53 protein-coding genes, 1 tRNA gene and 6 pseudogenes (2 of these 60 only partly in view) are annotated in these 55,747 nt (G+C 70.8%); 25 read left to right on the top strand and 35 right to left on the bottom strand.

Annotated elements, in window-relative coordinates; all coding sequences use genetic code 11:
• Positions 1–777, bottom strand: partial view of an ABC transporter ATP-binding protein gene (locus tag LJ657_RS30725; protein WP_232652105.1) — the start only. It extends 1,128 nt beyond the left edge of the window; the window shows 777 of its 1,905 coding nt (coding positions 1–777); its start codon is at positions 775–777; the stop codon falls past the left edge of the window.
• Positions 778–898: 121 nt separating this feature from the next.
• Positions 899–1,813 (bottom strand): AraC family transcriptional regulator, encoded by a 915-nt coding sequence (locus tag LJ657_RS30720; protein ID WP_232652104.1) that lies wholly within the window; start codon positions 1,811–1,813, stop codon positions 899–901.
• Between the two features lie 89 nt (positions 1,814–1,902).
• Here LJ657_RS30720 and LJ657_RS30715 point away from each other — a divergent pair, with 89 nt between their 5' ends.
• Positions 1,903–2,907, top strand: a complete 1,005-nt coding sequence (locus LJ657_RS30715; RefSeq protein WP_232652103.1) for an aldo/keto reductase — start codon at positions 1,903–1,905, stop codon at positions 2,905–2,907.
• 273 nt (positions 2,908–3,180) lie between these two features.
• Positions 3,181–3,825 (top strand): hypothetical protein, encoded by a 645-nt coding sequence (locus LJ657_RS30710; protein ID WP_232652102.1) that lies wholly within the window; start codon positions 3,181–3,183, stop codon positions 3,823–3,825.
• A gap of 41 nt (positions 3,826–3,866) precedes the next feature.
• Here LJ657_RS30710 and LJ657_RS30705 read toward each other — a convergent pair whose 3' ends face one another.
• Positions 3,867–4,892: a hypothetical protein gene (locus LJ657_RS30705; protein ID WP_232652101.1), complete on the bottom strand. Its 1,026-nt coding sequence runs from the start codon at positions 4,890–4,892 to the stop codon at positions 3,867–3,869.
• 66 nt (positions 4,893–4,958) lie between these two features.
• On the bottom strand, positions 4,959–5,879 hold the full coding sequence (locus LJ657_RS30700) for a helix-turn-helix domain-containing protein (RefSeq protein WP_232652100.1): 921 nt from the start codon (positions 5,877–5,879) through the stop codon (positions 4,959–4,961).
• Positions 5,880–6,006: 127 nt separating this feature from the next.
• On the opposite strand from LJ657_RS30700, the gene LJ657_RS30695 reads away from it, so the two are divergent.
• From LJ657_RS30695 to LJ657_RS30680, 4 genes and pseudogenes are all read left to right on the top strand, one after another.
• Positions 6,007–6,786: an MBL fold metallo-hydrolase gene (locus LJ657_RS30695; RefSeq protein WP_232652099.1), complete on the top strand. Its 780-nt coding sequence runs from the start codon at positions 6,007–6,009 to the stop codon at positions 6,784–6,786.
• A gap of 50 nt (positions 6,787–6,836) precedes the next feature.
• On the top strand, positions 6,837–7,829 hold the full coding sequence (locus LJ657_RS30690; RefSeq protein ID WP_232652098.1) for an SMP-30/gluconolactonase/LRE family protein: 993 nt from the start codon (positions 6,837–6,839) through the stop codon (positions 7,827–7,829).
• Positions 7,830–7,996: 167 nt separating this feature from the next.
• Positions 7,997–8,938: an SMP-30/gluconolactonase/LRE family protein gene (locus LJ657_RS30685; protein WP_232652097.1), complete on the top strand. Its 942-nt coding sequence runs from the start codon at positions 7,997–7,999 to the stop codon at positions 8,936–8,938.
• 165 nt (positions 8,939–9,103) lie between these two features.
• A pseudogene (locus tag LJ657_RS30680) lies at positions 9,104–10,168 on the top strand (arabinofuranosidase catalytic domain-containing protein); the annotation flags it as partial.
• Between the two features lie 204 nt (positions 10,169–10,372).
• Here LJ657_RS30680 and LJ657_RS30675 read toward each other — a convergent pair.
• A complete protein-coding gene (locus tag LJ657_RS30675) occupies positions 10,373–12,721 on the bottom strand; it encodes an MFS transporter (RefSeq protein WP_232652096.1) in 2,349 nt (782 codons plus the stop codon).
• Positions 12,722–13,069: 348 nt separating this feature from the next.
• Between LJ657_RS30675 and LJ657_RS30670 the strand changes: the two are divergent.
• The 3 genes and pseudogenes from LJ657_RS30670 to LJ657_RS30660 form a co-directional block, all read left to right on the top strand.
• Positions 13,070–13,501: pseudogene (locus LJ657_RS30670) on the top strand (LLM class flavin-dependent oxidoreductase); the annotation flags it as partial.
• Positions 13,502–13,579: 78 nt separating this feature from the next.
• On the top strand, positions 13,580–14,404 hold the full coding sequence (locus LJ657_RS30665; RefSeq protein WP_232652095.1) for a DUF1684 domain-containing protein: 825 nt from the start codon (positions 13,580–13,582) through the stop codon (positions 14,402–14,404).
• A gap of 162 nt (positions 14,405–14,566) precedes the next feature.
• On the top strand, positions 14,567–14,941 hold the full coding sequence (locus tag LJ657_RS30660) for a hypothetical protein (RefSeq protein WP_232652094.1): 375 nt from the start codon (positions 14,567–14,569) through the stop codon (positions 14,939–14,941).
• A 29-nt stretch (positions 14,942–14,970) separates the two neighbouring features.
• On the opposite strand, the gene LJ657_RS30655 is transcribed toward LJ657_RS30660, so the two are convergent.
• From LJ657_RS30655 to LJ657_RS30645, 3 genes are read right to left on the bottom strand one after another with little or no spacing between them, the layout of a single operon-like run.
• A complete protein-coding gene (locus LJ657_RS30655; protein WP_232652093.1) occupies positions 14,971–15,888 on the bottom strand; it encodes a hypothetical protein in 918 nt (305 codons plus the stop codon).
• The gene (locus LJ657_RS30650; protein WP_232652092.1) at positions 15,885–16,523 is read right to left on the bottom strand and encodes a hypothetical protein; all 639 of its coding nucleotides are present in this window, start codon (positions 16,521–16,523) and stop codon (positions 15,885–15,887) included. Before LJ657_RS30650 ends, LJ657_RS30655 begins: the two co-directional genes overlap by 4 nt.
• Positions 16,520–17,617, bottom strand: coding sequence for a tryptophan dimethylallyltransferase family protein (locus LJ657_RS30645; RefSeq protein WP_232652091.1), 1,098 nt, complete (start codon positions 17,615–17,617; stop codon positions 16,520–16,522). The genes LJ657_RS30650 and LJ657_RS30645 overlap by 4 nt, the downstream gene beginning before the upstream one ends.
• 445 nt (positions 17,618–18,062) lie before the next feature.
• Here LJ657_RS30645 and LJ657_RS30640 point away from each other — a divergent pair, with 445 nt between their 5' ends.
• Both LJ657_RS30640 and LJ657_RS30635 read left to right on the top strand, forming a co-directional pair.
• Positions 18,063–19,115 carry an ArsR/SmtB family transcription factor gene (locus LJ657_RS30640; RefSeq protein WP_232652090.1) on the top strand — a complete coding sequence of 351 codons (1,053 nt, stop codon included), beginning with the start codon at positions 18,063–18,065 and terminating at the stop codon, positions 19,113–19,115.
• A 122-nt stretch (positions 19,116–19,237) separates the two neighbouring features.
• Complete coding sequence (locus LJ657_RS30635) at positions 19,238–19,690, top strand: hypothetical protein (protein WP_232652089.1); 453 nt, start codon at positions 19,238–19,240, stop codon at positions 19,688–19,690.
• Positions 19,691–20,044: 354 nt separating this feature from the next.
• On the opposite strand, the pseudogene LJ657_RS30630 reads toward LJ657_RS30635, so the two are convergent.
• Positions 20,045–20,197: pseudogene (locus LJ657_RS30630) on the bottom strand (IS30 family transposase); the annotation flags it as partial.
• Between the two features lie 179 nt (positions 20,198–20,376).
• Between LJ657_RS30630 and LJ657_RS30625 the strand changes: the two are divergent.
• On the top strand, positions 20,377–21,294 hold the full coding sequence (locus LJ657_RS30625) for a hypothetical protein (RefSeq protein WP_232652088.1): 918 nt from the start codon (positions 20,377–20,379) through the stop codon (positions 21,292–21,294).
• Positions 21,177–23,591 (top strand): SpoIIE family protein phosphatase, encoded by a 2,415-nt coding sequence (locus LJ657_RS30620; protein WP_232652087.1) that lies wholly within the window; start codon positions 21,177–21,179, stop codon positions 23,589–23,591. Before LJ657_RS30625 ends, LJ657_RS30620 begins: the two co-directional genes overlap by 118 nt.
• Before the next feature lie 591 nt (positions 23,592–24,182).
• Here LJ657_RS30620 and LJ657_RS30615 read toward each other — a convergent pair.
• From LJ657_RS30615 to LJ657_RS30600, 4 genes are all read right to left on the bottom strand, one after another.
• The gene (locus LJ657_RS30615; RefSeq protein WP_232652086.1) at positions 24,183–24,392 is read right to left on the bottom strand and encodes a DUF6243 family protein; all 210 of its coding nucleotides are present in this window, start codon (positions 24,390–24,392) and stop codon (positions 24,183–24,185) included.
• A gap of 136 nt (positions 24,393–24,528) precedes the next feature.
• Positions 24,529–24,861, bottom strand: a complete 333-nt coding sequence (locus LJ657_RS30610) for a hypothetical protein (RefSeq protein ID WP_232652085.1) — start codon at positions 24,859–24,861, stop codon at positions 24,529–24,531.
• Positions 24,862–24,882: 21 nt separating this feature from the next.
• Entirely contained in the window at positions 24,883–25,161 is a 279-nt protein-coding gene (locus tag LJ657_RS30605) for an ATP-binding cassette domain-containing protein (RefSeq protein ID WP_232652084.1), read from the bottom strand.
• 47 nt (positions 25,162–25,208) lie between these two features.
• Positions 25,209–25,487 (bottom strand): hypothetical protein, encoded by a 279-nt coding sequence (locus LJ657_RS30600; protein ID WP_232652083.1) that lies wholly within the window; start codon positions 25,485–25,487, stop codon positions 25,209–25,211.
• A 172-nt stretch (positions 25,488–25,659) separates the two neighbouring features.
• On the opposite strand from LJ657_RS30600, the gene LJ657_RS30595 reads away from it, so the two are divergent.
• Together LJ657_RS30595 and LJ657_RS30590 are read left to right on the top strand one after the other, a co-directional pair.
• Entirely contained in the window at positions 25,660–27,345 is a 1,686-nt protein-coding gene (locus LJ657_RS30595) for a ribonuclease J (protein WP_232652082.1), read from the top strand.
• A 76-nt stretch (positions 27,346–27,421) separates the two neighbouring features.
• Positions 27,422–28,336: pseudogene (locus LJ657_RS30590) on the top strand (tyrosine-type recombinase/integrase); the annotation flags it as partial.
• A 62-nt stretch (positions 28,337–28,398) separates the two neighbouring features.
• Here LJ657_RS30590 and LJ657_RS49100 read toward each other — a convergent pair.
• Positions 28,399–28,521 (bottom strand): annotated as a pseudogene (locus LJ657_RS49100) (transposase); the annotation flags it as partial.
• 521 nt (positions 28,522–29,042) lie between these two features.
• On the opposite strand from LJ657_RS49100, the gene LJ657_RS30585 reads away from it, so the two are divergent.
• On the top strand, positions 29,043–30,281 hold the full coding sequence (locus tag LJ657_RS30585) for a PP2C family protein-serine/threonine phosphatase (protein WP_232652080.1): 1,239 nt from the start codon (positions 29,043–29,045) through the stop codon (positions 30,279–30,281).
• A gap of 112 nt (positions 30,282–30,393) precedes the next feature.
• Here the strand turns inward: LJ657_RS30585 and LJ657_RS30580 are convergent.
• Positions 30,394–30,467, bottom strand: a tRNA-Pro gene (locus tag LJ657_RS30580).
• Between the two features lie 111 nt (positions 30,468–30,578).
• The gene (locus LJ657_RS30575) at positions 30,579–32,027 is read right to left on the bottom strand and encodes an MFS transporter (RefSeq protein ID WP_232652079.1); all 1,449 of its coding nucleotides are present in this window, start codon (positions 32,025–32,027) and stop codon (positions 30,579–30,581) included.
• Between the two features lie 225 nt (positions 32,028–32,252).
• Here LJ657_RS30575 and LJ657_RS30570 point away from each other — a divergent pair, with 225 nt between their 5' ends.
• On the top strand, positions 32,253–32,837 hold the full coding sequence (locus LJ657_RS30570) for a TetR/AcrR family transcriptional regulator (RefSeq protein WP_232652179.1): 585 nt from the start codon (positions 32,253–32,255) through the stop codon (positions 32,835–32,837).
• Positions 32,838–32,883: 46 nt separating this feature from the next.
• Here the strand turns inward: LJ657_RS30570 and LJ657_RS30565 are convergent, their stop codons facing one another.
• Both LJ657_RS30565 and LJ657_RS30560 read right to left on the bottom strand, forming a co-directional pair.
• Positions 32,884–33,636, bottom strand: a complete 753-nt coding sequence (locus LJ657_RS30565) for a polysaccharide deacetylase family protein (RefSeq protein WP_232652078.1) — start codon at positions 33,634–33,636, stop codon at positions 32,884–32,886.
• The gene (locus tag LJ657_RS30560) at positions 33,633–35,138 is read right to left on the bottom strand and encodes a glycosyltransferase (RefSeq protein WP_232652077.1); all 1,506 of its coding nucleotides are present in this window, start codon (positions 35,136–35,138) and stop codon (positions 33,633–33,635) included. The genes LJ657_RS30565 and LJ657_RS30560 overlap by 4 nt, the downstream gene beginning before the upstream one ends.
• 186 nt (positions 35,139–35,324) lie before the next feature.
• Between LJ657_RS30560 and LJ657_RS30555 the strand changes: the two genes are divergently transcribed.
• Together LJ657_RS30555 and LJ657_RS48715 are read left to right on the top strand one after the other, a co-directional pair.
• Complete coding sequence (locus LJ657_RS30555) at positions 35,325–35,738, top strand: BlaI/MecI/CopY family transcriptional regulator (RefSeq protein WP_232652076.1); 414 nt, start codon at positions 35,325–35,327, stop codon at positions 35,736–35,738.
• Between the two features lie 4 nt (positions 35,739–35,742).
• Complete coding sequence (locus LJ657_RS48715) at positions 35,743–36,750, top strand: M56 family metallopeptidase (RefSeq protein ID WP_232652075.1); 1,008 nt, start codon at positions 35,743–35,745, stop codon at positions 36,748–36,750.
• A gap of 23 nt (positions 36,751–36,773) precedes the next feature.
• On the opposite strand, the gene LJ657_RS30545 is transcribed toward LJ657_RS48715, so the two are convergent.
• Positions 36,774–37,787, bottom strand: a complete 1,014-nt coding sequence (locus tag LJ657_RS30545; RefSeq protein ID WP_232652074.1) for an ABC transporter permease — start codon at positions 37,785–37,787, stop codon at positions 36,774–36,776.
• Between the two features lie 40 nt (positions 37,788–37,827).
• Entirely contained in the window at positions 37,828–38,868 is a 1,041-nt protein-coding gene (locus LJ657_RS30540) for a substrate-binding domain-containing protein (RefSeq protein WP_232652073.1), read from the bottom strand.
• 271 nt (positions 38,869–39,139) lie between these two features.
• Between LJ657_RS30540 and LJ657_RS30535 the strand changes: the two genes are divergently transcribed.
• From LJ657_RS30535 to LJ657_RS30525, 3 genes are read left to right on the top strand one after another with little or no spacing between them, the layout of a single operon-like run.
• The gene (locus tag LJ657_RS30535) at positions 39,140–39,901 is read left to right on the top strand and encodes an ATP-binding cassette domain-containing protein (protein ID WP_232652072.1); all 762 of its coding nucleotides are present in this window, start codon (positions 39,140–39,142) and stop codon (positions 39,899–39,901) included.
• A gap of 52 nt (positions 39,902–39,953) precedes the next feature.
• A complete protein-coding gene (locus LJ657_RS30530; RefSeq protein ID WP_308117093.1) occupies positions 39,954–40,325 on the top strand; it encodes an NUDIX domain-containing protein in 372 nt (123 codons plus the stop codon).
• A 30-nt stretch (positions 40,326–40,355) separates the two neighbouring features.
• Positions 40,356–40,790, top strand: a complete 435-nt coding sequence (locus LJ657_RS30525; protein ID WP_232652070.1) for a VOC family protein — start codon at positions 40,356–40,358, stop codon at positions 40,788–40,790.
• Between the two features lie 18 nt (positions 40,791–40,808).
• Here LJ657_RS30525 and LJ657_RS30520 read toward each other — a convergent pair whose 3' ends face one another.
• From LJ657_RS30520 to LJ657_RS30475, 10 genes are all read right to left on the bottom strand, one after another.
• Entirely contained in the window at positions 40,809–41,024 is a 216-nt protein-coding gene (locus LJ657_RS30520) for a hypothetical protein (protein WP_232652069.1), read from the bottom strand.
• A gap of 437 nt (positions 41,025–41,461) precedes the next feature.
• Positions 41,462–42,208, bottom strand: coding sequence for a PP2C family protein-serine/threonine phosphatase (locus LJ657_RS30515; RefSeq protein ID WP_232652068.1), 747 nt, complete (start codon positions 42,206–42,208; stop codon positions 41,462–41,464).
• A 135-nt stretch (positions 42,209–42,343) separates the two neighbouring features.
• Positions 42,344–42,988: a response regulator transcription factor gene (locus tag LJ657_RS30510; RefSeq protein WP_232652067.1), complete on the bottom strand. Its 645-nt coding sequence runs from the start codon at positions 42,986–42,988 to the stop codon at positions 42,344–42,346.
• Between the two features lie 39 nt (positions 42,989–43,027).
• Positions 43,028–44,368, bottom strand: coding sequence for a sensor histidine kinase (locus LJ657_RS30505; protein ID WP_232652066.1), 1,341 nt, complete (start codon positions 44,366–44,368; stop codon positions 43,028–43,030).
• 110 nt (positions 44,369–44,478) lie between these two features.
• The gene (locus tag LJ657_RS30500; protein ID WP_232652065.1) at positions 44,479–45,264 is read right to left on the bottom strand and encodes an alpha/beta fold hydrolase; all 786 of its coding nucleotides are present in this window, start codon (positions 45,262–45,264) and stop codon (positions 44,479–44,481) included.
• A gap of 130 nt (positions 45,265–45,394) precedes the next feature.
• The gene (locus tag LJ657_RS30495) at positions 45,395–46,345 is read right to left on the bottom strand and encodes a catechol 2,3-dioxygenase (RefSeq protein WP_232652064.1); all 951 of its coding nucleotides are present in this window, start codon (positions 46,343–46,345) and stop codon (positions 45,395–45,397) included.
• A complete protein-coding gene (locus tag LJ657_RS30490; RefSeq protein ID WP_232652063.1) occupies positions 46,342–47,454 on the bottom strand; it encodes a 4-oxalomesaconate tautomerase in 1,113 nt (370 codons plus the stop codon). The genes LJ657_RS30495 and LJ657_RS30490 overlap by 4 nt, the downstream gene beginning before the upstream one ends.
• Positions 47,451–48,155: a 4-carboxy-4-hydroxy-2-oxoadipate aldolase/oxaloacetate decarboxylase gene (locus tag LJ657_RS30485; RefSeq protein WP_232652062.1), complete on the bottom strand. Its 705-nt coding sequence runs from the start codon at positions 48,153–48,155 to the stop codon at positions 47,451–47,453. Before LJ657_RS30485 ends, LJ657_RS30490 begins: the two co-directional genes overlap by 4 nt.
• Entirely contained in the window at positions 48,152–48,901 is a 750-nt protein-coding gene (locus LJ657_RS30480) for a PIG-L deacetylase family protein (protein ID WP_232652061.1), read from the bottom strand. Before LJ657_RS30480 ends, LJ657_RS30485 begins: the two co-directional genes overlap by 4 nt.
• Before the next feature lie 60 nt (positions 48,902–48,961).
• Complete coding sequence (locus tag LJ657_RS30475) at positions 48,962–49,612, bottom strand: GntR family transcriptional regulator (protein ID WP_232652060.1); 651 nt, start codon at positions 49,610–49,612, stop codon at positions 48,962–48,964.
• Positions 49,613–50,030: 418 nt separating this feature from the next.
• On the opposite strand from LJ657_RS30475, the pseudogene LJ657_RS30470 reads away from it, so the two are divergent.
• Positions 50,031–50,312 (top strand): annotated as a pseudogene (locus LJ657_RS30470) (MFS transporter); the annotation flags it as partial.
• 60 nt (positions 50,313–50,372) lie between these two features.
• Here LJ657_RS30470 and LJ657_RS30465 read toward each other — a convergent pair.
• The 4 genes from LJ657_RS30465 to LJ657_RS30450 are packed head-to-tail and all read right to left on the bottom strand — an operon-like array spanning position 50,373 to position 53,500.
• Positions 50,373–51,455: a maleylacetate reductase gene (locus LJ657_RS30465; RefSeq protein ID WP_232652059.1), complete on the bottom strand. Its 1,083-nt coding sequence runs from the start codon at positions 51,453–51,455 to the stop codon at positions 50,373–50,375.
• Entirely contained in the window at positions 51,452–52,318 is an 867-nt protein-coding gene (locus tag LJ657_RS30460) for a dioxygenase family protein (protein WP_232652058.1), read from the bottom strand. The genes LJ657_RS30465 and LJ657_RS30460 overlap by 4 nt, the downstream gene beginning before the upstream one ends.
• A 26-nt stretch (positions 52,319–52,344) precedes the next feature.
• Positions 52,345–52,938 carry a hypothetical protein gene (locus LJ657_RS30455; RefSeq protein WP_232652057.1) on the bottom strand — a complete coding sequence of 198 codons (594 nt, stop codon included), beginning with the start codon at positions 52,936–52,938 and terminating at the stop codon, positions 52,345–52,347.
• 49 nt (positions 52,939–52,987) lie between these two features.
• The gene (locus LJ657_RS30450) at positions 52,988–53,500 is read right to left on the bottom strand and encodes a hypothetical protein (protein ID WP_232652056.1); all 513 of its coding nucleotides are present in this window, start codon (positions 53,498–53,500) and stop codon (positions 52,988–52,990) included.
• A 127-nt stretch (positions 53,501–53,627) separates the two neighbouring features.
• Between LJ657_RS30450 and LJ657_RS30445 the strand changes: the two genes are divergently transcribed.
• The gene (locus tag LJ657_RS30445; protein WP_232652055.1) at positions 53,628–53,972 is read left to right on the top strand and encodes a cupin domain-containing protein; all 345 of its coding nucleotides are present in this window, start codon (positions 53,628–53,630) and stop codon (positions 53,970–53,972) included.
• Here LJ657_RS30445 and LJ657_RS30440 read toward each other — a convergent pair.
• Positions 53,962–54,966, bottom strand: a complete 1,005-nt coding sequence (locus LJ657_RS30440) for a LacI family DNA-binding transcriptional regulator (RefSeq protein WP_232652054.1) — start codon at positions 54,964–54,966, stop codon at positions 53,962–53,964. The genes LJ657_RS30445 and LJ657_RS30440 overlap by 11 nt on opposite strands.
• Positions 54,967–55,088: 122 nt before the next feature.
• Between LJ657_RS30440 and LJ657_RS30435 the strand changes: the two genes are divergently transcribed.
• A protein-coding gene (locus tag LJ657_RS30435) for a Gfo/Idh/MocA family protein (protein ID WP_232652053.1) crosses the window boundary here: on the top strand, positions 55,089–55,747 show its 5' portion. The gene runs 499 nt beyond the window's last position; the window shows 659 of its 1,158 coding nt (coding positions 1–659); its start codon is at positions 55,089–55,091; its stop codon lies off the right edge, out of view.

The following is a 55,747-nucleotide window of genomic DNA, read 5'->3' as shown; positions in this document are numbered from 1 at the left end:
GTTGCCGTAGTCCCACGACCTCAGCGTGAGCCGCCGCGAGTGGGCGACGCGGGTACGGTGCTCGGCGGCCTCACGGCGCTCCGCGGCGAAGGCCCGGACCGTGTCCATGTTCATCAGACTGTCGGCGACATGACCCGACACCCGTGCGATCGCCTCCTCCCGCTGGTCGACGAGCCGCTGACGGCGCCGGATGAGCGGCGCGACGCACAGCGCCGTCACCGCGATCATCACCAACAGCCCGACGACGAGCAGCGGTTCGTAGCGCCACAGCACCACCGAACCGAACACCAGTGGCACGAGGCTGCCCATGATGTTGAAGGTGAGTGTGTCGGCGAACTCCTCGAAGCGGGAGGCGAAACTCAGCACCCGCTTGGTGAGCGCCCCGGCGAAGTTGTCGTGGAAGAACGCGGCGTCCTTGGCGAACAGCTCGTCCATGCCGAGCACGTACAGATGCTCGATGCCGAGCGCGTCGAGCCGGTTCAGGCAGTGCAGACCCATCCGCCACAGCGCCTCCGCGAGCAGCAGGGCAGCGGCGAAGGCGAGGACGTACGGCAGTGTCGAGCCGATCCCGATACCGGCGTCCGAGGCGATACGGCCGACGAGCTTCGCGACGACCAGCGGCGCGATGTAGCTGATCCCGATGTTGCCGAGTGCCGGGAGCAGCATGCCGGGCACGGCCCACCGGCGCAGCCTGCCCAACTCCCGTCCGTAGTAACGAAGTGCGAGGAGCACGGAGCCCCTGCGCGGGGGCACCTTGTTTGCTTGAGGTAATCCCATCCCGATCCCGTGTGGTTGAGCGGCGGGATGGGAGTGTCCCGCGACGGCACCCACGGCGTCCAAGCGTTTTTTGGGCTGATGGGTGCCTTCGTCCCCTGTGTCACTCGCCGGGCTGTGCCCGTCACGGTTTCACCCCGGCCCCGTCGAGCAGCACCGGAACCTGCCCGGCTTCGCTGAGGCGGGCGCGCAGGCGTGCCGCGTCCTGGCCGGGCGGCAGTCCGTAGGCGCTTCGGTACTCGCGGTTGAACTGGGTCGCGCTGACGTATCCGACCGCCTGGGCGACCTGGGCCGCCGTCACATCGCCCGCGAACAGGCGCCGTCGCGCCTCCCGCAGCCGCAGGTGCTTCTGGAACCTCATCGGGCTCATGCCGGTGGCCGCCTTGAAGTGGCGGTGCAGGGTGGCCGGGCTCATCCGGGCCATCTCGGCGATCTCGTCGATGCCGAGCGGTTCGGTGTAGTGGTCGCAGATCCAGCGGGCCACGGTGCGGATGCGGGCGGCGGCGGAGTCGGCCAGGGACCAGTGGCGCAGCACGGGGCCGAGCGGGCTGCGCAGCAGCCGGTAGAGGATCTCGCTCTCGATGCGGGGCGCCAGGGGGCGCGTGTCCTCCGGTGTGTCGAGGAGGCGGATCCAGCGGGTGATCGCGTCGACGAGTTCCGGCGCCATCGGTGCGGTGACCGCCGCGGCGGCGGCCGGCGGCGACGGCGGGCCCGCCTCGTCCAGTTCCAGCTGTACGGCGGCGAGCACCTCGGCGTCGAGCCGCATGACCGCGGCCCGGTAGGGCACCTTCTCGAAGGCGGCGGTGACCGGCAGGTCGAGGGTGAACAGGGCCATCTCGCCAGGCGGTGTGACCCAGCTCCACTCACCCACCGCGGTGCGCTTGGCGCCGTCGGCGATGAAGCAGATCATGGGCTCGTACATCACCTCGATGGGCTCGATCAGCTCGTCGAGCGCTACCAGGGACATCCTGGGCACGGCGGTCTCGGACCACAGCCCCTGACAGTGCCGCCCGATGGCCTCGGTCATCCCGTCCAGCATGAGGCACACCCTTTGAGTGAGAGAATCAGGCAATACTATGCGACCGGCGCCCCATGATCTCCCCGCGCGGCGCCCCTAGCGTCGACGGCATGACACAGCACGACAACACGCTCCCGCACCGCACCCTCGGCACCCAGGGTCTGGAGGTCGCCGCCGTCGGCCTGGGCACGATGGGCATGACCATGGCGTACGGCGCCGCGGACGAAGAGGGCGGCGCCGCCACCATCCGCCGTGCGTACGAGCTCGGCGTCACCCTCTTCGACACCGCCGAGCTGTACGGCATGGGAACAGGCAGCAACGAGCAGCTGCTCGGCCGCGCCCTGAAGGACGTCCGCGACGACGTCGTCCTCGCCACCAAGTTCGGCTTCGACCTGAGCGACCCCGCCAGGATGGGCGCCCTCGACAGCCGTCCCGAGCACATCCGCGAGGTCACCGAGAACAGCCTGCGCCACCTGGGCACCGACCACATCGACGTGCTCTACCAGCACCGCGTCGACCCGGACGTCCCCATCGAGGACGTGGCCGGCACGGTCGGCGAACTGATCGCCGAAGGCAAGGTGCGCTACTTCGGGCTGAGCGAGGCCGGCCCCGACATCATCCGCCGCGCGCACGCCGTCCACCCGGTGTCCGTGCTGCAGACCGAGTACTCCGTGTTCGAGCGGGCCGTAGAGGCCGAAGTGCTCCCGGTCGTCCGCGAGTTGGGCATCGGTTTCGTGCCGTACTCCCCGCTGGGCCGCGGCTTCCTCACCGGTGCGGTGAAGTCGGCCGCCGAGTACCCGGCCGACGACATGCGCAGCTGGGACGAGCGCTGGCAGCCCGGCAACTACGAGAAGAACCTCGCCGCCGTACGCGAGTTGACGGCCCTCGCGGAGAGCAAGGGCATCGCGGTGACCCAGCTCGCCCTCGCCTGGCTGCTGGCCCAGGGCGACGACATCGTCCCGATCCCGGGCACCCGCAGCCCCCAGCGCCTGGCGGAGAACGTCGCCGCCGCGCACGTCACCCTCACCGCCGAGGACCTCGCACGCATCCAGGAGATCCTCCCGCACGGCTCGGCCGGGTCCCGCTACCCGGCGGCCTTCATGCCCACCTGGTAGCGCAGTCGCCAACGGGCGCCATCCTCCAACTCGGGGTTCGATGGCGCCCGTTGGCGTCATCCGGAGCAGTTGGTTCGGCCGGCAGGACATCGTTCGACACCTCTTGACGTTGCACCACACCCCGATCGACACTCTCGCCACACGACGCCCCACAGCCGAAACGACCATGCGCCCTTGACCGAGGCACCCGTTGTCGGGGCGCTCCCCCATGCCCTCTTGCCTCGTCCGTCACCCCACACACGACGGCAAACCCCCCACACAGGAGGCCCCCACATGAGTCCACGACGCACCCAGGAGCGCACTGACCGAACGGTCATCTCCCGGCGCGGCAAACTGGCCGCCGCCGCGCTGGCGGCCGCCCTGCTCGCGGGACCGGGCATAGCCCAGGCGACTCCGCAGCAGCCGGCACCGGTCGCCCGGGAACAGGCGGCCGCGGCCACCATCACCTGGTCCCTGGAACGGGCGGGCAACCCCACCCAGGACCAGCAGACGGCGTACGACCTGATCACCAAGGCCATGAACGCCGCGGTGGCCCGCTACAACAACCTCAGCGACCTCGGCAAGAGCATCACCGTCCGCTATGACCCGAGCGTTTCCACCGCCGACGGCAGCAACAACGGAACCATCCGTTTCGGCAGCAACCGCAGTTACATGACCGAGCGGACCGCCCTGCACGAGATAGCCCACACCATCGGCGTGGGCACCAACGCCAGCTGGAACACCCTGGCGAGCGGCGGGACGTGGCACGGCGCGCAGGCCACCGCCCTCGTCAAGCAGTTCGACGGCTCGGGCGCCACGCTGTCCACCGGCGGTGGCCACTTCTGGCCCTACGGACTCAACTACGAGAACGAGTTCTCGAACACGGCGGCCGACCGCCACGTCCGGATCGTCGCCGCCATGGTGCGCGACGGGCTGTGACGCCGCAGTCGGTCACCTGAACGGAAGCGATTCGGACAAGGTCAGCGGTCGAAGCCGATGTGCACGTGGTCGTGGTGGGTGTCGTCGCTGAAGAACTGGTTGGCGGCGGCACCGCCCGACAAGAGCACGGGGCCGCCGACGTTGTAGGAACCGGCCGCTGCCGCGTCCCGCATGAAGCGCTCGATCAGACTGCGGGAAGTGGCCGGATCGACCACCGCGTGACCGTCGATCTGCCATACGTCGAAGGCCCGCCCGAGCGGATGGTCGCTGGGGCGGCTGGTGCCGAAGACGTCGAGGGGGTGGCCGGAGCGCACGACGCTGACGTACATCCGGTAGCTGCCCGCCAGACGCAGCAGCGCCGCGAGAACACTGTCGTGGACGCGCCCGCTGCGCAGGTCGGCCTGTGCGGCGGGCGGCAGTTCGACACGGGAGTCGGACAGGACCTCCCGGGCGCGGACGGGCAGCGCCGACGCGGCGGCTCCCGGCCGGGCCGGGTGCAGAGCGGTCACCGTCCAGCCGGAGGCCGCGCGGGTCAGCCGTACGTCGACCGTCGTGCCGCCGGCGCTCACCGTGCCGGCGCGGCGGGTCCACTGACGGCATACGACGAGAACGCTCGCGGAGTCGGTGAGGATGCCGCCGTACTGGGCGTCGACCACCTGCAGCGCGGCCGCGTCCGCGTCCGGCAACAGCGGGCCGGCCTCGTCGACGAGGCCGGTCGGCAGCCGGAGCGCGGCCACCCGGGCCTTTGCCGCGGCCGCGCCGGCCTTGCCCTCCGGCCACGCCCCGATCGCCTCGACGACCTGAACGGCACGGAGTTTGGCGGCCGGAGTGATCTCGGCCGAGGTGGGGCGCCACGGCGTGGTGCGCGGCAGGGTGGCGGCCTGCGTGGTGGGCGGGGACGCCGTGTCCGACCCGGAAGCGGCGGAGGCCGCCCCGGAACGGGCGGTGGTCGACTGCGACGGGGCGGTGTGCGAGGAGCCGCCGGAGCAGGCCGCCACGCCGACGAGACCGCCGGTCGCGCCCAGCAGCACGGCGCGACGGGACGGATGGCCGGGCTTGCGCGTCATGACATCCAGTGTCCGCCAAGCGCGGCCCGTGCAGTGGACGGACTCGCCTGATCTTCGTCGGCGCGATCAGGGCTTGAGCGTCCGATCGCCCTGCTGGGTCTGACGGAAGGCGCCCGGAGTCATTCCCGTGTGGCGGGTGAAGAACTTGCCGAAGTTGGTGGGTTCCACGAAACCGAGTCGGCGGGCGATGGTCGCCACCGGTTCGCCGGTGTGGGCGAGCAGGCGTTGCGCTTCCAGGCCGACCCGTCCGTCGATGACCTGTTTGACCGGCTGTCCGGTGGCGGCCACGCAGGCGCGGGTGAGGGTCTTGACGGTGTAGCCGAGGCGGTGGGCGTAGTCGGCGGCGCGGCGCGTGGTGGCGTAGGAGCGCTCCAGTTCGGCGCGGAAGCGGGCGTAGGCCTCGCCGCCGGCGTACGGGTCGCCCCCGCCCTCGGGGTGCGGCAGCCGGTGGATCTGCAACAGCACGGTGGCGAGCAGGAGTTGCAGGATCTCCGCGGACACCTCCTGCTGCGGTCGGCCGTACTCCGCCCGCAGCTGCCCCAGCAGGGTGGACAGTACGGCGTACTCGGGACGCGCTCCCAGCTGCCGGCACCCCGGCCCGTACCACTCCTTGACCAACCGGTCGGCGCTGCTGGTGTGCGGCGGGAAGGCCGGAGTGAACAGCAGATGCGTGCCGCCCGCGGTGCCCGGCCGCACGAAGCTCTGCACCTGACCGGGCCGGACCCACAGCAGCGTGCCGGGGCGGCACGGATAGGTCACGAAGTCGATGGCGTGCTCCCCGCTGCCCTCGGTGATCAGGGTGAGGGTGTGGAAGTCGACCCGGTGCACCAGGTCGGACCGCCGACCCCGCCGCCTGCGCCGCTCGTGCAGGGTCGCCAGGTCGATGATCTCGAAGCCGGGGACGTGCTCGGTGGGCGGTCTGAAGTCGAGCCGGAGGATGGCGTCGCCCTGTGAGGGGTCCCCGCCGTCATGATCCGCGGAAAGCATCGCGATCTCCGAATGTCCTCGATTTACCATGCCCGGTCTTCAGCGTATCTCGTCTGCCTGCGGTTTCGCAGCGAGAGTGGTGGTCACCGAGGCGGCGATAGGCCGCCTTCACCGCAAGGAGCACCCCATGAACGGCACGGTCACGGTCCTCGACAAGGGCGCGGTCCGCATCCACAGCTACATGTCTTCGGCCGACACCTTCCACGCCACCACCCAGCTGATCGAGACCCCGGCGCGGCTCGTCGCGGTCGACGCCCAGCTGCTTCCCGCCTACGCCGACGAGGTCGTCGCCTACGCCAAGGGGCTCGGCAAGCCGCTGGACCGCCTGATCGTCACCCACGCGCACCCGGACCACTACAACGGCGCCGCCCGCTTCGGCGTGCCCGTCCACGCCCTGGCCGAGGTACGCGAGCAGATCACCGCGCGCGGCGACAGCCAACTGCCGACGGGCCTGATCATCCCGGTGGCCGACTTCACTCCGACCGTGGACATCGTCTCCGGAACCGAGGTCATCGACGGCGTCCCGTTCGTCTTCAAGGCCGTGTCCGGCGGTGAGGCCGCCGACGAACTGCTGATCAAGCTGCCCCAGCAGGGCGTGGTGATCGCCCAGGACCTGGTCTACAACGACGTCCACCTCTACCTCGGCAACAACGACATCACCGGCTGGCAGCAGGCCGTCGACGCGCTGGCCGCCGACCCCGGCTACGACACGATCCTCGCCGGTCACGGACTGCCCACCGGGCCCGAGATCTACGAGGAGGTGCGCCGCTACCTCGCCGACGCCCGCGAACTGCTCGGCGACGACGGCGACGCGTACAAGAAGGCGATCGTGGACCGCTACCCCTCCTACGTCGGACCGTTCCTGATCGACATCGCGAACCGGTCCCTCTTCGGCGCCGGGCACTGAGAGCCCCCGGCCCTCGCCTGTCGACTTCCCCCCGTTCAGAAGGACTTGTCATGTCGGAACGTCCAAGCCGTACCCGCACCGCGGCCGTCGCGGTGGCCTCGCTCCTCGTCCTGGGCGCCGCAGCCCCGGCCCTCGCCGCCTCCGGCGGTGACACAGCCCACCACCCCGCACCGCTGCCCGCCAGCTACTCGATCCCCGGGGACAAGACCTACCCGGAGGGCATCGCCCGGCAGCACGGCAAGCCCTACTTCTACGTCGGCAGCACCAGCGACGGCACCATCTACCGCGGCGACATCCGTCAGCCCGCGACCCGGGTGTTCCTGCCGGGCGGCCAGGACGGACGCGTCTCCGTCGCCGGCATGAAGACCGACGGCGCGGGACGGCTCATCGTCGCCGGCGGCGCCACCGGCAAGGTCTTCGTCTACGACACCCGTACCCGCGCCCTGCTCCATGTGTTCGACACCGGCCGGACCGACGTCTTCCTCAACGACGTGGCCCTCGCCCCGAACGGCGACGCCTACATCTCCGACTCCACGCACCCGGCCCTGTGGCACATCACCGCCGCGGAGCTGCGCGGCAGTACCGTCCACCAGCCCCTGCGCGTGGGCGTGGACCTGAACCACACCCCGATGGTCTACAACGCGGGCTTCAACGGAAACGGCCTGGTCGTCACCCACGACGGCCGCTACGTCCTGCTCGCCGACTACAACGACTACGCCTTCTACCGCGTCGACCTCCGCACCCACCAGGTCGTCCCGATCGACCTCGGCGGCGCCAAGGGCATCTCCGGCGACGGCCTGCTGCTGCGCGGCAACACCCTCACCGCCGTCACCGAACTCGACAACCCCGACGGTCAGATCGCGGTCCTGAAGCTGAGCCACGACTACACCCGGGCCCACCTCGTGCGGACCGTCCACGGCCACGGCATGCACAGCCCGTCCACAGCGGCCTTCGACGGTCGTGACCTGCTGATCGTCAACTTCCAGTTCCAGATGGCAGATCCGCACCTGCCGTTCGACGTGGTGCGCGTCCACTGCGCATAGCGACCAGGACGGCGGTGCCCTTCGAGGCGGCCAAGCCGTCCCACTCGACTCGCTCGTCGTCGCCCCCCTGAGCCGGCGAACAGTACGCCCCCTCGCTCCCCCGCCGGCCCGCCATCCCCACGGGCCGGCAGCAGACCGTCACCGATAACACACCCGGAGAACCACCGATGCACCTGCGCACCTCCGTCACCGCCCTCGCGACCGCCGCGTCCCTGCTGGCCTTCGCGGCGACCGCCACCGCCGCCGGCGAGCCCCTCTCCCAGCCCCGCATCGCGGCCCGCTTCAGCCTGGCGGCCTCGCAGCAGCCCGAGAACATCACCGTCGACCGCACCGGATCGGCGTACCTGACCTTCTCCTTCGCCCGGCAGATCGTCCGCGTCGCCCCCGGCGGACGCGCGCATGTGCTGGCCTCGCTCCCCGCTCCCGCGAAGGCGAGCACCCCCAACCTGGGCAAGGCCTTCGTCGGCGGCATCGCCCGCGCCGACGACGGCACCCTCTACGTCACCTACGCCACCGGCACCGCCGACCTCACCGGCGTCTGGGCACTCCGCCCCGGTGGCCGTCCGCACCGGATCGCCGCCCTGCCCGCCGACGGGCTGCCCAACGGTCTCGCCCTCGACCAGCACACGCAAAGGCTCTACGTCACGGACTCCGTCCACGGCGTCATCTACCGCCTCCCCACGCGCGGCGGCAAGGTCACCGTCTGGGCCCGCGGTGAGGCGCTCGAACCCAGCACCTTCGCCGGAGCCAACGGCCTGAAGCTCCACAACGGAGCCGTCTGGGCCACCAACCTCGACAAGGGCACGGTCCTGCGCATCCCGGTCACGGCGCGCGGCACCGCGGGCAGGATCCAGGTGCACGCCGGCGGCATGCCTTCCATCGACGACTTCGCCTTCACCGACCGCGGGGACACTCTCCTCGCCGCCCGCGACGACAACCAGGTCGACCTCGTCCGCCCCGACGGCACCCACACCGCCGTACTCACCGCGGCCGACGGCCTCCAGACTCCGACCTCCGTGGCGGTCCACGGTCACACGGTGTACGTCCCGAGCGCGGCGTACCTCACGAACAAGGACCCCGACCTGCTCGTCGCCCATCTCGACCGCTGATCGCCCTCGGTACTTCAGCGAATCACGCGACAGGGATTGACGTTTGTGGCGGGGTTCCTATCATCCTCAGAGTCCGAAGTCCCGATCGGCGTTCGACATCTCGGACGACGACCTCGACCCCGGCACTGAGCGAGACCACACCCCCCACCCGAAGGAGCTCCGCTCATGCCCTTCCGACCACGGTTACGTCCCCTGCGGCACACGCTGCTCGCCACCGGCGCCGCCGCCGCGCTCAGCGTGGGCCTGCTCACCGCAGCCGCGCCGGCCGCACCCGCCGCCACCTCGCTGCCCTGTGATCTCTACGCCGCGGGCGGCACCCCCTGCGTGGCCGCCCACAGCACCACCCGCGCGTTGTACGCCTCCTACAACGGCCCTCTCTACCAGGTGCGCCGCGCCAGGGACAACGCCACCCGCGACATCGGCGTCCTCGGCGCGGGCGGGGTCGCCAACGCCGCGGCGCAGGACTCCTTCTGCGCCGGCACCAGCTGTCTGATCACCGTCATCTACGACCAGTCCGGCCGCAACAACCGCCTCACCCAGGCGCCCCCCGGAGGCTTCTCCGGTCCGGCCGCGGGCGGCTACGACAACCTGGCCGCCGCGACCGCGGCACCCATCACGGTCGCCGGACACAAGGCGTACGGCGTCTACGTGGCCCCCGGCACCGGATACCGCAACAACAGCACCAACGGCGTGGCCAAGGGCGACCAGGCCGAGGGCATGTACGCCGTCCTGGACGGCACGCACTACAACGGCGGCTGCTGCTTCGACTACGGCAACGCCGAGACCAACAGCCGGGACAACGGCAACGGCACCATGGAGGCCATCTACTTCGGCAACATCAAGGTCTGGGGCTACGGCACCGGAAACGGTCCCTGGATCATGGCAGACCTCGAAAACGGCCTGTTCTCCGGCGTCAACGCCCGGTACAACGCCAACGACCCGTCGATCAGTCACCGTTACCTCACCGCGGTCGTCAAGGGCGGGCCCAACCACTGGGCCATCCGCGGCGGCAACGCCCAGTCCGGCTCCCTGTCCACCTTCTACAACGGGGTCCGCCCCAACGTCGCCGGCTACAACCCGATGAGGAAGGAAGGAGCCATCATCCTCGGCATCGGCGGCGACAACAGCCACGGATCCGCCGGCACCTTCTACGAAGGCGTCATGACCTCCGGCTATCCGTCGGACGCCACGGAGAACGCGGTGCAGGCCAACATCACCGCAGCCGGTTACGGCAGGTAGAACCACACCCACGAAGGGTCTTCGCAGGCTTCCGCCCACGAAGACCCTTCACTGCGCGAGCCGGCCGGGCAGCGGGTCAGGCAAGGAACTGGTTGGCCGGGACTGACAGCCCGTGGTGCTCGCGCAGAGGTCACATACGACGTCCGCCGCCCGGATGCTCCCGAGCGGCGGACGTTGCGGTGGGTCGGCCGGTGCCTACGCCTCTTTGTGGCCCAGCAGAATATCGACGCCGTCCTGGCTGCCGTTCACCGTGACCTGGGTGGCCACCGCCGGGTAGCCGCTGGCGATCAGGGTGTACTGCTGGCTGGAGAGGTCGGTGAAGACGTAACTCCCGTCGACGCCCGTGGTATGCGTCCCCACGACATTGCCGGCGGCGTCGACCAGGGTGACCTGGGCATCGTCCAGCGTCCGTCCGTCGGACGTGTGTACCGTGCCCCGCAGCGTCGCCGCGGTGGAAAGCCGCACGTCGCAACGGGTGCTCTCGACGGATACGACGGCAGGTACGGCGGCCGGGCGGTGACCCAGCGCGCTGACGCTGAGTGTGTAGTCGCCGGGCAGCAGCTCGCTGATCCGGTAACCGCCGTCGGTTCCGGTGGTGGTGGAGGCCGCCACGTCACCGTGCTGGTCGGTGGCCACCACCAGCGCGCCGGACAGGACCTCACCGTCCGACCCGCGCACCGTCCCCGCCAGGGCGATGGTGCTGGGAAGTATGACGAGGTCGTGGATGACGGGTGTGCCGTTCAGCGCCAGAGTGGCGACCTGTGGCTGGTGACCGGGTGCCGAGCCGATGAGGACGAGGCTGCCGCGCTCGGGAGAGTCCACCGCGTACGTTCCGTCATCCCTTGTGGTGGCGCGGGCCAGTTGGCGGCCCGCTGTGTCCAAAAGGGTGATCGCGGCACCTGGTACGGGTGTGCCCGCGCCGTTCCGCACCTGGCCGCGGACGGCGACCGCACCGCCTGCCTCCGCGCCGAGCGCGCCGCCGGCCGGAATCCCGGCCGTGGGGAAAGTGCGCGCGGCCGCCGCGACGTCGGGTGCGGCCGTGGCAGAGGCCTGGGCCTCGGAATCCTCCGCGGACGCGTTCACGCGCCTCTTGGCCCGGAACAGCAGCGCCGTGACGATCACGGCGAAGGCGAAGAAGCCGGCCGACCACCAGTAGGCGACCTCGTAGCTGTGCAGCGCCGCGTTCGCCTTGACCAGCGGGTCGGACAGGTGGTCCTTCGCGTAGTTGGTGGCAGCGGTGGCCGCCAGGGTGTTCAGCAGCGCGGTGCTGATCGAACCGCCCACCTGCTGTGTGGTGTTGAGGGCCGCCGATGCCACGCCCTGGTCGCTCGCCTGCACCCCGAGGGTGGCGTAGCTCATCGCGGCGGGCATCGACATGCCGAGTCCCGCGCCGAGCAGCAGCAGCGGGGGCAGCACATGAGCCGCGTAGCTGCTGTCCAGGCCGAGGCGGGTCAGCCAGACCATGCCTCCCGCGGCCAGCAGCATGCCGGCGGGCACCACGATCCTGGGGCCGACCTTCGGCACCAGCCAGTTGGTGGACAGCTGGGCCAGGACCATCAGCGCGCCCACCATCGGCAGGAAGGCCACCCCGTTCTTCACCGGCGAGTAGCCCAGCGTGGACTGCAGGTAGTAGGTGAGGAAGAGGAAGACCCCGAACATGCCGGCGGACGAGATGAGGATGGTCGACAGGGCGGCGGCGCGGTCACGGTCGGCCAGGACGCGCAGTGGCAGTACGGGGTGCTCGGCACGGGTCTGCCAGAGGAAGAACGCCACCAGCAGGACTCCACCCGCGGCGAGAAAGCCCCAGGTCATCCAGTTGCCCCAGTCGTGCGTCTCCGCGTTGGCGAAGCCGTAGACGACGCCGAACAGGCCGCCGGAGACCAGGGCCGCGCCGAGGATGTCCAGCTTCGGCCGTTCGGCCGGGACGGAGCGGCCGATGAGGACGATCGCGCCGATCAGTGCGGGAACGGCGATGGCGTCGTTGACGTACAGCGTCCAGCGCCAGTCCAGGTACTCGGTGAGCAGGCCGCCCAGGACCAGGCCGACGGCCGCGCCGGAGCCGGCGATGGCGCCGAATATCCCGAACGCCCTGGCGCGTTCCTTGGGTTCGGTGAATGTCGTGGTCAGCAAGGACAGCGCCGCGGGAGCGAGCAGCGCGCCGAACAGTCCCTGCACCGCGCGCGCGACGACGAGCATGGTGAAGCCGTTGGCGGCGCCGCCGATCGCGGACGCGGCGGCGAAGCCGACGATGCCGACGATGAAGGTCGTCTTGCGGCCGAAGAGGTCGGCGAGCCGGCCGCCGAGCAGCAACAGACTGCCGAAGGCCAGGGAGTAGGCGGTGACGATCCACTGCCGCCCGTTGTTGTCGAAGCCCAGGTCTTGTTGGGCGGACGGCAGCGCGATGTTCACGATGGTGGCGTCGAGCACCACCATGAGTTGAGCGAGGCCGATCACGGCCAGGGCCCACCATCGATGGTTCGCGCGAGCGTGGGTCTGGCCGGACGGCGGCCCGGCCTGGACGGTGGCGACCGGGATGGCTTCCAAGATGAACTCCCCTCAAGGGGCTTTGATGGTTCGGTTGCGCTTCAGCTGGTTCGGTTGTGCGTCGGCCAGAGTGCCCCTCGCCCACCATCGGTCCGAAACGGTTTCGTACAGCAAATGTAGGCAGCATGACCGCGAAACACAATCGTTTCGATTCGCGCCATCTCACCTGTGGGACAGGTCACATGACGTACCGGCTCCCGTACACATGACTGACAAGAAGCTGTCACACGCATACCGGAATGCGGGTTCGGCCCGCGTCCGTTCCGACTGGCATGACAGTTGGAGTAACGCTCAACGCGTCCGACGCACAGAACCAGGTCGACTCCACCGTGCAGTTGGCCCGGGAGGCCGCAGGCGCTGCGGGTCAGCGGTGAGCCGGCGGACGGGATCCTGCCGTATCTGGCGGGGCCGCGCGCGCTGGCGGAGCACATCGTCCCCGCCCTGACCGCAGCGGCCGAGGCCGCCGGCCGTCCCGCGCCGCGGATCGTGGCCCTGGTGCCCGGCGTGGTCACGGACGACGTGGCCGCGGTACGGGCGACGGCCACCGAGAACCTCGCGTTCTACGAACAGATCCCGTCCTACGCACGGGTCATCGAACTCTCCGGTGGCCGACGGGCCGCCGACCTGGCCGTGATCGGCGACGAGAAGGCGGTCGAGGCCGAGGTACGGCGCTACCGCGACGCCGGCGCCACCGAGGTCGTGTTCTCGGGCACCGAGATCGCCGGAGAGGCGGACCGCCGACGCACCTGGGCCCTCCTCGGCGAACTGGCCGCCGGCTGAGTACGCACGACGGGCCACCGGCCGGCACACCTGCACCAAGCCGAACCCCGCTCCCCCACTGAGAAAGGTAGGAAACATATGACCACCGAGGCGACCGTGACGGACCTCCAGGCCTTCACCGAGACCTGGCTGAACTGGTACCGCACCCAGGAGGCCCGGCTCGCCGACCCGCACGGGTTCCTGGCGGTCACCGGCCTGCACTGGCTCGACGACCGGCCGCAGCGCTTCCCCGACGCGCCCGGCGCATGGCACACCGGCCCCGAGGGGATCGTCGTCACCCTCGACGAGGGCGAGGAACTGGCCGTCGACGGAACGCCGGTGCGGGGTGAACACCGCTTCGGTTTGCTGCCGGAGCGCAGCGACGTCCACGCGGTCTGGGGAGACGCCGTCATCGAGGTCGCCAAGCGCGGTGGCCATGACATCGTGCGCCCCCGTCACCCGGACGCACAGCTGCGCACGGCCTTCCCCGGAACACCCGCCTACGCGCCCGACCCACGCTGGGCCGTGACAGGCCGCTACATCCCCTTCGACGAGCCGCGGCCGACCACCGTGGGCGCCGCGGTCGAGGGCCTTGAGCATGTGTACGACGCTCTGGGCAGGGTCGAGTTCGAACTGGACGGGCAAGCGCTGTCCCTGACCGCGTTCCCGGGACGCGATGCGGGCAGCCTGATGATCCTGTTCACCGACGAGACCTCCGGAGTCACCACCTACGCCGCCAACCGGTCCCTGGCCGTCGCCCCGCCCACCGCCGACGGTACGGTCGTCCTCGACTTCAACCGCGCCGCGAACCTCCCGTGCGCCTACACGGACCTGGCCACCTGCCCGCTGCCTCCGGCCGAGAACCGCCTGCCGGTGGCGATCGAGGCGGGTCTGAAGATCCCCCGCGAACGCGGCGGTTCCTGACCCCGCGCGACCCTCGCGCGAATCGCGGCCGACTTCGGCATGACCTGGTGCGCCAGCAGTTCGAGCAGGATCGAATTCATGGACGCGGCGGCGTAACCGTCGCAGGGTTGGTGCGACGGCAGCAGGTCATGCCCCGTCACCCGCGGACAGAGGGACACCACCATGCGCAGGATCACACGGGGCGCCGCCGCGCTCGCCATGGCCACGGCCGCCGTTTTCGCGGTCGGCACCGGCTCGGCACACGCGAGCGACAGGACCGTTTACGGCTGTCCCGGCGGGGCGGTGTGCATTTACCCCGAGGGCGCGGACATCCGCACGAGCACGCCGACGAACATCTTCTACAGCTACGGCGCCCACAATCTGAGCAACCAGTTCGGCTACCACTACGTGCTCAACAACCAGTACGGCAGCGCCAACGCCACCGCCCAGCTGTGCAACGACTACAACGGCGTGAACTGCGTGGTCACCATCGGGCTCAACGAGAACGGCGTCTTCAACCTGACACCGGTCAACTCCGTCGTCCTGAACCGGCCGTAGCAGGTGGTCGAGTGCGGAGTGCGCCGGGTTCACGAGGGAGCTGGTCCGGTGCCTGCCGCGTGTCCGATGATCTGATCCGGCATGTCGGCCCGTGGAGGTCGGTGTGCCGGGTCCGGGTTGTTCCGGTCCAGGAGCCGGGTCCGCCAGTGGGCAAGGCCTTGTGACAGATCGCTGTCTGCCGGAGTCAGTCGGGGGAGGCAGCTGTCGATGTAGTGGACATACAGCGGAACGATGCCGGCGTGGAGGAGTTCGGTGCGGTGCTCTGCCGAGTCCGGCCGGCCGTGGCGTGCGCGCGTCGCGGCACGGACAAGTTCCGCGGCTACCGACGGGGTGCGGGCGAGGTGGTGGTGGATGGCGTCGTCGGTGGAGCCGGGATCCGCGTTGTCGGCGGTGTAGAGGAACCTGAGGGGAAGCAGGACCGCCTTGGTGAACCGTCTGATGTCACTCGCCAGGCGCGCAGGGTTGTGGAACTCGGCCAGGACGGGTTCCGTCGCGAGGACCTCCAGCGCGAAGCGGATGCTGTCGGTCAGCAGCGAGCGGGCGCCAGGTCGTTCGACGTACTGACGTACGTCCTCACCCAGGAGCAGCAGGCCGCTGTTCTTGAGGTCGAGCCGGTCGACGGCCGGGAATCTGCCGTCGTCCCGGTCCGTGCGCAGCGCCGGCAAGGAGCTCCAGAACACCGACAGACGTTGGTGGAAGCCGTCCTTCTCCTGGAGGCCGCGAGTTGCACGGTGGACGGTCCGGTCGTCGTCGTGACGGCGGTCCGTCAGGACCAGTCCGAGGTCGATGTCGCTGACAGCGGGTGCGAACCCCCCGTGCGCGAGGCTTCCCAGAGCGTAGGCCGAGATGAGGCGGTCGGCGAAGGTCTCCCTGAACAGCCTCGCACAGCCCTCGGCGATCCTCGTCGCGGAGCCTGCATCAAGGGTCTCCTGCGAGAACCTGCTCATGCCGGCGCGGCGGTGTCGCGGCGTGCCAGCTCGGCGATCCGGTCGGAGACCATGGTGATGATCCGCCAGGCGCGGTCGAGGAGTTCCGTGACATCGCCGAGCTGCCACTGCTGGCGCTCGGAGAGCAGCCGGTAGCCCATCTCGATGTGCTCCTCGTCCGCTTCGTCGTGCAGCGCGAAGTAGGCGTTGCCGGGGAAAGCCAGGGAGCCGGCGTTGCTGAAGGTGAGGCTGCCGGCCTCCAGCACGAGGTGGGCGAGGACAACACGGTGCAGTCCGGGCAGGGTGCGGAACTGGTCGACGAACCAGGCGGCTCCGGCTTCGACGACGGGGTCCCAATCGGCGGTCCGGCCGGTGCGACGGCTGTTCGCGAGGATCTCGTTGTGGCCGATCTCCTCCTGCCGGTGCTGGAGGGCGAGTTCCTTGAGCCGGGGGTCGGTCTCGAACGCGGCCCGGACGCTGATCATCCGCTGGAACGCGTCCGACCACGGTGCCACGTGTGCCAGTACGGCGTCCTTGGTGGCCGTCGGCGTCCCGGGGTCCTCCAGCAGGGCGATCAGGGCGCTGGCGCGGTACTCGCGGACGTGCTGTTCGTTCCTGTCGGCGACTTCCCGTAGGGGCGCGGGCATGGTGGTCATGTGGATCCGTCCTCCTGGAGGATGCTTCGGGATGGCTGTGCCGGCGGGCCGGGCCGGGTGGCCTGCGGAGGGTAGAGCGGAAACCTGAAATAGACGCAGACGTCACCGTCGCGGCCGAGCGAGCGGTAGCTGACCAGCTCCTGGAGGCCCCGGATCCGGTTCAGGGGCCGTGGCGCCACGGCGTGGAGGAGGGAGTGGTGGCGTTGTGGGTCAAGGCCTTCGTGTGCCATCAGGGCGCCGATCCTGGCCGCGGCCTCCTCATCCGACGCGGTGAAACTCGACACCCGGAAGTAGGTGGTCGACTCGTCGGCGCAGGTGGCGTCCGGCCGGAAGGCCAAGCAGGTCAGCGGAGCCTTTCCGGCGGCTTCGGGAGCCGTACCGAGCAGTGTCCGGAAAGCCGAGCGGGCCCTGTCCGGCTCATGGGCCCGGGCGAGCGAAGCCATCTGTTCCAGGACCGCCACACTGCCGGTGTGGTTACGGAAGTAGACCTTGGCCCGGGCCCGAGGGCTGGTGTCCAGGTCAAGGGCGAAGAACTCCAGTTCGCGCTCGGCTCCGTCCGTCTGTGCCCCTCGGGTTACCCGTGCGCAGGTGTCGGCCCACGCGGTGCCCATCGCAAGGCGTCCCATCGCTTCGCTCACCAGGGCGTAGCGTTCCTTCAGGTCCACGGCGTACAGCCCGAAATAGATCTTGAAGGTCGGAGGGTGCCCCGGCCGCCAGGCCAGGGAGTGCCACACGGGCACGACCTCTGCCCCCTGGCCGAAGCCCGGCTCGAACACACCGGCCACTTTCCCGTAGCGGTCCAGGTCGACCAGTGGCTCCCCGGCCAACCGGTTCGTCAGCGCCGCCGCGGCGATCCGGTTGGCAGCTGCGGTGATGGGCTCGGAGGCGCCCAGCGCCTCGAACAAGATGCGCAACTCCGGTCTTCCCCGGGACCACTTCACCGACATCTCGGCGGGAAAGCCGTCGCCGGCGACGTACGAGGGGAACCGGCACACCTGCCCGACGGGCACATCGGCCCATGGCCGGAGAAGCTCCCGGACCTGGCCCGCCACGGGACCACCCATCGACTGCGGCAGGCCGAGCCCGTCGCACATTTCGGTCCAACGTTCACGAAGGAATCCGCCGATGGAACGCCCCTCGCCCGAGAAAATGCTCTCCACTCACCTGTCCGTTCTCGAAGCGTGCCGTCCCGTACCGGCGATCGACCGCTGCTCACACGCAGGAGGAATTTCACGAGAGGCCCGCGTGATCACCTTCACAAACCCTGTCGATATCGTCTGAGGCAAGCACCACCCTCCAGGCGCTCAAGCGCACGGTCCACCTTTTCGAAGAGCATCGAAATGATGGCCAAGGGCGCGGCGGGACAAGGTCCCGCAGGCCTACGCCGGTGCTCGCGATGCGAAGGTTCGGAAACACGCGCCGGCTCGGGGTCGGCCCCGACGCCGCAACCAACCATCGGTACTTGTCAGTCGTCACCCATGACGACGGTCACCGCTCTTCCCTCTCGGCCAACCCCCCACTGTCCGCGAAAGAGGCCGCATGCTCCGTATCCACTTCACCGCCCACGACTTACAGAACATACGAATCTCACGCCGCCCCCATCCGTTGTGGGAACTCGTCTGCGCCGCCTGCCGGTTGGCCACACACCAGGGCCCGCTCGAGTTCGGGGCATGGCGTCGCTCCGTCCGTGACCAGCTCGCCACGGACCCGGTGGCCGGCCGTGCCCTGCACACGCTGCAGACGCTCGTCCCGCCCTTCGGGTACATCCCCGACTTCCTCACCCCATCCGTCCTGGAAGGGGGCCTGCCCGCGGCCCTGGAGGAAATACGGGCCACTCCCCCAGGCCGACTGCGGCACGAGCTGGGCAGGCTCGCTGCCGCCCGGCCCCTCCCCGGGTGGACCACGACGCTCGGCCGACCGGGAGACCGCGGCATGCGATCTCTGGTGACTGCCCTGGAAATCTCCGCCGGGACATTGCTCGGACCGCGCTGGGCCCACGCCCGCAGAGCCGTCCGTGACGAGGTCGACCTACGTTCACGCATCCTCCTCGACGGCGGAGTCCTGGCCCTTTTGGAGAGCCTGCGTCCGCTGGCCCGCTGGGCGGCGCCCGTCCTGGAAGTGGAATATCCCACCCACCGCGACCTCCACCTGGAGGGTCGCGGGCTCCTTCTCGTCCCCTCCTACTTCTGCTGGCGCCGGCCCACCGCCCTTGCCGATCCCGCCCTCGGCCCCGTCCTGGTCTACCCGGTCACCGCACGGCCGCTCCACTCGATCGCCCTCAACGACAACGGACTCGACCGTCTACTGGGACGCACCAGGGCCTCGGTCCTCGCCGACGTGGCCCGCAGTGGCCCCCGGACCACCTCCGAAGTGGCGACGGCTGTCGGCATCGCCCTGCCCAGCGCCAGTTACCAACTCGCCGTCCTCCGGGACGGGGGGCTGGTGGCAAGCCGGCGCGACGGGCAGTACGTGCGGCACACCGTGACGCTCATGGGCTACCGGCTCCTGGATGGAGGCGAGGGAGAGTTGCTGCACGCTCCCGCAGAGCCGTCGTGTCCTCCGCCGATGCAACCCTCCACAAAATGCCCGTGATTCGAGCACATTCGAAATGCTTCTCTTCCACTCGGCGCACACGCGAACATCATCGGCGGGACGTGGCGGGGCGCGACCGGTGCCGCTGTCCGACGTCACGTGTCCACTCAACGGGGGGAATCATGAACCTGGTCCGCAGTCACCGCACGCGTCGCGCCGCAACCGCGGGCGTCACCCTTCTGCTGGCGGCCGTCCTCGGGACCGCCGGAGCCGCCACGTCCACCGCCGAGACCGCGGCACCGCAGTCACAGCAGATCGCCTCGTCCGTCCTCGGCAGCGACTACAAGATCACGCTCACCGCGCTGCGGTCGCCGACAGACGAGTACGCCGCCTCGGTGCAGTTGAAGGTCTACAAGCACGACAGCGGCGCCTGGAAGCAGTCCGACCGGGTCACGGTGGGCAATGTCGACGGATGGTTCTGGTACCCGCTGACAGGCAGCCACGCCGTCTGCGAGTTCTCGACCGCGAGCACGGAGCCCGCGCCCCTCGCCGTCAGCCTGACGGTCACCCCGTCCATCGGCTGCTCCGAGCCGGTGCACTACGTCGTGAAGCAGGGCAGGGTGTACGCCGACTGAACCGTGCTAGGCCATACCGATCCGTCGGATCGTCGATCACGGAGCCGCGAATGATCAAGGGCCGGTTTGGGATGCTCCGCAACCGGCCCTGACCCGCGACGACTGTCTCCAGTGGGGACGCCAGGATTTGAACCTGCGACCCCTTGACCCCCGGGAGTGAGGGGCAGGGGCACTATCAGGACACAGCAGCCTTAATTTGGGCGCCAGTTGTCCGCAGGAGGCTCCGTCGTGCGCCATCGCGCATACCGTGTGGTCCCCAACTGGTCCCCACCGACCTGGCTCTGCTCTGCCATCAGGCACCGGTAAGGCGAGGCGGCATCGACCAACACTGACTGCACCACCCGGGCGACCGGGTTCGGGCAGCGTGGTGATCGTGTCGGCGATCGCGTCTTTGACGGCCTCGGCGCCGCGGCCGACCAGTGCCGGGCCGTACTTCACCCGCGGCTCGACGCCGTAGCCGTCCATCCGGGGCAGGTGCAGCAGCATGAACCGTGTCGTGCGCTCCAGGCGTACACTGCGAAGGAAATCGTGGTTTTAGTTATTTTAACCTCTTAATTCTGGCAGGAGCGTAGCCAGAACCGTCGGATCCGGCGTCCGATCTGCCCGCAAGGTCCGCAGCAAGTGGCCGTCGGCAGCCTTGGGAGGGCGCGCGCGGAGTGAGACAGGCGCCAGGAGGACGATTCTCGATGACCCGGCCCGATGACCCGCGCACCGCGGCGGCCCGGATGTTCGCCGAGGCCGACGCGTTCGGCGAACTCCTGGCCGGGATCGACTGGGCGGCGACACCGCTCGGCCCCCCCGAGTCCTGGCCGGGGCCCCTGGTGGACACCCTGCGCCTCATGCTCACCTCTGAGCACGGGATGGCCCTGTACTGGGGCGCCGAATTCGTCACGCTGTACAACCTGGGCGCCGCACCCATTCCCGGCGCCAAACACCCCTGGGCGCTCGGCAAACCCTACAAGGAGGTGTTCCCCGAGGTCTGGGCCCCCGTGAGTTCCCACTTCCACTATGTGACCGACACCCGCAAGCCCCTGCTGATCCCGGATGAGCCGCTCATCATGGAGCGCCACGGCTTTTTGGAGCAGTGCTACTTCGACTCCTCCTTCCAGCCCGTGCTGCTGGACGACGGCACCGCCGGCGGCGTGCTGCAGATCCTCACCGAGACCACCGGCCGGGTACTGGGCGAGCGCCGGCTGCGCCTGCTGAGCGAAACCGGCGCCCGCACCGCCGGGCTGCCCACCCCGGGCGAGGTCGCCCGCGTCGTCGCGGAGGTGCTGGGCTCCTATCCCGAGGAGATCCCGTTTCTGGGCCTGTACCTGACCGCCGAGCCGGGGCTGCTGCGGCCGGCGGCCTCCGCCGGGCTCGGGCCGGCGCCCGAGGCCGTCCCGCTGAGTGCGGCCGACGGGTCAAAGATCGGCGGCGGGCGGAGGCACTGGCCGAGCTGGACCGGGCCAAGACCACCTTCTTCGCCAACGTCAGCCACGAGTTGCGCACCCCGCTCACCCTGCTCCTTGGCCCGCTCCAGCAGGCCCTGGCCGACGAGGTCCGGCCCGAGCGGCGCGAACAGCTGGAGCTGGCCGAGCGCGGCGCCCTGCGCCTGCTGAAACAGGTCAACACTCTCCTGGACGTCGCCAGGGCCGAGGCCGGGCAGATGCGCCCGGCCTTCGGGCCGGTCGACCTCGCCGGTGCCACGGCCGAGCTGGCCGGAGTGTTCCGCTCCGCCTTCGAGGCGGCCGGGCTGACGCTGGAGGTGGACTGCCCGCCGCTGCCCAAGCCGGTGTCCCTGGACCGGGAGATGTGGGAGAAGATCATTCTCAACCTGCTCAGTAACGCTCTGAAGTTCACCTTCACCGGCGGCGCCCGGGTGCAGGTGGCCGCGGTCGGCGACCGGGCCCGGCTGACCGTGACCGACACCGGCACCGGCATTCCCGAAGACGAGCTGCCGCGCCTGTTCGAGCGCTTCCACCGGGTCCGCGGCGCCCGCTCCCGCTCCCACGAGGGCAGCGGCCTCGGCCTGGTGCTGGTGAAAGACCTGGTGGAAGCGCACGGCGGCACCGTCGGCGTGGACAGCCGGCTCGGTCAGGGCACCACCGTCACCGTGGACCTCCCCTTCGCCGCCGCCCACCGGGCCCGCACGGACCCGCCCGCGGCCGGCGCCGGATCCCCCAGGGAAGGCGGAGGCGGTCGGCCCGGCCGCGCCACGGCGTATGTGGACGAGGCGCTGGGCTGGCTGGCGTCCGACCCCGTCCCCGCCGCGGCCGCGCCCGCGGCGCGCACCCCGCAAGCCCCCGTGGCCCCCCACGGCCGCGTCCCGCATGAAACCGACCGCCCCCACCGGGCCCGCCTGCTGGTCGTCGACGACAACGCCGACATGCGCGCCTATCTCACCCATCTCCTGCAGCCCGACTACGACGTGCTGCTTGCCGCCGACGGCCGGGCCGCCCTGGAGATGGCCCTGGCGCAGACGGTGGAGCTGGTGCTCAGCGACGTGATGATGCCCCGTATGGACGGGTTCGAGCTGGTCCGGGCGCTGCGCGCCGACCCTCGCACCGCCCGCCTGCACATCGTGTTGCTCACCGCCCGCGCCGGCGAGGAGGAATCCGTGCAGGGCCGGCAGGCCGGCGCCGACGACTACCTGGTCAAACCCTTCTCCGCGCGCCAGCTGCTGGCGCGCGTCCGCACCGGGTTGGAACTGTCCCAGCTGCGTGAACAGGTCCTGACCGAGACCCGCAACCAGCTGGCCGTGTTGTCCACCCTGGCCGACGCGGGCCTGCGGCTGTCCGCCACCCTCGACCCGGACCAGATACTGCAGACTGCCGGACAGGTCCTGCTGCCCGACTTCGCCGACCAGATCAGCATCCACCTCACCTCCGCGGCACCCGCCCCGGCCGAGTCGCCCCCGGCATACATCGCGGGCACCCCTCTTCTTGCTCGCGAGGCCCTGGCCACCGCCGCCACCCACGCGATCAACGGCACTGTCCCAGCCCCAGCCGGCCCGCACCCGCCGCCCGCCGCCGTGCTGGCGCTGCCGCTGCACGCCCACGACCAGACACTGGGGGCCCTGGTACTGGTCCGGCACACCGACTACTCCGCGGTCGAACACAAGTATCTGGAGAACCTCGCCCACCGCCTGGCCCTGGCCTACGACAACGCCACCCGGTACCACAACGAGCGCCGCCTGGCCCTGACCCTGCAGCGCGCCCTGCTGCCCCACCGCCTGCCCCAGGTGCCCGGGGTGCGCCTGGCCGCCCACTACCGGGCCAGCAACCGCGGCGCCGAGGTCGGCGGCGACTGGTACGACGTGCTCGCACTGCCCGACGGCGCCGTGGGGCTCGCCATCGGCGACGTCATGGGCCACGACGTGGAAGCCGCCACCGTGATGGGCCAACTCCGCTCCGCCCTGCACAGCCTCGCGATGGAGGGCGCCGGCCCGGCCCAGGTGCTTGCCAGGCTGGACGCCTACCTGCAGTCGCTCGCCACCGAACGCTTCGCCACCTGCCTGTACGCGGTCTACAACCCACACCGCCACCGCCTGCGCTACGCCGCCAGCGGGCACCTGCCGCCCCTGCTGGTAGCCGCCGACACCGCCTATCTGGAGCTGCCCCCGGCGCTGCCGCTGGGACTGGGCAGCACCCCAGTCGACCGCGAGGTGGCGTTCCCGCCCGGCACCAGCCTGCTTCTGTACACCGACGGCCTGGTGGAAAACCGGGCGTTGTCCCTGGACGACCGCCTGTCGGCCCTGCGCCAGACCTGCGGCGCGCTCCCCGTCGCCGCCCGAACCGACCCCCAGCAGATCACCGAACGGGCCCTGGAGCTGCTGAACGCCCCCGACCGGGTCGACGACGACACCGCCCTGCTCGCCGCCACCGCCGAACCATCGAACAGGCGACCCTCAGGCTGACGGAAGGGCCGTACAACCGACCGCTACTACGCGTAGGCCTTGTTATTGATCCGAGACGGCAGGTGTTCTGGATCGTTGATCCGTGGGTGGGTGAACCGGTGGCGGATGCACGGCAGTTGTCGCCGTCGGCGCAGGAGGCGCTTCAGCTGCGGGCGGTGGCCGCGTTGGTCGCGGGCCGGACTCGCGATGATGTTGCGGCGGTGTTCCAGGTCTCGCTCAAGGCGGTGGACACGTGGTGGGCGAAGTGGCGGGCAGGCATCGGCAGCCACAACCGGGCCCATCCCCGAACGCAGGGACCCCCGCCGGAACGAGCCGGCAGGGGTCCACATCAGTCACAGCCCCTGCGAGGGGGGCCCTGGCTGTAGCTGTCCGACGGCTCGGGGAACAACCCGACCTGCACCATCGTCACCACCAGCGCGTGGCGGTGACGGGGCTACTGAATCTGCGGCTGCCCCGGGTGGTCGGCTGAGACGCGGGTGCGCGGCCGAGGGCTGAGCGGGACCGGCCGCGCCCGGTACGGCAGCAGGGCCCGGACCGCGCGTCGCGGTCCGGGCCCTGCCCCGTGCGGTGCCGCCCTGCGGCGGCGGTGCGTCAGCTCTGTGCGGTGTCGTCGCCCGTCTGCCCGGCTCCGTCGGCTGCGCCTGCCTTCTCGCGCATCTTGCGCACCAGCTCCGCCTTCTGGTCGGCGGCGCCCTGGCGGTCGCGGTTGCGGTGCGGACCGTTGTTCTGCCGTTCGGCGCGGGACAGCTTCTTGCGCTGGCCGCCGCCCATGCCCACGGGGTTGTTGATGTTCTTGCTCACGGGTTCTCCCGGAATGGTGTGAAGTGATCTACGGATTCATCGGTGGGGGACGGGCGCGGCGACGCCGAAGGACGTCAGCAGGGGCCCGTCACGCTCTCACTCGTAAATCGGCGTCTGGAAGAACATGACCATGACGTTACCCGGTTCCGTCGGCCCCGCGCACCAAGTTTTTCGCCGTCCCGGCGTCGGCCGGGCCTTCGGCGAGCTTGGTCATCTTCGCGCGCAGCGGCTCCAGCTTGCCGCGCACCGAGGTGTTCAGGCCCAGCCGCTCGCAGACCGCCCTGACCTGCACCGGGCCGTCGGCCTCCCGCACGATCGCCAGGATCCTGCGGTAGTCGCCGGGCAGCGCGGCCTCGTCGGCGGCGCCGTGGCGGTGCGGGATGGGCAGGACCGCCCGCCCGGCGACTTGCGCTGCTGCTGGAGCGACGGCCTCGGCGTCGGCCTGGACCTGCTCGGCCAGGCGGTTCAACACCCTCTCCGCGATTGCCGGTTACTCCCGCTCGACAGGCGTGATGTGCTGGGGCATCCATCCGACCTGACGCCGATAGCTGCGCAGTTGGGAACGCACACCGGGGTTGAGCTCCGCGAAGGAGACAGTGCCGGAACGGGGCTTCAGAGCAGAGGCGGCAAGGCCCAGAAGCGTGGTCTTGCCCGCACCGTTGGGCCCCAGGAGCACCGTCCGGCCTCGGGGGAAGGCGAAGCTGAGTCTGTCAAGGACGACGGGACCCCGCCGGTACTGATAGGTGCAGGTGACGAACTCGACGGACACAGGCTCACAGCCTTCTTACGGATGATGACGGTGCTTCACGACGCTGCTCAGTATCGGACGTAGACCGAGTTCACCTTCAGGTAGTAGCCCGAAGTGCTTCCCTGGATCTTCGTCACGGTGAAGTGGTACGAACCGCTCGGCTGGTCACCGAAGGCGTGGGAGTCGGAGCTGCTGCAGTAGAAGGTGTAACGGCCCCGGTCCTCGTCGGGCTCGTACCAGGGGGTCTCACGGGTCAGCTGCAGCTGAGTGTTGCTGACCGGGGCGCCCAGGCCGCCGTAGCCGCAGCCGGTGAGCGAGATGTAGGTACCGTAAGGAAAAGTGATCATGACGTGACCATGACATGATCGTTCCGCTTTGGCTGCGGGTCGAGGGGCACTCGGCAGTGATCGCGCGCAGTGGTTGCACCTGTCCGGCAGGGTGCAAACTGTTGGGTCGGCAGTGCGGGAGATCGCACAGACAATGGATCATCCTGTCCCGCTCTCCGGGTACCGTCAGGGTATGAGTCATCCGCACCCCGACCTGAAAGCCGCCCCACCCCTTCCCGAAGGAGGGCTGCGGGTCATCGCCCTGGGCGGCCTGGGGGAGATCGGCCGCAACATGACCGTCTTCGAGCACGCCGGCAAGCTGCTCATCGTCGACTGCGGCGTGCTGTTCCCCGAGGAGACCCAGCCCGGCGTGGACGTGATCCTGCCGGACTTCACCTCGATCCGGGACCGGCTGGACGACATCGTGGCCGTAGTACTCACCCACGGCCACGAGGACCACATCGGCGGAGTGCCGTACCTGCTGCGCGAGCGGTCGGACATTCCCGTCGTCGGCTCCAAACTGACGCTGGCGTTCCTGGAGGCCAAGCTCAAGGAACACGGCATCCGGCCGCGCACGGTGCGGGTGCGAGAGGGGGACCGGCGTGGCTTCGGGCCCTTCGACTGCGAGTTCGTGGCGGTCAACCACTCCATCCCCGACAGCCTCGCGGTCGCGATCCGCACCCGGGCCGGGATGGTGCTGCACACCGGCGACTTCAAGATGGACCAGTTCCCTCTCGACGACCGCATCACCGATCTGCGCGCCTTCGCCCGCCTCGGAGAGGAGGGCGTGGACCTGTTCCTCACCGACTCCACCAACGCCGAAGTACCCGGCTTCACCACCTCCGAGCGTGAGCTGAACCCGGCGATCGAGCAGGTGATGCGCACCGCGCCGCGCCGGGTCATCGTCTCCAGTTTCGCCAGCCACGTGCACCGCATCCAGCAGGTCCTGGACGCCGCCCACCAGCACGGCCGCAAGGTCGCCTTCGTCGGCCGGTCGATGGTCCGCAACATGGGCATCGCCCGTGACCTGGGCTATCTGAAGGTCCCCTCCGGTCTGGTCGTGAGCACGAAGGAGCTGGAGAAGCTCCCGGACCACAAGATCACCCTGGTGTGCACCGGCTCCCAGGGCGAACCGATGGCCGCACTGTCCCGGATGGCCAACCGCGACCACATGATCCGCATCGGCAAGGGCGACACCGTCCTGCTCGCCAGCTCCCTCATCCCGGGCAACGAGAACGCCATCTACCGGGTGATCAACGGACTCACCCGGTGGGGCGCCCACGTGGTCCACAAGGGCAACGCCAAGGTGCACGTCTCCGGACACGCCAGCGCCGGCGAACTCGTCTACTGCTACAACATCGTCAAGCCCCGCAACGTCATGCCCGTGCACGGCGAATGGCGCCACCTGCGAGCCAACGGCGACCTCGCCATCCGTACCGGTCTCGACCCCGACCGGGTCGTCATCGCCGAGGACGGCGTCGTGGTCGACCTCGTCGACGGGCGCGCGTCCATCACCGGCAAGGTTCCCGCCGGCAACGTCTACGTGGACGGCATGGAAGTCGGCGGCGCCACCGAAGCGTCTCTCAAGGACCGCCTCACCCTCGCCGCCGAAGGCGTGGTCACGGTCGTGGCGATCGTCGACGCGGACACCGGCGCCCTCGCCGAGTCCCCCGACTTCCTGGCCCGCGGCTTCGTCCACGACGACACCACCTTCGAGCCGGTCATCCCCGTCATCGAGAAGACACTGGCCACCGCGGCCGAGGAGGGCGTCGGGGACGCGCGCCAACTCGAACAGCTCGTCGCCCGCGCCGTGGCGAACTGGGCGTTCCGCACCCACCGCCGCAAGCCCCTCATCATCCCCGTCATCATCGACGCCTGAGCCAAAGCCCGGCAGCACGGTCCCCGGTTCCGGTCGCGGCGCCGCGGGCATCGAGGTCGGGCACGGGAGTCAGTAGTTGAAAACGCTGGACCCCTGCCTGTAGGGGCGGCGGATGCGTGGCGTCCCCGCCCTGGGCCACCTCGCGGTGCGGATGATCACCAATGGTGTCGTCGTCCGCACCGTGCAGAACTGGATCGCCGACGAGCACAGCCGCTCCACGGTGAAGAACACCACCGCCGTCCTGGTCCGCGTCATGGAGCAGGCAGTCCGCGACGGCATCATCAAGGTCAACCCCGCCCGGGTGACCGGCTCGCAGAAGCTCTACAAGCAGGCCGAGGACGAACTCCACGACCCACGGGCGCTGGCCCTGCCCGACTGGGAGACCCCCGTCGAGCCGGCCGACGCGCTCGTGGCCGCCTCCCACGACCAGTACCGCGGCTGGGCAGACGTGGTCGTCTTGGCCCCGTGCACCGCCGCACGCATCGGCGAGGTCTCAGGCTGCCGCGTCGGGGACATCGACACCACCCAGTGGATCTGGACCGTGCGGCGCCAGACCACACCCGCGCCCGGCGGCCCGACCGACAAGGGCACCAAGGGCAAGCGGGGCCCGCAAGGTTCCCATCGTCGAGGAGATCCGCCCCCTCGTCGCTCAGCGTGTCCTGTCCGCCGGCCCGAATCCCGATGCCCGCCTGTTCACCGGCCCGCGCGGCGGACGCATCTCCACCGCCGTCCTGCGCGACGCCACACACTGGGACGACGTGGTCACCAAACTCGGCTACGAGCACCCGCGCCGCCACGACCTCCGCCACACCGGACTGACCTGCTCCGCCGACACGGGCGTGCAGGTACACGTCCTGCGCAGGATCGCCGACCACCGCTCCCTGACCACCACTCCAGCGCTAACCTGCACCCCGACGTACACAAGATCACGACCGCCGGGGCGGCGCTCTCCGCGCACCTCGCAGCCAGCTCCTCGCGCTCGCTGCTGGTCAGCCCGTCGCGCTCGCCCGCGTCGGTCTCGGCCTGGCTGACCCACAGCCGCACCGCGGTCTCGGTCAGGTCGAAGTCCTTGGCGACCTGACCCACCGAGCGGTCACCGCGCCGGCACAGCTCGACGATCTCGGCCTTGAACTCCGGCGTGAACGAACGACGAGGCCGAGGCTTCTTCTTCCCCATGCTCTCCATGATGGACATCCTTCCGGGGCAGAGCCCCTGATCTCAGATGTCCGTCAAAGCGCATCAAGCCCACGTTGGTGTAGATGGTTTCGGAACTGGCAGGGTGAAGCCGGACTCAGCCAGCAGCTCCGCACTCGTCAGTACTTCGATGCCACGCTCTCGTGATCGTTTGGCCAACCGATGCTCGTTGGTGACCACTGCGCACTGCTCAAACCGCGCTGTCGACGCGATCAGCGCATCACGTGTGTGCTTGATGTGCCCAGATCGCGTCGCTTCGAAGATCTCTTCATTCGTCACATCAGGGGGATCACCGTAGGCAGGTGACCCAATGGGCGATCCCATAACCCCCACAGAGCCTCAAGGCAGGCTCGGAGAAGCTCAGCGACCTGCTGGGGTGAGGTGAGGATGTGAGCAGCTCGCGTTTCGTCGGACCGGCCGCCGTCCGCCGGGCGCTTCTGGTGGACACCTCGTAGGTTGGAGGTGAAAGCGGTCGCGCTCGTAAAGATCGGCAGGTCACGCGCGTGACGACAACAGAGATCGACTTTCAGGAGCTGTTCGACGCCGCGCCGAACCCATACCTGGTGCTGGACGCCGACCTGGTGATCCGCTACGCCAACCAGGCCTATCTCCAGGTCACCGGCAGGACCCGCGAGGAACTGGTTGGACAGCCCATCCTGGAGGCGTTCCCGGACACTCCTGCCGCGCCGGACGCGGCGCGTGACTTCGCAGCCTCACTCCAGCGCGTGCTCGATTCCCGCGAACCTGATGTGGTGGCACCGAAGCGATTCGACATTCCTGTCGCCGACCGCCCAGGTGAACTCCAGGAGCGATGGTGGTGCGGGACGTCCAGTCCCGTCCTGGAGTCGGACGGCACGGTGAAGTGGATCATCTCGCGAGCCGACGACGTCACGGAGTTCATGCATTCCCCCGCCATCCGTCAGCTCACCCCACCGCTGAGCACGCAGGCAACAGGGACCGCGGCTCTGGTATACGCCCGGTCGCACGATCTGGAACAGCTGAACGAGCAGCTGCGCCAGGCGCACGCCCGCGAACGTGAAGTCGCCATTACGCTGCAGGAGGTCATGCTCCGCTCGCCCGACCTGGCCAGGCACGACCGGGATATCGCTGTCCGTTACCTGCCGGCTCTTGGATCGCTCAACGTGTGCGGCGACTGGTACGACGTGGTCGACCTGCCGCCCGACCGCTACGCCATCGCCGTCGGGGACGTCGTCGGCCACGGCCTTGAGGCCGCTGCCGTCATGGGTATGCTCCGCAGCGCTCTGAGCGCAGCCATCCGTGCCGTTCCCAGCCCCGCACAAGCCCTGGAGGTACTGGGCCTGTACGCCCGGTCGGTCGACGGCGCGCTGGCCACCACCGTGATCAAGGTGCTCATCGACCCCCGCAGCCGACTGATCATTTACAGCAACGCCGGCCATCCACCACCGGTACTACTTCATCCAGACGGCAGTTGGCAGATGCTGGACCAGGCAACCGACCCGCCGCTGGGCGCCCGACCGGATCATGTTCCGCGCCCCCAGGCCGGCCTGTCCTATAGCCGGGGGGACACGCTCGTGCTCTACACCGACGGGCTCGTCGAACGCCGCGGGGAAGACATCGACGCCAGCCTTGCCCGGCTGACCGACGTGCTCGCCCAACACGGCACTCTCGCGGTGGAAGAGCTCGCCGACGGACTACTGGCCAACCTCGGCGTGACCGGCGGTAGCCGGGACGACATCGCCCTCGTCGTCGTTCGCTTGTGACCCGTTTTCAAACAGCGAGAAATTGTGAGACGAGAGCCCGGAAATGATCAAGGGCCTCGTCTCACATGATGTGATCCAAGGCCCTGACCTGCGACTACGGAGAGAACTCCAGTCGGGACGACAGGATTTGAACCTGCGACCCCTTGACCCCCAGTCAAGTGCGCTACCAAGCTGCGCCACGTCCCGGTGCGCCTCCCGCGGTGAACCGCGTGATCGCGCAGGTCAACCTTACCGTACCCACACCGGTGTTCTCGCCGTGGCCGGGGCCGACCCGGCTGTCCGGGCCGGCCTCCGGCATCAGCTGCGGGTGCCGGACGCGACCGCTTCCGGCTCGGTGGGTGTACGGCCGGCGGTGCGGGCCGGGTCGGTGAGGCGGGCCGTGCGGGCCGTCGGTACCAGCAGGGCCGCCAGTGCGGCGGCCAGGCACAGCACCGCCAGCAGGGCGAAGCCGTGGGTGTAGCCGGAGGCGTACGGCAGGCCCGAGGGCTGGAGGTGGCCGGTGACCAGGACGCTGGTGACGGCGGCGCCGACGGAGCCGCCGATGGTGCGGATGTTGGCGTTCATGCCGGTCGCGGCGCCGGTCTGGGAGGCCGGGACGCTGCCGACGATCAGGTTGGCCATGGAGGCGAAGGCCAGTCCGATGCCGAGGCCGAACACGCCCGAGACCAGGGCGACTTGCCACTGCGCGGAGTGCCACAGGGCGAGAATGCCCAGGGCGAGGGCGCCGAGTGCGGCACCGGTGGTCAGCAGCGCCTTCGCGCCGACCACGGGTGCCAGACGGCCACTCAGGAGCCCCGAGAGGAACATCGCCACCAGCATCGGCAGCATCAGGAGCCCGGCGGCCGTGACGCTCGCGCCGAAGCCGTACCCCGCAGCGGCGGGTGTCTGGACGAAGGCCGGCAGGAAGGACCACAGCGCGTACATGCCCGCACCGAAGAGAAGGGCCGCGGTGTTGGTGGTCCATACAGCGGGAAGTCGCATGACGCGCAGGTCGATCAGCGGGGTGCGGGAGCGGGCCTCGGACAGCAGCCACAGGGCGAACAGGGCGACGGCCGCGGCGAACAGGCCGATCACCTTCGCCGAGCCCCAGCCCCACTTGCCCGCCTGGCTCAGCGGCAGCAGCAGGGCCACCAGCCAGGCCGAGAGCAGGCCCGCGCCCAGCCAACTGACCTTGCCCTCAGCCCGGTTGGGCGACTCGGGCACGTAGCGCAGGGCGATGAGCACGGTGATCGCGACGACGGCGACCGGGATCCAGAACAGCCAGCGGTAGTCGAGCGCGGACACGATGGGTCCGGCCGCGACGATACCGACGCCGCCGCCCGCGGCGATCACCGCGGACAGGTTGCTGATGCTGCCGCTGACCTGGGACGGGGTGAACTCGTCGCGGATGATGCCGAAGGAGAGCGGGAAGAGCGCGCCGCCTACGCCCTGCACGACCCTCGCGACGATCAGTACGCCGATGTTCGGTGCGAGTGCGGCGAGCAGACAGCCGAGCAGTACGACGAACAGGACGGCGACCAGGGTGCGCTTCTTGCCGACCAGGTCGCCGACGCGGCCGAGGATCGGGGTGAAGACGGAGGCGGACAGCAGATAGGCCGTCATCACCCAGGTCGCGGTGGACTGGGAGGTGTGCAGCGCGTGCTGGACGGTCGGCAGGGCCGGCGCGATCAGCGACTGCAGCATGGCGAACACACCGGCGCCGGTCGCGAGGACCGCGAAGGTGAGACGGGTGGACTTGCGGGGCATGAGGGGCCTCTCCGAACGAGCGGGTTGCGGCCGGGGTTCTCGGGCCACGGTCGTGCGGACCCGGAGCGCCGGTGGGCGGACTCGGGCACGCCGACGGCCACGGTGAGCGGTCGCGGAAAGGTGGTGGACGTACCCTCCACTGGTAAAGTGGAGGAGTACCTCCACTCTAGCGGAGGCACACCTCCGGTTCAAGTACCGGAGGGATCCCTCCGTATCGATCCAGCTCTGGAGGCACCCGTGACGTTCCCCGTCGGCGAGATCGTGGCGTCCCGGCGGCCGCACCGTAAGGACGCCGCACGCAATTACGACGCCCTGCTGGACGCGGCCCGCGAGGCGTTCGCGGAACATGGCGCCGAGGCGTCCCTGGAGGACATCGCGCGTCGCGCGGGCGTGGGTATCGGCACGCTCTACCGCAATTTCCCGACCCGCCGCGATCTGTTCGAGAGCGTCTACGCGAGCGACGTCAACGAACTGGTCGGGGTTGCGCAGGAGGTCGCCGCACTGGAGCCCTGGGAGGCGCTGACGGCCTGGCTGCGCCGGTTCACGGGATACATGGTGACCAAGCGGGCCGTCCGCGAGGCCCTCAACGACGAGTCCGAGATCTTCCAGGCCTGCCGGGAGTCGATGTACGCGGCCGGCGGCCCGTTGTTCGAGCGGGCCCAGGAGGCGGGAGAGGCCCGCAAGGACATGGACTTCGTCGACCTGCTGCGGATGGTGGCCGGCATCACGGCCACGGCCTTCGACGACGACGCCCAGCGGGACCGCGTGCTGGCGATCGCGCTGGACGGGGTGCGCACCACCGTCCGCTGACACCGGCGGCGCCCGTGTACGGGATCGCCGGTGCCACGTCCGGTCGTCAGAGCACCGGCGCCACTCCCCCGCCGTACCGCCCGTGCTCGCGCAGCGGCCCCACCGCCAGGCCCCGCTCCTCGCAGGTGTCGAGGATCCGGGGCAGCGCGCCGAGGGCCGAGCGCCAGGCGCCCGGAGCGGAGGTGCAGTCGGAGTCGTGCAGCAGGACGGTGCCGCCGCCGTCCAGGTCGCGGGTGACCGTGCGGTGGACGGACTCCGGGGTGGCCCGGGCCCTCCAGTCCTCGCCCCAGGCCGTCCACAGCACCGGGGTGAGGCTCAGGCGGCGGGCCGCGAGGTGCGCGGCGGTGGACATCACGCCGTAGGGCGGCCGGAACAGTGCCGGGGTACGGCCGGTGAGGGTGCCCACCGTGTCGCGGGCGCGGGCGAAGTCGTCGTACGTGGCGCGCGGGCCGCGCAGCAGCAGGGGGCGGTGGAGCCAGCCGTGGATGCCGATCTCGTGCCCGGCGGCGGCGATCTCGCGGACCAGGCCGGGCGAGCGGCGCGCCTGGCAGCCGAGGAGGAAGAAGGTGGCGGTGACCTTCCGGTCCTCCAGGGCCCGCAGGAAGAACGGGGTCGACAGCGGATCGGGCCCGTCATCGAAGGTCAGCGCGACGTGGTCGGCGCGGCCCCGGCCGGCGAGGCGGGGCATGGCGCGGTTGCGGAGTGGACCGAAGGTGGACAGCACCGGGGCCGCGTGCGCGGCGGCGAGTACGGGAAGGGCGACCCGGGCGGTCGTACGGAGCAGTCGTGCGGCACTCACGAGCGGTGGCCCTCCGGGTGACGGGTGCCGGAGTGCGGCCGGTCGTCCAGGTCGAGGCTGCGGCCGATGGCGTGCATGACGCCCTTGCCGGTGTCCGTCGTGGCGACCGCGGTGCCGACCGCGCACACCCAGACGGTGGAGGCTGCGGCCGCGGTGGCGGCGAGCCGTCGTAGGGCCGGGCGGGTCCGGGTCCCGAGTACGGCGGAGGGTGCCGTGTCCGGATGGGCTCCGGTCCCGCGTACGGCGGAAGGCGCCACGGACGGACCGGCACCGCCCCCGGGTGCGGCGGACGGCGCCACGGCGAGCGGGTCGGGGAGCGGGGCGCGGGCGCCGCAGGCGCGGGCTATCGCGTCCGCGGGTCCCCGTCCGGCGGCGGCGAACAGGGCGAGCCCCGCCTCGCGTTGCAGCAGGCCGCGGGGGCCGTCGATCAAGTCGCAGAGGACGTCCTTGAGTTCGGCCGCGTCCTGGATCCAGGCGGCGACGCCCGCCTCGTCGAGCGCGGCCGCGTTGGCCGGTCCGTGGCCCGGTATGCAGCGGTAGCTGGCGACGGGCAGGCCGGCGGCGAAAGCCTCCAGCGAGGTCAGTCCGCCGGCGTTCTGGACGAGGACGTCGGCGGCGTGCATCAGGCCGGGCATGTCGTCGACCCAGCCGTAGGCGTGCTCGATGCCGTCCTCCCGCAGCTCCCGGGCCAGCGCCTCGTTGCGGCCGCAGACCACGACCGGTACGACCGCTCCGCAGTCCCGCAGTTCCAGGGCCACCTGCCGGACCGGGCCGACCCCCCAGGACCCCGCGACCAGCAGGGCGAGCGGGGCGGTGGCGGGCAGTCCGAACCGCGCCCGGGCGGCGCCGCGTTCGGCCGCTCGGGCGGGCCGGAAGCGCGGGTCGACGACCGGCCCGCCCACCCGGACGTCGCCCGCGCCGAGGGCACGGGCCTGCGCGGCGGGCACGGCGTGGGCGGCGAGGTGGACGTCCACGCCGTCGGCCACCCACAGCGGATGCACCGAGAAGTCGGTGAGGTAGGTGAACACCGGCACGTCGAGGCGGCCGGCCAACCGCAGCCTGCCCAGCACCCGGCTGGCCCCGGGATAGGTGGAGACGACGGCGCCCGTGTCCGCGGGCAGGGCGCGCAGCATCCGGTCCTCGGCGGTGCGCAGCAGGGCGCGGGCCAGCGGGCCGCCGCCACCGGCGCGCTCGGTGCTGTTGTAGACGCGCTGGTAGACCCAGGGCGCCCGGACGAGCATGCGGTGGTAGCCGTCGCGGACGGCCCGGCCGATCCGGGCGGGCAGCAGATCGAGCAGGTCGTAGCGGTCGACGGTGACACCGGCGGCCCGGAGCCGGCGGTGCAGCTCGTGCGCGGCGCCGTCATGGCCCGCCCCGATGCTCGCGGAGACGATCACGACGCGTTCGGCCGGTGCCGTGCGGCGGGGCGCCGCCGCGGACCGCGTGCTCAGGGCGGCGGCCGCGAGGGCACGCAGATGCACCGTACTTCCGAGGTGGGGCATGGGCTTGGTCCTCCGCAGGTGGAGTGAGGCGGCGAAACTCTACAACATGTAGTAGGTAATCTCGTACAAGTTGTAGTAGGTGCCCCTGGGAAGCAGGTCCTGGGAGGCCCGACCCATGTCCTACATGTCGTAGTGGACCGACGGATAGGCTGTGCCACCGAGCGACGAAAGACGGTGAGGTGAACAGTGCACGACCGGGAGGGCGAGGCATCCGGGAGGCGGGCGCGCGGTGAGCTGGAGAGCGGCGTGCTCGCCACCCTGTGGGGAGCCGAGGAACCGCTGACCGCACGGCAGGTCCGGGACCGGCTGCCCGGCGATCTCGCCTACACCACCGTGCTGACGATCCTGTCGCGCCTGTACGACAAGGGCATGCTCGTCCGGCACCGGGCAGGCCGCGGCTACGCCTACGCACCCGCCCGCGACGAGGCCTCCCACACCGCCGAGCAGATGCACGCACTCCTCGAGCACGGTTCCGACCGCGAGGCGGTACTCAGCCGCTTCGTCTCCGAACTGTCCCAGGAGGACGAGCAGTTGCTGCACCGGCTGCTGTCCGACCAGGACCCCGGGCAGGACTCCGCCCCCGTCGGCAAGGAGCCGTGAGCCGGTGCGGATCAGCGTCTACATCCCCCTCGTGGTCACCGTCGTCCTCGCGGTGCTCGTTCCCGGCCCGGCCCGGCGGCTGGCCCCGCGGCCTGCCGCCTGGGCACTGGCCTGCGCCGCGCTGGTGACGGCGCTGGGCTGGCTGGGGTCGCTGGCCCTGCTGGCGTTCGCCGGGTTCGCCCGGATCCCCGAGGTCGCCGCGGAGGGCCGCTGGTCGGTGTCGGCACTGAGCGCCGACGATCCGGTGTACCTCACCGTGGCGACTGCCGCGGCCCTCGCCCTGGCCGCTTCCTGCGTCGGGCTCGGGGTGGCCGCCGTACGCCAGGCGCGGCATCTGAGCTGGGCCCGCCGGGAGTGCCGGCGGCTGTCGGGCGACACCGAACTGGCCGTCCTGGACGACCCGTCACCGGCCGCCTTCGCCCTGCCCGGCACGCCCGGGCGGATCGTGGTCTCCCGGGGCATGCTGCGCTGCCTCGGCGACAGCGAACGCGAGGCGCTGCTGGCCCACGAGCGGGCGCACCTGCGCGGCAGACACCACCTCTTCCAGACGCTCTGGCGGCTCACCGCGGCCGTCAGTCCACTGCTGCGCCCGCTGGCCGACACGGGCGGTTACATCCTGGAGCGCTGGGCCGACGAGGAGGCCGCCGCACAGGTCGGCGACCGGCGGATCGTCGCCCGTTCGGTCGGCCGCGCGGCCCTTGCCTCGGCGGCGCACCCGCCCCGCGCGGGCATGCTGGCCGCGTCCGGGGGCGCCGTACCGCAGCGGGTACGCGCGCTGCTCGCGCCGCCTCCGCCGCGGCGGGCGCTGCCGTTCGTCGGGGGTGCGTTGCTGCTGGCCGTGTGCTGCACGAGCCTGGCCAACGCCGCGTCCGACAGCGAGGACATGATCGAGAGCGCGCAGCGGGCGGCGTGCGCGACGGAGCTGAAGGCGGCGGGGGTGCCCGGCGAGCCGGTGCGGCAGCCTGGGCACGGGCATGAGCGGTGCTGCCCGCGCGGTGAACGCCGGCACTGATTGCTCGTCCGGCGGGGTCGGTGTCAGCGTGCGACGCCCCTGCGCAGGACCCTGTCGACCGCGACCGTCACCACGACGAGGGTCCCGGTGGCGACATCCTGATAGAGGGTGTCGATGCCCGCCTGGGTGAGGCCTGAGCGGAGCACGGTGACGATCAGCGTTCCGATGAGCGTTCCGGCGACGCTTCCCCGGCCGCCGAAGAGGCTGGTCCCGCCGATGACGACGGCCGTGATGCTCTCCAGATTCGCCGTCTGGTAGGCGTTGGGGTCCGCGTTGGGGATACGGCCGAGCGCCTGCCAGGCGGCGATGCCGTAGAGGAGACCGGCGGTGACGTACACCGACAGGACCGTGCGCTGCACGTTGATGCCGGTCAGGCGGGCGGACTCGGGCGCGTTGCCCACGGCGTAGATGTGCCGGCCCCAGGCCGTCTTGGCGAGTCCGTACCAGAAGTACGCGTACAGGCCCACGAGCAGGAACGTCCCCCAGGTGACGAGGACCCTGCCGAGGTGGACGCCATTGCCCCAGAACACGAGCAGCTCGCTGGTGACCGGATAGCTGCGGGAGTCGGAGTAGAGCCTGCCCACGGCGTAGATGACGGTCAGCGCACCCAGCGTCACGATGAACGGAGGGAGGCCCAGACGCGCCACGAGCAGCCCGTTGACCAGCCCGAGCGTGGTCGCCGTGACCAGGCCGAGCAGCAGCGCCGCCGCGGGGCTGTGCCCGTCGAAGACGAGCTTGGCCATGACGAGCGTGCCGAGAACCGCGATGGCCCCGTTCGCCAGGTCGATGCCCGCGGTGAGGATGATCAGGGTCTGGCCCAGTGCCAGCGTGCCGGTCACGATGGACTGCTGCAGCACCAGGGCGAGGTTCTCCGGCGTCAGGAACGTGTCCGTCGTGAGCGAGAAGACCAGTACGGCGATGGCGAGGGCCGCGAGGGGTCCGACGGTGGGGGTGCGCAGGGCGTAGCGCAGCGCGTCCCGCAGTGCGGTGCCCGGCTCGCCGTCAGCGGCAGGACGGGTGGTGACGGGAGATCTCATGATCCGTTGCTGATCCCTTCGCCCGCTCGGCGCCCGGAGGTCACCCCCAGCAGTGCTGGAGCCCCCAGTCCGTGTTCCGGGACGCCAGCCCCGGCACCGGCTTGTCGGTGATGAGCTGTGTGCCTGTGTCCGTGAAGCCGGAGGGCTTCCTGCCGTGCCTGGCGAAGTCGGTGACGGCGGCCACGCCCAGGTCGGCCATCCTGACCGGGAACTGCATGACGGTGGCCGCGTACTTGCCGGCTCTGACGTCGCGCACGCCCTCGCATCCGCCGTCGATGGAGCCGACGGTCACCTGCCGGCTGAGTCCGCGTGCCGCGAGGGCCGTGTAGGCGCCGTCGGCCACCGGTTCGTTGATGGTGTAGACCGAGTTCACGTCGCTCGTGCGCTGCAGCAGGTTCTCCATCGCGGCCTGTCCGCGATTGCGGTCGCCGTTGGTGATCGCCCGCCCGCGGATCGCCGGTGAGTCGTCCTTGATCCCGAAGCCGCTGAGGAAGCCGTCGTGGCGCTGTTGGCTGACCGTGGAACCCTCCGTGCCGTCGAGCATGAACAGCTTCGGGGCCCGACGGCCGAGCACAGCCCTGACATAGGCACCCTGGAGGCGTCCGGCCTTGAGGTTGTCGGTGGCGTACGTGGCCGCCGCCGCGTTCTCCGGGGCCGTCGCGGTGTCCAGCGCGATCACCAGGATGCCCTGCCTGCGGGCCTCCGCTATCGCGCCCAGGATCCCCGTCGTGTTCGACGGTGTGATCAGGATTCCGCGCACATGGCGGGCGATGAGGCTCTCCATGGCGTTGACCTGGCCCTCGTTGTCGCCGTCGAACTTGCCGGACAGGGCGATGAGCCCGGCGCCGTTCTTCTTCGCCGCTTTCTGGGCGGCCTCACGCAGGGCCACGAAGAACGGATTGGTCTCGGTCTTGGTCACCAGACCGATCGTGACCTGCCGCGTCCCGCCGCCATCCGTGGAGTCGTGGCTCCCGCCGCAGGCGGCGGCGCCGAGCAGCAATGCTCCCACCAGGAGGAGCGTCGCCCCCTGTGCGGAAGGCGGTGGCCGACGGCACCCGCGGACGGTGTAGTGGTGTGCCATCGGTGACACCCTCCTCCGGCCGGGTCCGACTCGTGGAAGTCTCTGCGATCTACCCCACGTGTCCAGTTTGTTCATACATGTCGCACGGTGTCGTTTCAGTCTGCCCTTCATCCGCCTCGTCCGGTTTCCGCTCGGTGCCGGTTCCCCATCCGGCCCAGCGGAGACGCCCTGCGTTCTGCATTGCATACGTCCCGAGGGCGACGAAAGATGGTGATCGGAACACGGAGGCCGTGCGGCCTCACCGCGGTCGCGCGGAGAAGGTGAGGTTCGCGTGACGGAACCCCCACTGCTCGCGCTGCGCGGCGTCTCCAAGCGGTTCGGCGCCGTCCAAGCCCTCAAGGACGTCGACCTGGAGGTCCACAAGGGCCAGGTCGTCGCCCTGCTGGGTGACAACGGTGCCGGCAAGTCCACCCTCATCAAGGTCATCTCGGGTGTGGACCCGCCCGACAAGGGCGTCATCGAATGGGAGGGGCGGGCAGTCCAGATCCGGACCCCCCGGATCGCCCAGCGCCTGGGCATCGCGACCGTGTACCAGGACCTGGCGCTGTGCGACGACCTCGATGTCGCCGCGAACCTCTTCCTGGGCCGGGAGCGACGGAGCCCCGGAGCCCGGGGCCGCCTGTTCCGGGCGATGGACGACGGCGGAATGCGCAGGGAGGCACGCGGGCAGCTCGACACACTGGGCATCCGCGTCCCCGATGTGCGTGCTCCGGTCGCCTCACTGTCCGCGGGCCAGCGGCAGTCCGTCGCGATCTCCCGCGCCCTCCTCGGCCACCCGAAGGCCGTCCTCCTGGACGAGCCCACCGCGGCGCTCGGCATCGCACAGGCCGGCCACGTCCTCGACCTCGTCGAGGAGCTCCGGGAGCAGGGCATCGGAGTGCTCCTCATCAGTCACAACCTGGGAGACGTCAAGGCGGTCGCGGACGAGGCGGCGGTGCTGCGGCTCGGCTGCAACAACGGCTTCTTCCATGTGCCGACCTCGCCGCAGGACCGGATCTTCTCCGCCATTGTCGGCGCCACTGGCAACTCCTGACGCTCTCTGACGTCAGGGACGGACCGGCAGTGCTTCTTCGGCCGAGCGGTGCCTGCTGTGCCTGCTGTGCCTGCTGTGCCTGCTACGTTCCGAAGGCCCCGACGCCAGCCCTGAGGCGGCGCTGGAGCGCGAGATCCAGGAGGAGACCGGCTGGAAGGTGAAGGCCGGCCCGCTGGTCGACGGCGGGGCATGGGTCTACCGGCCGGTCCCGGAACGCCGGGTCCTGATCGTGCCGTACGGCTGCACCGTACTGACCCCCGACCGGCCGCCGACGCTCAGTCACGAACACAAGCAGCTCGGCGTGTTCCCCGTCGGCGAGGTGCCGGGACTGAACCTGCCGGACGGCTACAAGCAGGCCATCACCGCCTGGTACCGCCGCAGGAGCGAACCGCCCGGCAACAAGCCGATCCGCACCGGGAATTGAGCACCGGAGCCCCCGTGCTACGGTGCGCCGATGTCATCGGTCAAGGAGTTCCAAGTCACCTTCGACTGCGCGGAACCTGAGCGCGTCGCTCGCTTCTGGTGCGAGGTGTTGGGGTACGTCGTACCGCCGCCACCGGAGGGCTTTGCCACTTGGGACGATTTCAACCGCTCGCTGCCGCCTGAGCGTCAGGGTTCATCGTTCGCCTGCATGGATCCCGCAGGCGTGGGCCCGCGCATGTACTTCCAGCGCGTTCCCGAAGGCAAGGTCGTCAAGAACCGGGTGCATCTCTGCGTGCGGGTGGCCACCGGGCTCGTGGGTGAGGAGCGCCTCGCCACGCTGGAAGCCGAGTGCGCACGACTGGTCGCGCTCGGGGCGGTGCGCGAGCGCCTGCTGCCCGCCGATGGCGTCAATGAGTCGTGCATCGTGATGCAGGACGTCGAGGGCAACGAGTTCTGCCTCGACTGAGTCTCCCTTCGGTGGCTGCTAGTCAGTTCCGCGCTGCAGGACGCGGCGGGCCGCCTCGGCCTCTGCCGCCGGCGGTGACAGTTCGTCGAGGGTGTCGAGCTCGTCATCCGCTTCCAGTTCCCGTTCCCAGGCCGCCGCGAGGCGTTCTTGCTCCTGGCGCGGCTTGGCGCCGACAGCCTCGCGCTGCTCCGGGTCCAGGGCTGCCAGGAATCGTCCGACCGGGTCCGTGCGCATTCGGTGCTCCTTGCCGCAAGAAAGGGGTGCTGCCCTGTCCCAGCATGGCTGAACGCTCCGCCGCCGTCCGCCCGACACTGCAGGGGAACACCCCGTTGGCCGCCTCGCGAGCGGATCGGGTGAGGCCGGACGGTGCCGCAGGGGAACACTCTTGAGTGTTCTGCCGGGTCGGCGCGTCAAAGGTGGGCCCGGACCACGGCGACGCCCTGGTCCGTGGCGAGAGCCAGGTTCGGGCCGCGCGCGCTGCGGACGACCGCCGCCCGCCGGAACACCGCGTCCCAGAGGGTGCCGGCCAAGGCCGGGTTCGTCCCGGTCGGCCGACCGACCCGGCCCACCTCAGCGGTGAGCCAGGTACCTTGTGGCACCGCGACCTCATGCCATGGCCGTACAGCGCCCGGCAGCGATTCGGCCCTGAAGATCACGCTCCACCATCGGGATCATCGGTCGTCCGCGACCCGTACGACCGCCAGCGTGATGTTGTCGGGCCCGCCCGCCGCGATCGCGGCCTTCCACAGTTCGAAAGCGGCCCGGCCGTCGTCGTGCTCTCTCATCAGCTCCTCGAGCACGTCGGTCGGCAGCGGGTCGGTCAGGCCGTCCGTGCAGACGAGGTAGCGGTCGCCGGGTGAGAGGGGCGCTGCCGTCACATGGGGGTGGACGGCCCGGTAGCCGGGGCTGCCGCCCAGGCACTGGGTGACCAGGGACGTGGTGCGCTGCCAGGGTTCGAGCGGTGGGCTGTCGTCCACGCTCACCTGGCGCAGGCCGTCACGGGAGGCGGCGAGGACGCGGCTGTCGCCCACGTTGAACACCAGCAGCGAGCCGGGTCGTACGACGATGCCGGCCACCGTCGTCCCCATCGCGGTGAGCTCGCTGTCCTCCCCCGCGGCCTGGTACACGGCACGGTTGCAGGCGTTCAGGACGGCGCGGACGGCGTCCTCGTCGTCCAGGACAGGACCGATCGACGCGATCCGCCGGGCGACGAGGGCGCTGGCCACGTCGCCGCCGGGGTGCCCGCCGAGCCCGTCGGCGACGGCGACGACCAGGGGCGTCCCGAGGGGGAAGACCAAGGTCTGCGGGCTCTCGGTCACGGTGGCGCACAGCGTCCACGGTCCGACGACGAGGCTGTCCTCGTTCCGCTCGCGCAGCAGCCCGGGATGGCTCAGCGCACTCACCGCGACGTACGGCATGGAGCGTCACCGCCTTCCCGCGTCGGACGCACCGGGGCACACCGGGACGCACCTCCTCAGGACGCGCTCCCGCTGCAAGTCTAGGAGGGGTTCGTCGTTTCCGCTGGTCAGCAGCCCTCTCCAGACGTCAGCCGCTCACGGGCCCAGGTAGCGCAGCACTGCCAGCACCCGCCGGTTGGCGTCCTGAGAGGCCGCAAGGCCCAGCTTGCCGAAGACGGCGGCCACGTGTTTCTCGACTGTGCCGGCCGACACCGCCAGGGTCTGCGCGATCGCGGCGTTCGACCTGCCCTGCGCCATCAGCGCCAGCACCTCGCGCTCGCGTGCCGTCAGTGTTTCGAGGTCCTCGCCCCGGCGGCCGGCACCGGCGAGCTGGGTGACGACCTCGGGGTCGAGGGCCGTCCCGCCGGCCGCCACCCGGGTCAGGGCGTCGGTGAACTCGGCCACGTTCGCGACCCGGTCCTTGAGCAGGTAGCCGACGCCGACCGAGCCCTCGGCCAGCAGCCTCGTGGCGTAGTTCGTCTCGATGTACTGGGAGAACAGCAGCACCCCGGTCCCGGGATACTCGCGCCGGACGTCGATGGCGGCGCGCAGGCCCTCGTCCGTGTGGGTGGGCGGCATACGGATGTCGACGACAGCGACGTGCGGCCGGTGCTCGGCGACGGCCGCCCGCAGCCCCTCGGCTTCACCGACGGCTGCGCACACCTCGTGGCCGCGCTCGGTGAGCATCTGGGCCAGCAACTCCCGCAGTACGGCGGCGTCCTCGGCGATCACGACACGCATACCGGCATGCTCCCACTCCCTCGACTTCTCGCTCGCCGCTCACGCGTGCAGCGGCAGGGTCACCGTCACCGTCGTCGGCCCGCCCTCCGGGCTGCTGACGTGCAGGGTGCCGTCGACCGTCCGGGCGCGCTGCATCAGCCCCGTGAGACCGCTGCCGGCATCGGGCGTCGCGCCGCCGCGGCCGTCGTCCGTGACGCACAGACGCAGCAGACCCTCCTCCTGGATGACGCGCAGGACCGCCCGTCGGGCACCGCTGTGCTTGATGACGTTGGTGAGCAGCTCGGCCGCGCAGAAGTAGGCGATGGTCTCGATCGCCGGAGTGGGCCGCTCCGGGATGTTCACGGCCAACTCCACCGCTACGGTGCTGCGTGCCGCCAGCGTGGCGAGTGCGTCGGGCAGGCCGTCGTCCAGTACGGGCGGATGGATGCCGCGGGCCAGGTCGCGCAGCTCGCTGAGGGCTTCGATGGCGTTGGTGTGGGCGGTCTCGATCAGCCGGCGCAGCCGCCCGGGGTCGGCGACCGGTTCGCCGTCCGCGCCGAGCCCCTCCTTCGCCATGTCGAGACTCATGGCCAGCGCGACGAGCCGTACCTGTGCGCCGTCGTGCAGATCCCGCTCCAGCCTGCGCAGCAGGGCCGCGGAGTCGTCGACGGCGAGGGCGCGGGTCTCCTCCAAATCCCTTACACGCTGGGTGAGTTCGCCGGGCCCCAGCAGGGCGCGCACCAGCCAGCGGTCCACGGCGACGATGCCGCGGGTGACCCACGGCGCCGCGAGCAGCGTGGCCGCACCGATCGCGGCGGCCACGAAGGTCCCCGCGAAGGTGGTGCTGTGCGGGGCACCGCCGCCGGCCGGGACGGGTGTGATGGTCGGCATGCCTTCCGCACCCGGGTGCGGACGCTGCCCGAACGCGGCCCAACGCAGCGGAGCGGACAGATTGACCAGCCCGGTGAGCCACCAGCCCACGGCGTACAACTGCAAGGCGGCGACCGGCAGTTTGACCAGCACATACGCCACCGAGCGCCACCCGGCGGCGTCCCGCAGCCGCGCGTCGAGCCGCGTGAACGCCTTGCCCTGAGGTCGAACCGCCGGCGGTGCCGCCACCCGCTCCCCCAACAGGCTTGCCGCCAGCCCTCGGTGCACCCCGGCGAAGACACGGGCGAGCCCGGTCGCGGTGACAACGAGCAGTAGTCCGAGAACCGCGCCGACCAGCGAGACCGTGAAACCACTGCCGATCATGAGCAGCACCACGACGAGAACGCAGCCGATGACGGCGACCGGAAAGCCACACAGACAATACGCGGCCTCAGCCCAGGCACGACGCGTGAACGGAGCGCCGAGCACAGCCCGCGGCCGCGCCGTCGTTTCCATGTGTGTGTCCCGCATGGTTCCCAGTGTCCCGGTCCGGGCGTCCACCACGTGTGACACAGCCGGGCGAGGCAGGTCCGCTGCGGCTGGCGCCTGCTGAGGCCGCGCGCCTCCACTCCGAGCCGGGTTCAGCGGGTCGCGGCGGCCGCGTCCACGATCACGTCGGCGACCCGTGCGGGCTGTTCGACCAGAACGGCGTGCCCGGCGTCGGGCCCGGTGACCATCCGGACCTGCGGGCAGGCCTCCAGGCCCCGCCGTTCGACGTCCGTCAGGCCGATCTCGTCGTGGTCGCCGCGCACCACCCAGGCCGGGACGGCGGCCTCGCACAGCCGTGGGACCAGTGCCGGATACCGGTCCAGGTATTCGTAGTAGCGCCGCACGATGCGGCGGCAGGTGGCCGGGTCGTTGTCGGCCATGTCCGCCGCCAGCACGTCGGCCCGGTGTGCGGGCATTTCGCGCTTCATGGCCTTCGGCAGCATCTTCAGCATGCCGGTCCAGGCCGCGATGCCGAGACCGGGCACCCGCCCGAGGGCGTTCATCACCGACAGGAACTTCGCCTCGTCGCCGCGCGAGAAGGTCGGCGACAGCAGCACCAGCGGCCCGTGGAACAGGCCTGCCGCCGCCATCTCGATCAGGACGTTCGCGCCGAGGCTGTGCCCGACGGCCACGTCGCAGCCCGATTCGGCGGCGAAGTCCGCCATCAGCCGGGCGTAGTGCTCCATGCTCACGTCCTCGGGCGCCGTGGTCCCGCCGAATCCTGGCATCGTGACGGCGACCAGCCCCAGTTCCGCCAGCGCCGGCTCGGCCATCACATCGGCGTAGAACTCGGTCGAGCACAGCCCGCCCGGAATCATCAGCACCCGGTGCGGCGCCTGCTCCGGCCCCGCACGGCGGACATCCCACCGCTCGCTCATACTCCGAGGGTGCCGCCGGACGCCGACCCCCGCATCCGCTGCGGCGGCTGGCGCAGAGGACGACACAGCCCCGGAAGGCCGCCCGTCGGCCGAATGCGACCATGCCGATCGCGGTGAGGCGGCAAGGCTGTCAGGCGACCGGCGGCGTCCCGTGTGTGTGGAACGACTCGATGGTCTTCAGCCCCCAGGCCTGCCCCTTCTTGCGCTCCTCCTCGGTCCAGGTGATCAGCGGCCAGTCGGGCGCCAGGACGAGGCGGGTGAGCGGGTTGCACAGCTCGATGCGGTTGCCGCCCGGCTCGTAGACGTACAGGAAGAACGTCTGCTGGATGGCGTGCTTGTGCGGACCCGTCTCGATGAACACGCCGGTGTCGATGGCGAGATCGGCGGCACGCAGGATGTCCTCACGGGTGTCGGTCGCGAACGCGATGTGGTGCAGCCGGCCGGTCGAACCGGTCCAGTCCTCGGTGTAGACGACGTCGTACGACTTGTTCGTGTACGTCAGCCAGCGCGCCGCGATCCGGCCCGAGTCGAGCCGGATTTGCTCCGTGGGCCGGGCACCGAGCGCATGTTCCTGAAACTCGGCGCCGGCGAGCACGTCCGCCGCGAGGAAGTTGATGTGGTCCAGTCGCCGCACTCCGACGCCCCGGTTGGGCTTGGCCTGCGGTTGGTTCTTCAGGGCAGGCCGCAGTTCCTCGGGGGCACGGTAGTACTCGCTCTCCCAGTACAAGGCATGCTCGTGGCCGTCCGGATCGGTCGTCAAGTACAGCCGGCCGAGGCCGGGTTCGTCCTCGACCCACTTGCCGGAGCCGCCCGCCTCCTCGATCGCTTCGATACGGCGATGCAGGGCCTGCTCGCTGGAGGTGCGCAGGGCGAGCCGGCCGAGACCGGGCTGTTCGCGGGCGGTGAGGACGAGGCTGTGGTGCTCGTAGTCGTCGAAGGTCCGCAGATAGACCGTGTCGCCGTCCTGCCCGTTGACCGTGAGGCCGAGGTAGTCGGTGAAGAAGGTGACGCTGGCGTCCAGGTCCGGGGTGAAGAGCTGGGCGTGGCCGACGTGGGCGATGTCGCCGAGCGGCGGGGTCATCGGTGGCCTCCTCGGGCGTGCGGGGGAATCGGTGCCGTCTCGGCGGACCGCGGGAAGACGGTCCCGTCGAGGATCTTGCGGGCCGTGCGGACCACGGCGGTGCGGCGGGCGACGGGCAGGCCGTCGCGAGCGGTGGCGAGGCTGCTTTCGATGTCCAGGAATCCGGTGGGGTGTTCGATACGGATACGCTCGCTGCCGGCGTCGAGCCGTGCGAGTTCCGCGCCCACCCCGCCCTCGATCCGCAGGCCGGCGGCCACACTGGCCGCGCCGAGCACGCCGATCGACGTGTGGCAGCGCACCGGAATGAAGGTGCGGGTGGAGATCGCGCCGCCGTCGCGGGGTCGGGCGAGCAGCGTCAGCTTGGGCACGGTGGCGTCCGAGACGTCGCCGAGGCCCATCAGCCGGCCAGCGCCCAGGCGGATTTCACGCAACCGGTCGGCGAGCACGACGTCCTCCTCCAGATCCTTGGGCGACTCGTAGCCCGTGACCTTCAGGCAGGAGGCCGCGATGAGCACCGTCGGCATGCCGTTGTCCACGCAGGTCACAGGGGTGCCGTCGATGTCGTCACGGGCCTTGCCGGTGGGCAGCAACTTCCCTGTCCCGCCCGGGAACTCGATGACCACGGGCGCCGCCGTCCCCGGCACACCGGAGATCTCGGCGTCTCCCCTGTAGTCGACGCGACCGCCGGGGGTCGGGACGGTCGCCGTGGCGAAGTCGCCGGTGTTGACCATGCGGATGCGGACGGAGGTCTCCTCCTCCCCCGCCGTCACCAGACCTCGCTCGACGGCGAACGGGCCGATGCCGGCGAGGATGTTCCCGCAGTTCTGACGGGCACTCACCTCGGCTCGGCCGACGGCGACTTGGAGGAAGAGGTAGTCGACGTCGGCGCGCGGATCGGCCGAGACCGATACCACGGCCACCTTGCTGGTGAGCGGGTGCGCGCCGCCCAGGCCGTCGATCTGCCGCTCGTCGGGGCTGCCCATGATGCGCAGCAACAGCGCGTCGCGCGAGGCCGGTTCGGTGGGGAGGTCGTCGGCCAGGAAGTAGGCGCCCTTGGAGGTGCCGCCCCGCATCAGCAGACAGCGCACACCCTCCGGCCCGCCGGTCACGGCCGCTCCCCCGCGTACTCCTCGTACGTCCGGTACTCGACGCCGAGCCGCCTGAGGGTGTCCCTCAACCCGTAGCGGTCCAGGCCGAGTTGACCGTCGAGGAAGGCTGCGCGGGTGGCGGCCTCCTTGGCCTCGCGGGCCTCCGCGTTCTCGACCGTCTCGCGGGCACGCTGACGGGGTACGACCACGACGCCGTCGTCGTCGGCGAGGATCACGTCCCCGGGGCGGATCACCTGGCCGTCGATGGCGATCGGCACATTGACCGAACCGCCGGTGGCCTTGACCGTGCCCTGCGAGGAGACGGCCCGGGACCAGGCGGCGAAGCCCATCTCCCGCAGCTCCTGGGTGTCTCGGATGCCGGTGCCGAGGACGACACCGCGCACGCCGCGCTGCTTCAGGGCGGTCGCGAACAGCTCGCCGAACAGGCCGTCCGTGCAGGGCGAGTTGGTGGTGACGACGAGGATGTCGCCGTGGCCGCACTGCTCGACGGCCGCGTGGATCATGAGGTTGTCGCCTGGCCAGCTGAGCACGGTCACGGCCGTACCCGCGACTCGTACGCCCTGCTGGACGGGTCGGATCTCCGGGCCCAGCAGGCCGGTCCGGCCCATTGCCTCGCTGACGGTGGCCACCCCGAAGCCGGCGAGCGCCTCGACATCCTTCAGGTCGGCCTTCGGCGGGTTGGTGACGATCACGCCGCTCATGCCAGCTCCTTGGCGATCTGCGGGAACGGTCGCATGTACGCCTCGGCCATGGTGTTGTGCGCGAGGCCCAGGTTGGGGCCGGCGTTCCGTTTGAGCTGGACGCCGCGGCGGACCGCGAGGTCGGTGTAGTACGCCCACAGGTGCTGCTGGGCGGCCAGGCACTCCATGGCCTTGCGCTTGGTGTCCCACACCTCGGTGATGTCGAGGAGGACCTCGGGCCTGAAGCCGCTCATCTCGGGCTGGTGCGGCTCGAAGTAGAAGACCGGCGGGGCGCCGATGATGTCGCCCTCGCCCGGGTAGCCGATGGACTGGGCCAGGATGCGGGCCTGAAGCGCCATGCGGTTGGCGGCCGGATGGTCGCCGTTGTACGGGTCCTCGACCGGGTGGGTGAGCACCACGTCCGGCTGGGTCTCGCGATAGACGGTGACGAGTTGGTCCGTAAGTTCGGAGCCGGCTACGAGCGGGTAGTCGCCGGCGTCGAAGAACCGGACCTCGGCGCCGAGGGTGGCGGCGGCACGCTCGGCCTCGTCCCGCCGTATCGCCTTGATCTCGTCCAGCTTCTTTCCCTCGCGCCACGCCTTGGCGGACTCGCCGCGCTCGCCGAAGGTCAGACAGGCGATGGTGACCTTCTCCCCGCGGGCGGCGGCCAGGGCGATGGCGCCGCCCGCCCGCCACACGAAGTCCCCGGCATGCGCCGTGACGACGAGGGTGGATCGTGGGGAGGCGGGCGCGTTGGCCTGGGTCATGCTCATCTCCTTGGTGACAGTGGGCGCCCACCCCGTCAGCGGCTCCCGGCCGCGCGGCCGTCAGTCGCTCAGCGCCTCGATCACGCTGGTGAGGTGGGCACGGACGGCCGCCTCGGCCGCCTGCGGGTCCCTGGCCCTGATCGCCTCGATCATCACCAGATGCTCGTTCAGGGAGTGCTGCGGACGCCCCGGCCGCAGTGCCAACTGGAAGCGGTGGCGCACCAGTTGGGCGTTGAGGCGTTCGAGCAGGTCCACGGCCGTCTGCTGGCCGGAGAACTCGCGCACCTTCGCGTGCAGCTCCTGGTTGAGCTCGGAGTAGGTCACCGGCTCACCGTCGGCCACGGCCTTGGTCATCGCCGTGCCCAGCTCCGTCAGCTCGGCGAGCTGCTCGTCGCCGGCGGCGACGGCGGCCTTCGCCGCGCACAGCCCTTCCAGGACCATCCGGCACTCGGTGATGGCGACCGCTTCCTCCACGGTCACCACCCGCACCCGCGAGCCGCGGTTGCGGATCCGCTCGACGAGACCCTGTGCCTCCAGATCGATGAGTGCCGCGCGAATGCTGGCCCGTGTCACACCGAACTGCTCGGCGAGCTCGTTCTCCACCAGCCGCTGTGCCGGTGCCATCTCGCCGTGCAGGATCGCGTGCCGCAGTTGCGCGAGCGCATGCTGTTTGGCCTGCTCCCCGGTGCCCGGACGGGCTTCTTCCGGCATCGTCGCCCTCCCTGAGTGAGTGCCCTTCGAACCTAAATCCAACCAAACAAGATTGTCAACAATTCTGTCCGCCACATTGCGCACATGCTTGACACCCCGACACCCCTTCCGCAGGCGACAAGAAGCCCCGGGAGCGCACGGGGCCGGTCACACGGCCGACGATCCCGGCCGTCCCGCCGGTCCCGGCAGCGGATCCTCGGCGTGCGCGACGAAGTCGTCCACCAACCGGTGGAAGAGCGCGCCGAGTGGCTCCGGAATCCTCCCCCGACCAGCCCGCGAGTGCCATCTCCAGCCCTCGGCGGTTCACCTCGCTGATGCGCTCGACCGTCGCCAGGCCGAGGCCGGTGATCTGCACGCGCTGGGCCCGCCGGTCGTCCGGGTCGGCGATCCGGACGACATGACCCGCCTGCTCCAACTGCCGCAGCAGACCGGTGCCGCCAACAGCCTCAACACGCTGATGCGGTCCCTGGGCACCTCGTTCGCCGGCGCCCTGGCCGGCGTCATCCTGGCCCAGCTGACCACCGGCTTCGGCGGTCACGCCCTCCCGCCGGAGAACGGCTTCAAGGTCGTCATGGCCATCGGGGCCGGAGCCGCCCTGCTGGCCTTCCTGGTCGCCACCTTCATTCCGCGCCGTCAGCCGGCGGCGCAGACCCCGCAGGACGCACCCGAGCAGGTGGAGGCCGCAGCGGCGATGGCGTGAGCCCCGACCGTCCGGCCGACGGCCGTCGTCCCGCTCCGGCGGGGCGGCGGCCCTTACGCGTCAGGCGGCCGGGAACTCCGGTGCCGCGCCCTCGTACGCCGCCCGCAGCACGGCGAGCGCCCCTTCGGCCGTGACCTCGCGGGGGTTGGCGTAGGCCTGGCCCGCGGTCTGCGCTGCCGCCACCGCCAAGTCGGCTTCCTTCAGGCCGAGTTCGGCAAGCGAGCGAGGTGCGCCGAGACGCCCGGCCAGCTCCCGCAGGGCGTGCGGGGCGTCGTCCGCGTCGAGCGCGCGGGCCACGGCGGCTGCCGCGTCAGGGACGGCGGGCGCGTTGTACGCCAGGACGTACGGCAGAACCACCGTGTGGGTCTCGGCGTGGGGCAGGCCGAAGGTGCCGCCGAGGACGTGGCACAGCTTGTGGTGCAGGCCCATGGTGGTGGCGCCGAGACAGGAGCCGCACAGCCAGGCGCCGTACAGGGCGCGGCCCCGGGCCTCCAGCGAGCCCGGATCGGCGGCCACCTCGGGCAGGGCGCCCGCCATGGCCCGTACCCCCTCCTGCGCCATCAGCGCGACCAGAGGCGAGGTGTCGGGGGCGTACAGCGCCTCGACGGCATGGGCGATCGCGTTGATGCCGCTGGTGACGGAGAGCGGGACGGGGAGGGAGAGGGTGAGTTCGGGGTCGTAGACGACGCTGCGCGGCAGCACGACGGGGTCTCGGCCGGTGCGCTTGGCGCCGTGTTCGGTCAGGCCCCAGACCGGGGTCATCTCCGAACCGGAGTAGGTGGAGGGCACCGCGATCAGCGGCAGGCCGGTGCGCAGGGCGATCGCCTTGCCGAGGCCGATCGAGGAGCCGCCTCCGACGGCCACACAGCCGTCCGCGCCCGCCGCACGGGCCACCTCGACGGCCCGGTCGGCGACCTCGACGGGCACGTGCATCCGGGCTCCGTCGTGCAGGCCCGCGCAGGCCGGTCCCAGCGAGTCGGCGACCGCCTGTGCGGTGGCGGCACCGTGACTGCCGCACACCACCAGCAGGCGGCGCAGGCCGAGCGCCGCGCCCTCGCCGGCGGTCGCCGTCGTGGCGGCCCCGGACCGGAAGACGACCCGCACGGGCCGGGACTCGTAGGAGAAGTCGAGGTGGTGCTTCACGATCGCTCCAGTACGAGGTCGAAGCGGGCGTGGCGGAAGGGGTTCGGAACGTCGAACCCCCGCGCCAGGACAGGATCATCCGATCGGGTGAACTCCTGGACCAGGCTCGGCTTGACGGCGAACACCGCGTCCGATTCGAGGTAGTCGCTGCCCTCGACGAAGATGTGCGTGGTCACCGGGACATGGTCCTCGGCCGAGGCGATGAAGTGGATGTGGGCGGGCCGGTAGGGATGGCGGCCGGTCGCCCGCAGCAGGTCGCCGACCGGGCCGTCCGTGGGGATCGGGTACGGGCTCGGCACGCAGGTGCGGAACCAGAAGCGGCCCTCGGCGTCCGCGGTGAACAGCCCGCGCCCGTTGCCCGGCGGCTGTACGTCGGGGCGCTGGACGTCGTAGTAGCCGTTCCCGTCGGCCTGCCAGACGTCGACGGCCGCGCCCGGCAGTGGGGTTCCGTCCCGGGACAGGACCCGGCCGCTGACCACGCAGGGCTCTCCGCCGCCCACCAGGTCGATGTCCGCACCGAGTTCACGCGCCGGGGACTCGGTCATGTGGAACGGGCCGAGGACCGTCGACTCGGTGGCTCCGGCGGCGCGGTCGCCGTTGATCGTCTCGACGAGCATCGACATTCCGAGCACGTCCGACAGGAGGATGAACTCCTGCCGGGTGTCGGTGCACGTCTGCCCGGTCGCCGTGAGGAAGCCGATCGCCCGCTCCCACTCCTGCTGCGTCAGCCGGGTCTCGCGGGCGAAGGCGTGGAGGTGGCGGATCAGGCCGGTCAGCAGGTCGCGCAGGCGCGGGTCGGTGGTGGCGTGCAGACTTCGTACCGCCTCGTCCGTGACCGTCGTGTCGGTGGCGTCGGTGGTCATGTCGGCTCCCTTCACCGGTGCGCGGGTCAGCCGAACCAGACGACGAGCCGTACGTTCTCGTCGCCGTACCTGGCCGCCAGGTCCCGCATGGCGCTCCATACCTGTGCCCAGCATCCCTCGTCCGGCGGGGCGAGCATCCGCGCGGTGAGGGTCACGGGGCGGTGCGCGACGTCGTCCAGGCGCACCTCGGCGCCGGGGGGCCACTCCGGTGGCGCCAGCAGCAGGTTTCCGCCGAAGGTGTCGGCGGCCGCCGCGCGCAGGCCCGGAGTCACCCGCACGAGTTCCTCGCCGTCCGGCAGGGCCCGCACCGCCCAGTTCCAGGCCGGTCCGTGGGCGAGCGGGTCGTCCCACTCGACCGCCGCGACCTCGGCCCAGGTGGCGTAGGTGTGGTCGTGCTGGAAATCGCCGATGCCCGACTCCCGTACCGCATCGGAGATCCCGTCCGGCAGCCCTCGGGCGGCGAAGAGCGGACGCTCCACGTCCCCCGCGCCGCGGACGCCGAAGAGACACTCCCAGGCGACGTAGTCCCGGGGCGGCTGGAAGTCCAGCAGATCGGCCGTGAACCGCCAGTGCCCGTCGGGCGAGCGGCTTTCGATGACACCGTCGATGTCCGTACCCACGAGGGATGACCTTACGGCAGGCCGGGCACCAATTGGCCACCGGGAGCCGTCACTTGATGACTGCGTTCGCGACGACCACGACGACGCCGAGCAGCGCGTCGACCAGGCCGGTGCCCAGGGCGACGGCCCAGGAGCGTCCCGACCAGCGTGCCGTGACCAACCCCAGACCGAACAGCAGTGCGATGTTCAGCGTGAACGCCGAATACTCCACGCCGTTCGGCGGCCACCAGCCCCAGCCCGCCCCCGCGAGGATCAGCACGGTCGGCAGCACCGCCGTGACCAGGGGCCACTCTTCGGCGAGGGCGCGCAGGGCGTCCCAGCGGCGGTGCGGTGCGCGCTCGGCGATGTAGTGGGCGTAGCCGTGGGCGAGGGCGGAGGCGAGCGCGGTGACCAGCAGCCAGAGTGCGTCGTAGCGGCGGGTGGCGCGGGAGGTGTGGCCGTACTGGGTGAGTGCCGCGACCATCGAGCAGGCCAGTACGGCGCCGTAGACCCCGCCGAACAGGACGGCCTCGCGGGTGTCGTGCCGCCGTTCCCCGGGGACGGCCGTCATTGTCTGCGCCATGTCGTCCACGATCGCCCGGCACCTGCCCGGCCGCCAGTCGCCACCCGACGATGTCTCCTGCCACCTGGGGCGATGCCGCACGCAGTGTCCATGCACGGGCTGCGGGCGGCCTCGCCAGGGTCGGCGCATGACCCACAGCTTCGTTCTTCACATCCCCGACGCCGAGCTCGAGCCCGAACCCCTCGACCCGACGCAGATCGTCTCAGGGACGCCGGAGGTGACCGGGAAGGTGGTGTGGGAGTCGGCGGACGGCTGCCAGGTCCGCGGGATCTGGCAGATCACTCCGGGCGTCGTCACCGACACCGAGGCCGACGAGCTGTTCGTGGTGATCAGCGGGTCGACGACCATCGACGTCCAGGGCGGGCCGACGCTGACGGTGGGGCCCGGGGACATGGCCGTCCTGCGCGAGGGCGACCGTACGACGTGGACGGTGCACGAGACGCTGCGGAAGGCGTACGCCGTCAATCTGTGAGCGGGGGCGCCGTCGTGCCGCGGATCTCCAACGTCGGTGCGGTCAGGTGCAGTTGGCCCGCTCCCCCGGAGTGTTCGAATCGGTCCAGGAGGCAGCGGGCGGCACGGCGGCCGACCTCGTGGCTGCCGTTGTCGACTGTGGTCAGCCAGACATGGCGCAGGCGGGAGATGCTGGTGTTGTCGTAGCCGAAGACGGACACGTCCCGCGGGACGCGCAGTCCCAGTTCCTCGGCCGCCGAGAGGGCGCCGACGGAGGTGATGTCGTTCACTGCGAAGAGGGCGGTGGGCCTCTCCGGGCGGCTGAGCAGCCGGACGGTGGCCCGGTAGCCGCCCTCCTCGGTCATGTCACCGGCCCCCACCAGGGCCTGGTCCGCGAGGCCGTGGGCGCGCATCGTCGCCTCGAAGCCACGGCGGCGCAGTTCGCCGACGGCGCCGTAGCCCGCGAGGTGCGCGATGCGGCGGTGGCCGAGGCCGATGAGGTGCTCGGTGACCAGGCGGGCGCCGCGCTCGTCGTCGCCCGCCACCACGTCCACGCCCGCCGGGGCCGGTTCGCGGGCGCCCGCGACGACGACCGGGATCCGCTCGGCGGCGGTGCCGAGCGCGGCCGGGTCGGGCAGGGTGCCGACGACGACCAGGCCGTCCACCCGCAGGTCGAGCAGCGGTTCGGCGGGGTCCTGGCCGGTGCGGCGGTTGAGGCGGGCGTCCGCCAGCAGCATGTGCAGGCCGTTGTCGTGCAGGAGGGAATTGAGGCCGTCGAGCAGGTCGACGAACCAGGGGTTGCGCAGGTCGTTGAGGAGCACGCCGACCGTGCGGGTGCGCTGCTCGCTGAGGCTGCGCGCGGCGGCGTTGGGCCGGTAGCCGAGTTCCCGCACCGCCCGCAGCACGGCCTCCCGCTTCTCGGGCCGCACCTGCCCGGAGCCGCGCAGCACCAGCGAGACCAGCGACTTGGAGACCCCGGCCTGCTCGGCCACGTCGCGGATCGTCGGCGGTTTCATGCTGTGGACCGTTCCATGGGCCGGTGCGGCTTGTCAAAGGGTCCGGTGAGGGTTGACAGCTGCCGAGCTGGGGCTTCAGGGTGACCTGGACAGATTGTGGACCGGTCCAAAGAGGGGCTGTCATGGTGGATTCGCTCGGTGTCGCCGTCGTCGGGTTCGGCTGGATGGGCCGGGTGCACACCCAGGCGTACGCCCGCGTCCTGCACCACTACCCGCAGTCGGGCCTGCGCCCGCAGCTGATCACGGTCGCCGAGGAGGTGCCCGGCCGGGCCGAGGAGGCCGCCGCGCAGTTCGGGTTCGCCTCGACGACCCGGGACTGGCGGGACGTCGTCAAGGACCCGCGCGTCCAGGCGGTCAGCATCACCGCCCCGAACTTCCTGCACCGCGAGATCGGCGTCGCCATGGCGGAGGCGGGCAAGCACATCTGGATCGAGAAGCCGGTCGGCCTGAGCGCGGCGGACGCCCGGGCGGTCGCCGACGCGGTCGCCACAGCAGGGGTCCAGGGCGCCGTCGGCTTCAACTACCGCAACGCGCCCGCCGTCGAGGCCGCCCGCGAGCTGATCGCCTCCGGCGCCATCGGGACCGTCACCCATGTCCGCGTCCGCCTCTTCAGCGACTACGCCGCCCACCCGGAGGGCGCCCTGACCTGGCGGTACGAGAAGGAGCGCGGCGGCAGCGGCGTGCTGGGCGACCTCGCCTCGCACGGCGTGGACCTGGCCCGCTACCTGTTGGGCGACATCGAGGCGCTGGCCGCCGACACCGCCGTGTTCATCCCGGAGCG

This window comes from Streptomyces guryensis (genome assembly GCF_021261325.1).
In the GTDB taxonomy this organism is placed as follows: Bacteria; Actinomycetota; Actinomycetes; order Streptomycetales; family Streptomycetaceae; genus Streptomyces; species Streptomyces guryensis.
Note: the sequence above shows the minus strand (reverse complement) of the source record. Positions and strands in the feature narration are given on the sequence as shown.

Coding starts and splice junctions, on each gene's coding strand:
- LJ657_RS30720 (WP_232652104.1), bottom strand. CDS start 1,813: ATGCTGGACGGGATGACCGAGGCCATCGGGCGGCACTGTCAGGGGCTG.
- LJ657_RS30715 (WP_232652103.1), top strand. CDS start 1,903: ATGACACAGCACGACAACACGCTCCCGCACCGCACCCTCGGCACCCAG.
- LJ657_RS30710 (WP_232652102.1), top strand. CDS start 3,181: ATGAGTCCACGACGCACCCAGGAGCGCACTGACCGAACGGTCATCTCC.
- LJ657_RS30705 (WP_232652101.1), bottom strand. CDS start 4,892: ATGACGCGCAAGCCCGGCCATCCGTCCCGTCGCGCCGTGCTGCTGGGC.
- LJ657_RS30700 (WP_232652100.1), bottom strand. CDS start 5,879: ATGCTTTCCGCGGATCATGACGGCGGGGACCCCTCACAGGGCGACGCC.
- LJ657_RS30695 (WP_232652099.1), top strand. CDS start 6,007: ATGAACGGCACGGTCACGGTCCTCGACAAGGGCGCGGTCCGCATCCAC.
- LJ657_RS30690 (WP_232652098.1), top strand. CDS start 6,837: ATGTCGGAACGTCCAAGCCGTACCCGCACCGCGGCCGTCGCGGTGGCC.
- LJ657_RS30685 (WP_232652097.1), top strand. CDS start 7,997: ATGCACCTGCGCACCTCCGTCACCGCCCTCGCGACCGCCGCGTCCCTG.
- LJ657_RS30665 (WP_232652095.1), top strand. CDS start 13,580: ATGACCACCGAGGCGACCGTGACGGACCTCCAGGCCTTCACCGAGACC.
- LJ657_RS30660 (WP_232652094.1), top strand. CDS start 14,567: ATGCGCAGGATCACACGGGGCGCCGCCGCGCTCGCCATGGCCACGGCC.
- LJ657_RS30655 (WP_232652093.1), bottom strand. CDS start 15,888: ATGAGCAGGTTCTCGCAGGAGACCCTTGATGCAGGCTCCGCGACGAGG.
- LJ657_RS30650 (WP_232652092.1), bottom strand. CDS start 16,523: ATGACCACCATGCCCGCGCCCCTACGGGAAGTCGCCGACAGGAACGAA.
- LJ657_RS30645 (WP_232652091.1), bottom strand. CDS start 17,617: ATGTGCGACGGGCTCGGCCTGCCGCAGTCGATGGGTGGTCCCGTGGCG.
- LJ657_RS30640 (WP_232652090.1), top strand. CDS start 18,063: ATGCTCCGTATCCACTTCACCGCCCACGACTTACAGAACATACGAATC.
- LJ657_RS30635 (WP_232652089.1), top strand. CDS start 19,238: ATGAACCTGGTCCGCAGTCACCGCACGCGTCGCGCCGCAACCGCGGGC.
- LJ657_RS30625 (WP_232652088.1), top strand. CDS start 20,377: ATGACCCGGCCCGATGACCCGCGCACCGCGGCGGCCCGGATGTTCGCC.
- LJ657_RS30600 (WP_232652083.1), bottom strand. CDS start 25,487: ATGATCACTTTTCCTTACGGTACCTACATCTCGCTCACCGGCTGCGGC.
- LJ657_RS30595 (WP_232652082.1), top strand. CDS start 25,660: ATGAGTCATCCGCACCCCGACCTGAAAGCCGCCCCACCCCTTCCCGAA.
- LJ657_RS30575 (WP_232652079.1), bottom strand. CDS start 32,027: ATGCCCCGCAAGTCCACCCGTCTCACCTTCGCGGTCCTCGCGACCGGC.
- LJ657_RS30560 (WP_232652077.1), bottom strand. CDS start 35,138: ATGCCCCACCTCGGAAGTACGGTGCATCTGCGTGCCCTCGCGGCCGCC.
- LJ657_RS30545 (WP_232652074.1), bottom strand. CDS start 37,787: ATGAGATCTCCCGTCACCACCCGTCCTGCCGCTGACGGCGAGCCGGGC.
- LJ657_RS30540 (WP_232652073.1), bottom strand. CDS start 38,868: ATGGCACACCACTACACCGTCCGCGGGTGCCGTCGGCCACCGCCTTCC.
- LJ657_RS30525 (WP_232652070.1), top strand. CDS start 40,356: ATGTCATCGGTCAAGGAGTTCCAAGTCACCTTCGACTGCGCGGAACCT.
- LJ657_RS30520 (WP_232652069.1), bottom strand. CDS start 41,024: ATGCGCACGGACCCGGTCGGACGATTCCTGGCAGCCCTGGACCCGGAG.
- LJ657_RS30515 (WP_232652068.1), bottom strand. CDS start 42,208: ATGCCGTACGTCGCGGTGAGTGCGCTGAGCCATCCCGGGCTGCTGCGC.
- LJ657_RS30510 (WP_232652067.1), bottom strand. CDS start 42,988: ATGCGTGTCGTGATCGCCGAGGACGCCGCCGTACTGCGGGAGTTGCTG.
- LJ657_RS30505 (WP_232652066.1), bottom strand. CDS start 44,368: ATGCGGGACACACACATGGAAACGACGGCGCGGCCGCGGGCTGTGCTC.
- LJ657_RS30500 (WP_232652065.1), bottom strand. CDS start 45,264: ATGAGCGAGCGGTGGGATGTCCGCCGTGCGGGGCCGGAGCAGGCGCCG.
- LJ657_RS30495 (WP_232652064.1), bottom strand. CDS start 46,345: ATGACCCCGCCGCTCGGCGACATCGCCCACGTCGGCCACGCCCAGCTC.
- LJ657_RS30485 (WP_232652062.1), bottom strand. CDS start 48,155: ATGAGCGGCGTGATCGTCACCAACCCGCCGAAGGCCGACCTGAAGGAT.
- LJ657_RS30480 (WP_232652061.1), bottom strand. CDS start 48,901: ATGACCCAGGCCAACGCGCCCGCCTCCCCACGATCCACCCTCGTCGTC.
- LJ657_RS30475 (WP_232652060.1), bottom strand. CDS start 49,612: ATGCCGGAAGAAGCCCGTCCGGGCACCGGGGAGCAGGCCAAACAGCAT.
- LJ657_RS30460 (WP_232652058.1), bottom strand. CDS start 52,318: ATGACCACCGACGCCACCGACACGACGGTCACGGACGAGGCGGTACGA.
- LJ657_RS30450 (WP_232652056.1), bottom strand. CDS start 53,500: ATGGCGCAGACAATGACGGCCGTCCCCGGGGAACGGCGGCACGACACC.
- LJ657_RS30445 (WP_232652055.1), top strand. CDS start 53,628: ATGACCCACAGCTTCGTTCTTCACATCCCCGACGCCGAGCTCGAGCCC.
- LJ657_RS30440 (WP_232652054.1), bottom strand. CDS start 54,966: ATGAAACCGCCGACGATCCGCGACGTGGCCGAGCAGGCCGGGGTCTCC.